61 protein-coding genes (1 of these 61 only partly in view) are annotated in these 54,639 nt (G+C 72.8%); 31 read left to right on the plus strand and 30 right to left on the minus strand.

The genetic code is table 11. The annotated features are described in order from the left end of the window. The first annotated feature begins 221 nt into the window (after positions 1-221). From ACIPYW_RS16930 to ACIPYW_RS16945, 4 genes are all read left to right on the plus strand, one after another. Positions 222-392: a CsbD family protein gene (locus ACIPYW_RS16930; protein ID WP_290133978.1), complete on the plus strand. Its 171-nt coding sequence runs from the start codon at positions 222-224 to the stop codon at positions 390-392. Positions 393-462: 70 nt separating this feature from the next. Further along, positions 463-1,596, plus strand: a complete 1,134-nt coding sequence (locus ACIPYW_RS16935) for an Asp23/Gls24 family envelope stress response protein (protein WP_400415627.1) — start codon at positions 463-465, stop codon at positions 1,594-1,596. Next, on the plus strand, positions 1,593-2,012 hold the full coding sequence (locus tag ACIPYW_RS16940) for an MFS transporter permease (RefSeq protein WP_400415629.1): 420 nt from the start codon (positions 1,593-1,595) through the stop codon (positions 2,010-2,012). Before ACIPYW_RS16935 ends, ACIPYW_RS16940 begins: the two co-directional genes overlap by 4 nt. A 125-nt stretch (positions 2,013-2,137) precedes the next feature. Then, positions 2,138-2,314, plus strand: a complete 177-nt coding sequence (locus tag ACIPYW_RS16945; RefSeq protein ID WP_400415632.1) for a hypothetical protein — start codon at positions 2,138-2,140, stop codon at positions 2,312-2,314. Positions 2,315-2,517: 203 nt separating this feature from the next. Here the strand turns inward: ACIPYW_RS16945 and ACIPYW_RS16950 are convergent, their stop codons facing one another. From ACIPYW_RS16950 to rimK, 4 genes are read right to left on the minus strand one after another with little or no spacing between them, the layout of a single operon-like run. Continuing rightward, positions 2,518-3,486, minus strand: coding sequence for an NAD-dependent epimerase/dehydratase family protein (locus tag ACIPYW_RS16950; RefSeq protein ID WP_400415634.1), 969 nt, complete (start codon positions 3,484-3,486; stop codon positions 2,518-2,520). 40 nt (positions 3,487-3,526) lie between these two features. Continuing rightward, complete coding sequence (locus ACIPYW_RS16955) at positions 3,527-6,235, minus strand: alpha/beta fold hydrolase (RefSeq protein WP_400415637.1); 2,709 nt, start codon at positions 6,233-6,235, stop codon at positions 3,527-3,529. Further along, positions 6,232-7,314, minus strand: coding sequence for a 3-oxoacyl-ACP synthase III (locus ACIPYW_RS16960; protein WP_400415639.1), 1,083 nt, complete (start codon positions 7,312-7,314; stop codon positions 6,232-6,234). The genes ACIPYW_RS16955 and ACIPYW_RS16960 overlap by 4 nt, the downstream gene beginning before the upstream one ends. A 56-nt stretch (positions 7,315-7,370) precedes the next feature. After that, a complete protein-coding gene (rimK, locus tag ACIPYW_RS16965; protein ID WP_400415642.1) occupies positions 7,371-8,564 on the minus strand; it encodes a 30S ribosomal protein S6--L-glutamate ligase in 1,194 nt (397 codons plus the stop codon). 72 nt (positions 8,565-8,636) lie between these two features. Here rimK and ACIPYW_RS16970 point away from each other — a divergent pair, with 72 nt between their 5' ends. The 3 genes from ACIPYW_RS16970 to ACIPYW_RS16980 all read left to right on the plus strand — a co-directional run bounded on the left by ACIPYW_RS16970 (position 8,637) and on the right by ACIPYW_RS16980 (position 10,877). Beyond that, positions 8,637-9,098 (plus strand): RimK/LysX family protein, encoded by a 462-nt coding sequence (locus ACIPYW_RS16970; RefSeq protein WP_058724280.1) that lies wholly within the window; start codon positions 8,637-8,639, stop codon positions 9,096-9,098. Beyond that, positions 9,095-9,973, plus strand: coding sequence for a serine hydrolase domain-containing protein (locus tag ACIPYW_RS16975; RefSeq protein WP_400415644.1), 879 nt, complete (start codon positions 9,095-9,097; stop codon positions 9,971-9,973). Before ACIPYW_RS16970 ends, ACIPYW_RS16975 begins: the two co-directional genes overlap by 4 nt. A 232-nt stretch (positions 9,974-10,205) precedes the next feature. Further along, positions 10,206-10,877 carry a peroxiredoxin-like family protein gene (locus ACIPYW_RS16980; RefSeq protein ID WP_400415646.1) on the plus strand — a complete coding sequence of 224 codons (672 nt, stop codon included), beginning with the start codon at positions 10,206-10,208 and terminating at the stop codon, positions 10,875-10,877. A 137-nt stretch (positions 10,878-11,014) separates the two neighbouring features. Here ACIPYW_RS16980 and ACIPYW_RS16985 read toward each other — a convergent pair whose 3' ends face one another. Further along, on the minus strand, positions 11,015-11,905 hold the full coding sequence (locus tag ACIPYW_RS16985; RefSeq protein WP_400415649.1) for an alpha/beta hydrolase: 891 nt from the start codon (positions 11,903-11,905) through the stop codon (positions 11,015-11,017). 41 nt (positions 11,906-11,946) lie between these two features. Beyond that, positions 11,947-12,552 (minus strand): TetR/AcrR family transcriptional regulator, encoded by a 606-nt coding sequence (locus ACIPYW_RS16990; protein ID WP_400415650.1) that lies wholly within the window; start codon positions 12,550-12,552, stop codon positions 11,947-11,949. A gap of 23 nt (positions 12,553-12,575) precedes the next feature. On the opposite strand from ACIPYW_RS16990, the gene ACIPYW_RS16995 reads away from it, so the two are divergent. Beyond that, positions 12,576-13,760 (plus strand): MFS transporter, encoded by a 1,185-nt coding sequence (locus ACIPYW_RS16995; protein ID WP_400415652.1) that lies wholly within the window; start codon positions 12,576-12,578, stop codon positions 13,758-13,760. Here the strand turns inward: ACIPYW_RS16995 and ACIPYW_RS17000 are convergent. Further along, complete coding sequence (locus tag ACIPYW_RS17000; RefSeq protein WP_400415655.1) at positions 13,716-14,060, minus strand: YciI family protein; 345 nt, start codon at positions 14,058-14,060, stop codon at positions 13,716-13,718. The genes ACIPYW_RS16995 and ACIPYW_RS17000 overlap by 45 nt on opposite strands. 69 nt (positions 14,061-14,129) lie before the next feature. On the opposite strand from ACIPYW_RS17000, the gene ACIPYW_RS17005 reads away from it, so the two are divergent. Both ACIPYW_RS17005 and ACIPYW_RS17010 read left to right on the plus strand, forming a co-directional pair. Continuing rightward, on the plus strand, positions 14,130-15,413 hold the full coding sequence (locus ACIPYW_RS17005; protein ID WP_400415658.1) for a sensor histidine kinase: 1,284 nt from the start codon (positions 14,130-14,132) through the stop codon (positions 15,411-15,413). Next, positions 15,395-16,084, plus strand: coding sequence for a response regulator transcription factor (locus tag ACIPYW_RS17010; RefSeq protein WP_290133963.1), 690 nt, complete (start codon positions 15,395-15,397; stop codon positions 16,082-16,084). Before ACIPYW_RS17005 ends, ACIPYW_RS17010 begins: the two co-directional genes overlap by 19 nt. On the opposite strand, the gene ACIPYW_RS17015 is transcribed toward ACIPYW_RS17010, so the two are convergent. Continuing rightward, the gene (locus ACIPYW_RS17015; RefSeq protein WP_400415662.1) at positions 16,081-17,475 is read right to left on the minus strand and encodes an LCP family protein; all 1,395 of its coding nucleotides are present in this window, start codon (positions 17,473-17,475) and stop codon (positions 16,081-16,083) included. The genes ACIPYW_RS17010 and ACIPYW_RS17015 overlap by 4 nt on opposite strands. A 313-nt stretch (positions 17,476-17,788) precedes the next feature. Between ACIPYW_RS17015 and ACIPYW_RS17020 the strand changes: the two genes are divergently transcribed. Beyond that, the gene (locus ACIPYW_RS17020) at positions 17,789-18,670 is read left to right on the plus strand and encodes an ABC transporter ATP-binding protein (RefSeq protein WP_400415664.1); all 882 of its coding nucleotides are present in this window, start codon (positions 17,789-17,791) and stop codon (positions 18,668-18,670) included. An 11-nt stretch (positions 18,671-18,681) separates the two neighbouring features. Further along, positions 18,682-19,743 (plus strand): ABC transporter permease, encoded by a 1,062-nt coding sequence (locus ACIPYW_RS17025; protein ID WP_400415666.1) that lies wholly within the window; start codon positions 18,682-18,684, stop codon positions 19,741-19,743. Between the two features lie 129 nt (positions 19,744-19,872). On the opposite strand, the gene ACIPYW_RS17030 is transcribed toward ACIPYW_RS17025, so the two are convergent. Beyond that, a complete protein-coding gene (locus tag ACIPYW_RS17030) occupies positions 19,873-20,463 on the minus strand; it encodes a TetR/AcrR family transcriptional regulator (protein WP_400415668.1) in 591 nt (196 codons plus the stop codon). On the opposite strand from ACIPYW_RS17030, the gene ACIPYW_RS17035 reads away from it, so the two are divergent. Continuing rightward, on the plus strand, positions 20,442-20,735 hold the full coding sequence (locus ACIPYW_RS17035; protein WP_400415671.1) for an SDR family oxidoreductase: 294 nt from the start codon (positions 20,442-20,444) through the stop codon (positions 20,733-20,735). The two genes, ACIPYW_RS17030 and ACIPYW_RS17035, sit on opposite strands and share 22 nt — an antisense overlap. A gap of 105 nt (positions 20,736-20,840) precedes the next feature. Here the strand turns inward: ACIPYW_RS17035 and ACIPYW_RS17040 are convergent, their stop codons facing one another. After that, a complete protein-coding gene (locus ACIPYW_RS17040; RefSeq protein ID WP_400415673.1) occupies positions 20,841-21,410 on the minus strand; it encodes a hypothetical protein in 570 nt (189 codons plus the stop codon). Positions 21,411-21,702: 292 nt separating this feature from the next. Between ACIPYW_RS17040 and ACIPYW_RS17045 the strand changes: the two genes are divergently transcribed. Beyond that, on the plus strand, positions 21,703-22,677 hold the full coding sequence (locus ACIPYW_RS17045; RefSeq protein WP_400415675.1) for a lipid II:glycine glycyltransferase FemX: 975 nt from the start codon (positions 21,703-21,705) through the stop codon (positions 22,675-22,677). A 20-nt stretch (positions 22,678-22,697) separates the two neighbouring features. Here the strand turns inward: ACIPYW_RS17045 and ACIPYW_RS17050 are convergent, their stop codons facing one another. The 4 genes from ACIPYW_RS17050 to ACIPYW_RS17065 all read right to left on the minus strand — a co-directional run bounded on the left by ACIPYW_RS17050 (position 22,698) and on the right by ACIPYW_RS17065 (position 25,194). Beyond that, entirely contained in the window at positions 22,698-23,126 is a 429-nt protein-coding gene (locus ACIPYW_RS17050) for a hypothetical protein (protein ID WP_400415678.1), read from the minus strand. Between the two features lie 102 nt (positions 23,127-23,228). Next, positions 23,229-23,456: a helix-turn-helix domain-containing protein gene (locus tag ACIPYW_RS17055; protein ID WP_400415679.1), complete on the minus strand. Its 228-nt coding sequence runs from the start codon at positions 23,454-23,456 to the stop codon at positions 23,229-23,231. Beyond that, positions 23,456-24,067, minus strand: coding sequence for a hypothetical protein (locus ACIPYW_RS17060; protein ID WP_400415682.1), 612 nt, complete (start codon positions 24,065-24,067; stop codon positions 23,456-23,458). The genes ACIPYW_RS17055 and ACIPYW_RS17060 overlap by 1 nt, the downstream gene beginning before the upstream one ends. 77 nt (positions 24,068-24,144) lie before the next feature. Beyond that, positions 24,145-25,194, minus strand: coding sequence for a YeiH family protein (locus tag ACIPYW_RS17065; RefSeq protein ID WP_400415685.1), 1,050 nt, complete (start codon positions 25,192-25,194; stop codon positions 24,145-24,147). Between the two features lie 150 nt (positions 25,195-25,344). On the opposite strand from ACIPYW_RS17065, the gene ACIPYW_RS17070 reads away from it, so the two are divergent. Together ACIPYW_RS17070 and ACIPYW_RS17075 are read left to right on the plus strand one after the other, a co-directional pair. Next, positions 25,345-25,953, plus strand: coding sequence for a hypothetical protein (locus tag ACIPYW_RS17070; RefSeq protein ID WP_400415688.1), 609 nt, complete (start codon positions 25,345-25,347; stop codon positions 25,951-25,953). A gap of 288 nt (positions 25,954-26,241) precedes the next feature. Further along, positions 26,242-26,571, plus strand: a complete 330-nt coding sequence (locus ACIPYW_RS17075) for a hypothetical protein (RefSeq protein ID WP_400415690.1) — start codon at positions 26,242-26,244, stop codon at positions 26,569-26,571. A gap of 92 nt (positions 26,572-26,663) precedes the next feature. Here ACIPYW_RS17075 and ACIPYW_RS17080 read toward each other — a convergent pair whose 3' ends face one another. Both ACIPYW_RS17080 and ACIPYW_RS17085 read right to left on the minus strand, forming a co-directional pair. Then, positions 26,664-27,494, minus strand: a complete 831-nt coding sequence (locus ACIPYW_RS17080) for an ABC transporter permease (protein WP_290133939.1) — start codon at positions 27,492-27,494, stop codon at positions 26,664-26,666. Further along, entirely contained in the window at positions 27,491-28,411 is a 921-nt protein-coding gene (locus tag ACIPYW_RS17085; RefSeq protein WP_290133938.1) for an ABC transporter ATP-binding protein, read from the minus strand. The genes ACIPYW_RS17080 and ACIPYW_RS17085 overlap by 4 nt, the downstream gene beginning before the upstream one ends. A 322-nt stretch (positions 28,412-28,733) precedes the next feature. Between ACIPYW_RS17085 and ACIPYW_RS17090 the strand changes: the two genes are divergently transcribed. After that, the gene (locus ACIPYW_RS17090; RefSeq protein WP_400415693.1) at positions 28,734-29,195 is read left to right on the plus strand and encodes a DUF4383 domain-containing protein; all 462 of its coding nucleotides are present in this window, start codon (positions 28,734-28,736) and stop codon (positions 29,193-29,195) included. A 156-nt stretch (positions 29,196-29,351) separates the two neighbouring features. On the opposite strand, the gene ACIPYW_RS17095 is transcribed toward ACIPYW_RS17090, so the two are convergent. Next, positions 29,352-31,100: an APC family permease gene (locus tag ACIPYW_RS17095; protein WP_400415696.1), complete on the minus strand. Its 1,749-nt coding sequence runs from the start codon at positions 31,098-31,100 to the stop codon at positions 29,352-29,354. A gap of 148 nt (positions 31,101-31,248) precedes the next feature. On the opposite strand from ACIPYW_RS17095, the gene ACIPYW_RS17100 reads away from it, so the two are divergent. Next, positions 31,249-32,589: a flavin monoamine oxidase family protein gene (locus ACIPYW_RS17100; protein ID WP_400415698.1), complete on the plus strand. Its 1,341-nt coding sequence runs from the start codon at positions 31,249-31,251 to the stop codon at positions 32,587-32,589. A 152-nt stretch (positions 32,590-32,741) separates the two neighbouring features. On the opposite strand, the gene ACIPYW_RS17105 is transcribed toward ACIPYW_RS17100, so the two are convergent. The 3 genes from ACIPYW_RS17105 to ACIPYW_RS17115 all read right to left on the minus strand — a co-directional run bounded on the left by ACIPYW_RS17105 (position 32,742) and on the right by ACIPYW_RS17115 (position 36,193). Beyond that, positions 32,742-33,899 (minus strand): Gfo/Idh/MocA family protein, encoded by a 1,158-nt coding sequence (locus tag ACIPYW_RS17105; protein WP_400415700.1) that lies wholly within the window; start codon positions 33,897-33,899, stop codon positions 32,742-32,744. After that, positions 33,896-34,711 carry a sugar phosphate isomerase/epimerase family protein gene (locus ACIPYW_RS17110; protein ID WP_400415702.1) on the minus strand — a complete coding sequence of 272 codons (816 nt, stop codon included), beginning with the start codon at positions 34,709-34,711 and terminating at the stop codon, positions 33,896-33,898. Before ACIPYW_RS17110 ends, ACIPYW_RS17105 begins: the two co-directional genes overlap by 4 nt. Before the next feature lie 114 nt (positions 34,712-34,825). Further along, positions 34,826-36,193: an MFS transporter gene (locus tag ACIPYW_RS17115; protein ID WP_400415704.1), complete on the minus strand. Its 1,368-nt coding sequence runs from the start codon at positions 36,191-36,193 to the stop codon at positions 34,826-34,828. A gap of 156 nt (positions 36,194-36,349) precedes the next feature. Between ACIPYW_RS17115 and ACIPYW_RS17120 the strand changes: the two genes are divergently transcribed. Genes ACIPYW_RS17120 through ACIPYW_RS17130 form a run of 3 tightly spaced genes read left to right on the plus strand, consistent with a single transcriptional unit; the run spans position 36,350 to position 38,041 of the window. Further along, positions 36,350-36,934 carry a TetR/AcrR family transcriptional regulator gene (locus ACIPYW_RS17120; RefSeq protein WP_400415706.1) on the plus strand — a complete coding sequence of 195 codons (585 nt, stop codon included), beginning with the start codon at positions 36,350-36,352 and terminating at the stop codon, positions 36,932-36,934. Positions 36,935-36,959: 25 nt separating this feature from the next. After that, entirely contained in the window at positions 36,960-37,634 is a 675-nt protein-coding gene (locus ACIPYW_RS17125) for a DUF433 domain-containing protein (RefSeq protein ID WP_400415708.1), read from the plus strand. A 2-nt stretch (positions 37,635-37,636) separates the two neighbouring features. After that, a complete protein-coding gene (locus ACIPYW_RS17130) occupies positions 37,637-38,041 on the plus strand; it encodes a hypothetical protein (RefSeq protein WP_400415710.1) in 405 nt (134 codons plus the stop codon). Positions 38,042-38,070: 29 nt separating this feature from the next. Here the strand turns inward: ACIPYW_RS17130 and ACIPYW_RS17135 are convergent, their stop codons facing one another. Genes ACIPYW_RS17135 through ACIPYW_RS17150 form a run of 4 tightly spaced genes read right to left on the minus strand, consistent with a single transcriptional unit; the run spans position 38,071 to position 40,165 of the window. Beyond that, positions 38,071-38,877 (minus strand): DNA-formamidopyrimidine glycosylase family protein, encoded by an 807-nt coding sequence (locus ACIPYW_RS17135; protein WP_400415711.1) that lies wholly within the window; start codon positions 38,875-38,877, stop codon positions 38,071-38,073. A 45-nt stretch (positions 38,878-38,922) separates the two neighbouring features. Beyond that, complete coding sequence (gene arr / locus ACIPYW_RS17140) at positions 38,923-39,339, minus strand: NAD(+)--rifampin ADP-ribosyltransferase (protein WP_400415713.1); 417 nt, start codon at positions 39,337-39,339, stop codon at positions 38,923-38,925. Positions 39,340-39,341: 2 nt separating this feature from the next. Then, positions 39,342-39,563 (minus strand): hypothetical protein, encoded by a 222-nt coding sequence (locus ACIPYW_RS17145; RefSeq protein ID WP_400415716.1) that lies wholly within the window; start codon positions 39,561-39,563, stop codon positions 39,342-39,344. After that, a complete protein-coding gene (locus ACIPYW_RS17150; protein ID WP_400415717.1) occupies positions 39,560-40,165 on the minus strand; it encodes a TetR family transcriptional regulator in 606 nt (201 codons plus the stop codon). Before ACIPYW_RS17150 ends, ACIPYW_RS17145 begins: the two co-directional genes overlap by 4 nt. Positions 40,166-40,262: 97 nt before the next feature. On the opposite strand from ACIPYW_RS17150, the gene ACIPYW_RS17155 reads away from it, so the two are divergent. The 8 genes from ACIPYW_RS17155 (at position 40,263) to ACIPYW_RS17190 (ending at position 49,006) form a co-directional block, all read left to right on the plus strand. Beyond that, positions 40,263-42,338, plus strand: a complete 2,076-nt coding sequence (locus tag ACIPYW_RS17155; RefSeq protein ID WP_400415720.1) for an ArnT family glycosyltransferase — start codon at positions 40,263-40,265, stop codon at positions 42,336-42,338. Between the two features lie 94 nt (positions 42,339-42,432). Further along, complete coding sequence (locus tag ACIPYW_RS17160) at positions 42,433-43,020, plus strand: molybdenum cofactor guanylyltransferase (protein ID WP_400415722.1); 588 nt, start codon at positions 42,433-42,435, stop codon at positions 43,018-43,020. Positions 43,021-43,065: 45 nt separating this feature from the next. Then, positions 43,066-43,332, plus strand: coding sequence for a DUF6457 domain-containing protein (locus tag ACIPYW_RS17165; protein ID WP_400415723.1), 267 nt, complete (start codon positions 43,066-43,068; stop codon positions 43,330-43,332). Then, positions 43,329-44,498, plus strand: coding sequence for a molybdopterin molybdotransferase MoeA (locus ACIPYW_RS17170; RefSeq protein WP_400415724.1), 1,170 nt, complete (start codon positions 43,329-43,331; stop codon positions 44,496-44,498). The genes ACIPYW_RS17165 and ACIPYW_RS17170 overlap by 4 nt, the downstream gene beginning before the upstream one ends. Positions 44,499-44,545: 47 nt before the next feature. Next, entirely contained in the window at positions 44,546-45,427 is an 882-nt protein-coding gene (gene fdhD, locus ACIPYW_RS17175) for a formate dehydrogenase accessory sulfurtransferase FdhD (protein ID WP_400415726.1), read from the plus strand. Further along, positions 45,424-47,718 (plus strand): FdhF/YdeP family oxidoreductase, encoded by a 2,295-nt coding sequence (locus ACIPYW_RS17180; protein WP_400415727.1) that lies wholly within the window; start codon positions 45,424-45,426, stop codon positions 47,716-47,718. The genes fdhD and ACIPYW_RS17180 overlap by 4 nt, the downstream gene beginning before the upstream one ends. Positions 47,719-47,726: 8 nt before the next feature. Continuing rightward, positions 47,727-48,611, plus strand: a complete 885-nt coding sequence (locus ACIPYW_RS17185; RefSeq protein ID WP_400415729.1) for an aminoglycoside phosphotransferase family protein — start codon at positions 47,727-47,729, stop codon at positions 48,609-48,611. A 179-nt stretch (positions 48,612-48,790) separates the two neighbouring features. Continuing rightward, positions 48,791-49,006: a PLDc N-terminal domain-containing protein gene (locus ACIPYW_RS17190; RefSeq protein ID WP_400415731.1), complete on the plus strand. Its 216-nt coding sequence runs from the start codon at positions 48,791-48,793 to the stop codon at positions 49,004-49,006. 6 nt (positions 49,007-49,012) lie between these two features. Here the strand turns inward: ACIPYW_RS17190 and ACIPYW_RS17195 are convergent, their stop codons facing one another. Genes ACIPYW_RS17195 through ACIPYW_RS17210 form a run of 4 tightly spaced genes read right to left on the minus strand, consistent with a single transcriptional unit; the run spans position 49,013 to position 51,286 of the window. Further along, positions 49,013-49,693, minus strand: coding sequence for an HAD family hydrolase (locus ACIPYW_RS17195; RefSeq protein WP_400415734.1), 681 nt, complete (start codon positions 49,691-49,693; stop codon positions 49,013-49,015). 2 nt (positions 49,694-49,695) lie between these two features. Then, on the minus strand, positions 49,696-50,646 hold the full coding sequence (locus ACIPYW_RS17200; protein ID WP_400415736.1) for a DUF389 domain-containing protein: 951 nt from the start codon (positions 50,644-50,646) through the stop codon (positions 49,696-49,698). Positions 50,647-50,693: 47 nt separating this feature from the next. Continuing rightward, positions 50,694-50,909 (minus strand): hypothetical protein, encoded by a 216-nt coding sequence (locus ACIPYW_RS17205; RefSeq protein WP_400415738.1) that lies wholly within the window; start codon positions 50,907-50,909, stop codon positions 50,694-50,696. Next, a complete protein-coding gene (locus tag ACIPYW_RS17210) occupies positions 50,909-51,286 on the minus strand; it encodes a hypothetical protein (RefSeq protein WP_400415741.1) in 378 nt (125 codons plus the stop codon). The genes ACIPYW_RS17205 and ACIPYW_RS17210 overlap by 1 nt, the downstream gene beginning before the upstream one ends. Positions 51,287-51,567: 281 nt before the next feature. Between ACIPYW_RS17210 and ACIPYW_RS17215 the strand changes: the two genes are divergently transcribed. Continuing rightward, positions 51,568-52,332: an aminoglycoside phosphotransferase family protein gene (locus ACIPYW_RS17215; RefSeq protein ID WP_400415744.1), complete on the plus strand. Its 765-nt coding sequence runs from the start codon at positions 51,568-51,570 to the stop codon at positions 52,330-52,332. Positions 52,333-52,343: 11 nt separating this feature from the next. Here the strand turns inward: ACIPYW_RS17215 and ACIPYW_RS17220 are convergent, their stop codons facing one another. Then, positions 52,344-52,712, minus strand: coding sequence for a MerR family transcriptional regulator (locus tag ACIPYW_RS17220; protein WP_400415745.1), 369 nt, complete (start codon positions 52,710-52,712; stop codon positions 52,344-52,346). Between the two features lie 89 nt (positions 52,713-52,801). Here ACIPYW_RS17220 and ACIPYW_RS17225 point away from each other — a divergent pair, with 89 nt between their 5' ends. Beyond that, a complete protein-coding gene (locus ACIPYW_RS17225) occupies positions 52,802-53,515 on the plus strand; it encodes an SDR family oxidoreductase (RefSeq protein ID WP_400415748.1) in 714 nt (237 codons plus the stop codon). A gap of 79 nt (positions 53,516-53,594) precedes the next feature. Here ACIPYW_RS17225 and ACIPYW_RS17230 read toward each other — a convergent pair whose 3' ends face one another. After that, positions 53,595-54,639, minus strand: partial view of a hypothetical protein gene (locus ACIPYW_RS17230; protein ID WP_400415751.1) — the end only. The gene runs 1,760 nt beyond the window's last position; only the last 1,045 of its 2,805 coding nucleotides appear in the window; its start codon lies off the right edge, out of view; it ends in the stop codon at positions 53,595-53,597.

Below are 54,639 nucleotides of genomic sequence, written 5' to 3' on the forward strand. Positions count from 1 at the left end.
GTCGACCACGCCATCGGCGTGCTGGACCGCACCCTCGGCCGGCAGGTCCCGGTCCTGGTCCACCTCACCGGCGGCACCCGCGCCGCCCTGGCCAAGCCCACCCGCGTGCAGTAGACCGCACCACCCACCCACCACACCAGACACCGGGAGACGCACCGTGCCTCCCGGCCGCACCACCCAAGGAACCGGGCGCATGCCCAGACGAGAGAGAGGAGCCCGTCATGGGTCTCGACGACAAGATCAAGAACGCTGCCCAGGACCTCGCCGGCAAGGCCAAGGAGGCCGTCGGCAAGGCGACCAACGACGACCAGAAGGTCGCCGAGGGCAAGAAGGACCAGGCCGCAGCCAGCGCCAAGAAGGCCGGCGAGGACGTCAAGGACGTCTTCAAGTAACCCGCCACGGACCCGGACGCCGCCCGCCCACGGTGGGCGGCGTCCGTCGTCCCGGAGCAAGGAGGAAGTCATGCAGCACGACCCGAACGCCCGGACGCAGATCACCGAGGTACCCCTGCCGGCAGAGCTCACCGAGCCCCTGCCCGAGGACGCCTCGCGCGTGACCGTGGCCGCCCGCACCGCCGCCGAGACCGCCCTCGGGGTGCACGGGGTCCACCACCTCGGCAACCTCCTGGCCCGCGCAGCCGACCGGGTGCGCTCCCAGTTCGGCCGCTCCGCCGGGACGACCGGGGTGCAGGTCGACGAGGAGGACGGCGCACTCGACGTCGTCGTCTCGATCGTCGTCGAGTACCCGGAGCCCGTGGTCGCGGTCGCCGACGAGGTGCGTCGGCAGGTCCGCGAGGCCGTGTCGCAGCTCGGCGACGGCACCGTGACCGTCGACGTCCGCGTGCTCGACGTGCACGGACCGTTCGACGACGAGCCCTCCGCGCTGGACCGGGCCGTCGAGTCCGGCAAGGACGCGGTGGGCCGCGCGAAGACCGCGGCGTCCGACGTCGCTGCCGACGTGCAGGAGAACGCCGCCGACGTCGCGGAGCGGGCTCGTGACGCCGCTGCCCGTGCGGTGGACCGTGCGGGTGACGCGGCCGACACGGCGCGTGCTGCCGTCGCGGACGCCACCGATCGCGTCCGGGAGGTCGCCTCCGACACGGCCGACACGGCACGTTCGGTCGCCTCGGACGCCGCTGACCGCGCTCGGGAGGGCGCCGACCGCGTCCGCGAGGGTGTGGCCGACGCTGCCGATCGCGCTCGGGACGGTGCCGACCGTGCCCGTGACGCGGCCTCCGACGCCGTCGACCACGCGAAGGACGCGGCGGGGGCAGCGCGTGACGCCGCAGCCGACGTCGGTGCCGAGGTGTCCGACCGCGCCGCGCGCGCCGCCGACGAGGCCGCCGACTCCGCCCGTGACGCCGGCTCGCACGCGCAGGACGCCTCGGCCGACGCAGCGGTGGCAGGTGACCGCGCGGACACCGTCGGTGCGGACGACCGTTCCGAGGGCGCAGCTGGTTCCGGGGAGGACCAAGTTGCCGACGCGCTCGACGACGCCTCTGCCACCCTGTCCCGTGCGGCCGAGGCCCTCCGCGAGGACGCCGACACGCACCGCGGCGTCGTCCCCGATCAGGAACACGACGGGGACCGGCCGTGACCGCGCTCCGGGGCTTCGGGCGTGATCGCCCCCGAGCACGCCGTCCGCGGCCCCGGGGCGTCTGGATCGCGTCGGGCATCGGGATCGTCCTGCTCGTCGCGATCGTCGTGGGGGCGTTCTTCCCGCTCGTGGGGTTCCTCGCCGGGGTGACGGCGACGACTGCGGGTCTGGTCCCGTTCCCGTTCGTGCGGGTGACCCTGGTCGCCCTGCTCGGCCTGGTCGTGGTGCTCGCGCTCGTCCTCCTCGCCCTCACGCGGCGGCACACCGTGACCTCGGTCGTCGCGGTCGTGTTCGCCGTGCTCGTCGCCCTCGCGGTGACGGCCTACCCGGTCGTCACGGTCGCGGTCTCGTCGGCGGACCGCGCCGGCGACGTCTGGCCGATCGTCACCGACCTCTGGCAGCGCTTCGCGGGCTGAGGCCCGACGCACTGTCGCTGCGGCACCTGCGGCACCTGCCGCACCTGCGGCACCAGCGGCACCTGCCGCACCAGCGGCACCTGCCGCACCTGCCGCACCTGCCGCACCTCGAAGGGAGCACCACCATGCGGAACCGCATCATCCTGGTCGGACTCGTCGTCCTGCTCGGGTTCTGGCTCGGCGCACGGGCGAACCGCCCGGTCGTGAAGGACTCGAAGGCCGAGGTCGCACGCCGCGCCCTCGCCGACCGACGAGCCCGGAAGCGCCGCAAGGCACTCAAGCGCAAGCTCGGACTCGGCTGAGTCCCGCCCCACGACCCCGTGCCGGGTCCGCGACCCGAACGCGGACCCGGCACGGTCATGTCCGGGACGGTCGGCCCGTTCGACCGGCTCCCGGGCCGAGACTCGTGCTGAGCGACATCTCGCGCGCTCCAGCGCACGCAAGACGTCGCCCAGCACGAGACTCGGCGCCGAGCGGGCCCGCGCCCGGGCCCCTGCCGCGGGGCTCAGCGCGCGGCAGCGAGCCGGGCAAGCCCCTCGTCGATCGACACCGAGGGCGTCCAGCCCAGGTCACGGCGCGTCCGACGCTGGTCGAACCAGTGCGCCGTCGACAGCTGCTCCGCGAGGAACCGCGTCATCGGGGGTTCGTCCTGCCCCGGCCGCACGCGCCACACCGCCTCGACGACCGACCCCGCCACCCGCGCGACCCCGGCCGGCACGTGCCACCGCGGCGCTGGTACCCCGGACGCCTCGCAGATCCCGGCGAGGAGCTCCGCGACGGGCCGCGGCTCGCCGTTCGTCACGACGTACGCCGACCCGTGCACACCGTCGTCCGTCGCGTGCTCGAGCGCCGCCACCATCGCCGACGCCGCGTTGTCGACGTAGAGCGTGTCGATGAGCGCCGCACCGGAGTCGAGCAGCGGCAGCCGCCCTGCACGCGCCCGTTCGACGATCCGTCCGACGAGCTGGGTGTCCCCCGGCCCCCACACCAGGTGCGGCCGGACCGCGACGACCGCGAACCCCGGCTCGTCCGCAGCCAGTGCGAGGAGTTCGGCGGCGGCCTTCGTCCGGGCGTACTCCCCGCGGGCACGGTCGGGCTCGGCCGGGCCGGCACCGACACCGGCGAGCGACGTCCCGGTGTGCGCGACCGACGGCGAAGACACGAACACGACACGTCCGGCACCCGCGGCCCGTGCGGCGCCGAGGAGCGCCCGGGTGCCGTCGACGTTCACGCGGCGGAAGTCGTCCGGGTCCCCGGCGAGGGAGACCTTCGCGGCGAGGTGCACGACGGCGTCGACGCCCTCGACGGCGCGGGCCAGGGCGTCGCGATCGGTGACGGTCCCGAGCACGTCCGCGACGCCCGACACCCCGGACTGTCGGCGCTGGAACGTCCGGACCTCGTGCCCGGCGTCCCGCACGGCCGCCGCGGTCGCCTGTCCGAGGAAGCCGCTGGCTCCCGTGACCAGGACCTTCACGAGCAGCCCCGCAGCGCACGCCTCCCGGCGACGCCGCCGGTCACGGCCGCACCATCCGGTCACCGGCGAGCACGGACGACGCCCACCGGCCGAGCCGCGTGCGGTCGACCTTCGAGTTGTGCCGGACGTCGGTCGGCAGCACGGGCACGACGAGCACGGCCGCCACGGGCACCCCGGCGGCGGCGCGCACCGCGGACACCAGCGACGGCGACGCGAGGCCGGGTCGACGCTCGGCAGGGTCGGTCTCCACGACGGCGACGACCTGCTGCGTACCGGCCGGTCCGATGCCCGTGACACCCGCACGACGGACCCCGGCGACGCGCTCGATCCGCTGCTCGGGCCCGACCGGGGTGACCACGCCGTCCGGTGTCGTCACGACGTGCTGCAGCCGCCCCTCGACCCACAGCCGTCCGGCGTCGTCGAGGTGTCCGACGTCGCCGGTCCGGTGTCCGCGCGGGTCCGCGACGCCGAGCCGCGAGGCCCGGTCGGTCCGCCAGAGCCGGTCGTAGTGGTCGCGGACGTGCGGGGCCGCGACGACGATCTCGCCGGTCACCCCCGGTGCGTCGGTGAGTGCGCCGGTCGCGGCACCGTCGGCGTCGAGCGGGGCGATCCGCACGTCGACACCGGCCGCGGGCACCCCGACGCACACGCCGGACGCGTCAGCGGCCGACGCCGCCCGGACCCCGTCGAGGTCCACGTCGGTCATGAGCAGCCCCTCGGTCATCCCGTAGGGGGTGTGCGCCGTCGCGTTCGGCGTCAGCTCGGTCGCCGCGGCGAGCAGCGAGCCGGAGACCGGCGCTCCCGCGGAGAGGAACAGCTCGACACGCCGCAGCGCCGTCCGGTCGGTCTCCGTCAGCTGCGACGCGGTCGCGACGACGTTCGCGATCGCCGCCGGCGACAGGAAGACGACGGTGGCGTCCGCAGCGGCGACGGCACGGGCGACCGCGGTCGCAGTGAGCGTCCGGGGTGCGGTGACGTCCATGTCCGGCGCCACCGACCGTGCGCCGAGGGCGGGGCCGAGGAGTGCGAACGGCGCGAACCCCGCGACGAGTCCGGTACCGACGCCGACGCCGTACTGCGTCGCGAGGGCGTCCCGGACCGCGCCGAGCTGCCGGTGCGTGTACACGACGCCCTTCGCCGGTCCGGTCGACCCGGAGGTGAAGAGCACCGCCGCGGTCGCGTCGGACGACGGCGCCTCCGGCAGGGCACCGCCCGCGGCGAGTCGGTCGGCGCCCACACGGGCGACCTCGGCGAGCGTGTGCGACACCCCGAGGGCCCGACGTGCGGCGCCCGGGAGCGCGAGGGTCGCGATGCGACGGCCCGGCCACCCGAGCGCACGCGACGCCGCGAGTCCCGGCAACGCACCGATGATCCAGTCCGGTCGCGCGCCCCGGACGGCGCGCGTGAGACCGCGGATCCCGAGTCCGGCGTCCGCCACCACCACGACGGCACCGATGCGCACGCACGCGTACAGCACGGCGGTCAGGTCGGCACCCGGTGTCACGAGCAGCGAGACGCGGTCCCCCGCACGGACGCCGACGACGGCGAGACCAGCGGCGATCTCGTCGACGCGGCGTGCGAGCAACCGCCAGCTGACGGTGCGGACCCCGCCGGGCGCCGCCATCTCGACGAGTGCGGGTCCGTCGTCGTCGCGCAGGTCCTCGAGCGCGGCCCAGAGCGGGCGGCTCGCCTCCCCGACGTGGTCGGTGTCGGCCGGGAGGCTCAGATCGGCCCGGGTGGGCACGGTCCCCTCCGGCAGGCGGTCGCCCAGCCAGTCGGTGACCGTCCCGGCGACGTCGACGTCCTCCGGCAGCAGGTGCCCGGCGCCCTCGAAGCGGTGCACGTCGGCGTGCGGCAGGCGGCGGAGCAGGTCGTCGAGGTAGCGCTCGAGGAACACCGGGTCGCGCGGTCCCCACATCAGCAGCGCGGGGACCTCGAGCGCGGCGACCCCCGCGGCGATCCGGTCGAGCTCCGGTGCCGAGGCGTGGTCGGCGTCCACGGGGATGTCCGCGACGAAGCCGCCGATGCCCCCACGGCGGGCGGCACCGCGGTACGGCGCACGGAAGGCGTCGGCGACGGCGCGGTCGAGCTTCGGGTGCGCGATCGCCAGGGTGGTCTCGAGGAACGCGGGCGTGAGGACGGTCGCCCGACCGAGCATCCCCGGCCCGAGTGCGAGGCGCAGCGGCGCGGGGATCGGTGCGTCGGCCGGCTGGTGCACGGCGGTGTTGCACGTCGCGACGCCCACGACGAGGTCCGGGTGGTCGACCGCCCACCCGAGCGACACCACCCCGCCCCAGTCGTGCCCGAGCGTGACGACGGGACCGGTCAGCCCGAGCTCGTCGGTCAGTGCCCCGAGGTCGGCGCCGCGCTGCGCCAGCCCACGCTGCTTGCCCGTCCGCTCTGAGAACCCCATGTCGAGCTGGTCGACCGCGACGACCCGCCACGCAGGGCCACCGGCGCGGGCGACGTCGAGCGTGCGCTGTGCGACCGAGCGCCAGAGGTAGGACCACGTGGGGTTGCCGTGCACGCACAGCAGGGTGCCCACGGGACGCGCGCCGAGCGCGTCGAGGGAGCCGGCCGTGTCGAGGAGGTGCCAGGTGCGCTCAAGGCGATCCGTGCCTCCCGGCCGGTCGTCTGTGCCACCCGGCACGGTGACCAGCCGTGACCAGGCGGGGTCGAGTCCGGGCAGGGGCGGCGGGAGCGTCGCCGGCGCGGTGGTGGCAGCGACGCGAGGGAGGCCGGACCTCACCAGTGCAGTTCCAGCATCGCGGTGTTGATGCCCGATCCGACGCCGCCGAGGAACACCCGGTCCCCGGTGCGGATCGAGCCCTTCGCGACCTCGTCCGCCAGGGTGATCGGGATCGACGCCGGGCCGACGTTGCCGTAGCGCTCGTAGGTCGTCGGTACCTTCGACCGCGGGACGCCGATCGCGTTCACGAACGCGTTGGTGTGCACGTCGGAGACCTGGTGCAGCACGTAGCGGTCCATGTCGGACCAGTCGAAGTGCGCCTTGGCCTCGTTCCAGGCCTCGACCACGAGCTCCATGCCGCCCTTGAGCAGCATCTTGGCGTCGGTGAACATGCCGTCCGGGCTGCCGACGCACAGGTCGTACCACTGGGTCGCCGCACGGGTCACGCCGCCGATGAGCCGGTGCCCGGTGGGGTGCGCGTCCGTCCGGCCGAGCACGGCCGCCGCGGCGCCCGACCCGAGGGTGAGGCTCGCGAACTCGCTCATGAAGTCCTTGCGGTTGCGGCCGCCCTGGTTGAGCCGGGCGATCGTGTTGAGCTGCACCTGGTCGGCGTCCTCGCCGTCCACGATGAGCGCGTACTCGATCTGGCCGGAGTCGATCATGCCCGCGGCGACGCTCATGGCGTTGACGAACCCGAGGCACGCGTTCGCGATGTCGAAGTTGATCGCCGACGAGGGCAGGCCGAGGCCGTGGTGCAGCCGGACCGCGACGCTGGGCTCGAGGTGCGGTCGGGTCACCGAGGTGTTGATGAGCAGCCCGATGTCGTGCGGCTGGACGCCCGCCTCGGCCATCGCACGACGACCGGCGTCGATCGCGGCCTCGTGGAAGGTCTGGCCCTCGCCCCAGTTCCGACGTTCCTTGACCCCGGCCACGCGTTCGAGCAGGCCGCTCGGTAGGCGGAGGCGACGGAGGGCACCGCGGAGGCGCTCCTCGATGTCGGCGGAGGTGGTCACGCGGTCCGCGGTGGTCGTCGCGACCGACAGCAACGAGACGTTGCGGTGCTTCGCGGTGGCGTTGCCGGGTCGCGCTGTCTCCGCTTCGGACGTCGGGTCGACGGGGCGGTCAGCGAGGATGGTCACCGGCTCATCATTCCGCACAAGTGCTGGACGTGCGGTCCGGGTGCCCTCCACGCGCACTAGGACTGCTCGGTGACGGCGTCCTTCGGCAGCTTCCGGACCTTGCTCCGACGCTTCCGGCGGTCCGGGATCATCGAGCGCATCTCCTCGAGCTTGCCGAAGCAGAGCAGCCGGTCGCTGGCCTGGAGCGTGACCCCGCTGCGGGGGTTCGGGATCACCGTGGCCCCGCGGTGCAGGGTCAGGACCGTGATGTCGCGGTCCCAGAGCCCGGACTCCTTGATCGTCTTGCCCACCAGGTCGGCGTTCGTGTGCACCAGGAGCTCCGCGACGCCGTACCCCGTCGACACGCTGAGTCGCTGCCGGACGTCGATCTCGGGGAACGCGACCTGGTTGCCGATGAAGTCGATGATCGCGCCGGCGACGTCGAGCCCCGTGGCACGCTCGATGCCCTCGAGGCCCGGCGACGAGTTGACCTCCATGACGAGCGGTCCCTCGTTGCCCTCGAGCATGTCGACACCGGCGACCCGCAGCCCCATGATCTGCGCCGAACGGACCGCCGCCTCCTCGTACTCGGGCGTCAGCGTGACCTTCTCGACGGTGCCGCCGCGGTGCACGTTCGAGCGGAACTCGTCGCCGGACGCACTGCGCCGCATCGCGGCCACGACCCGGTCGCCGACGACGAGCGCCCGGATGTCCTTCCCGCGGCTCTCCGAGATGAAGGACTGGATGAGGACGTTCTGCTTCGTGGAGTGCAGCGTCTCGACGATCGACTCGGCGACCTTCGCCTCGGGCGCGAGGATCACGCCGATGCCCTGCGTGCCCTCGAGCAGCTTGATGACGACCGGAGCACCGCCGACCCGGTCGATCGCGCCCCGGACGTCGGCCCGGCTGTTCACGAACGTCGTCGCCGGCATGCCGATGTGGTGCCGCGACAGGATCTGGTTCGCCCGGAGCTTGTCGCGCGAGTTCGTGATCCCCGTGGCCGTGTTCGGCGTGTACACGTCCATCTGCTCGAACTGGCGCACGACCGCGGTGCCGTAGTAGGTGATCGAGTTCCCGATGCGCGGCAGCACGGCGTCGTAGTCGCTGAGGAGCTTGCCGCGGTACAGCAGGTCCGGTTCGTCGGCGGTCAGGTCGATCGCGAACCGGAGCGTGTTCAGCACCTTGACGTCGTGCCCGCGGTCGATCGCCGCGGCGCGGAGACGCTGGGTCGAGTACGCGTGCGGGGCGCGCGACAGGATGGCGAGTTTCATCGGTGGGTGCTCCGCTGGGTGTTCGGGGTATCGACGGCGACGCTCCATCAAAGCATGCGACAGGATGGGCACATGAGCCGCACCCCGACGATCGCAGGATGGCGTGAGTGGGCTGCCCTGCCGGGGCTCGCGCTGCCGTGGATCAAGGTCAAGCTCGACACCGGCGCCCGGAGCTCGGCACTCCACGCGTTCGACCTCGAGGAGCTCCCGGGCGACCGGGTCCGCTTCTCGGTGCACCCGTGGCAGGACACCGACGCCGACGCGGTCACCGTCGAGTGCGACATCCACGACCGCCGGACCATCCGCAGCTCCACGGGCCACACCCAGGAGCGCATCGTCATCCTCACGCCGATCACGTTGCACGAGCAGACGGTGGACGCCGAGGTCACCCTGAGCAACCGCGACCAGATGGGCTTCCGGATGCTCGTCGGCCGCGAGGCCCTGCGGCAGGGGTTCCTCGTCGACCCAGCCCGCTCGTTCCTCGGCGGGCGCGCCCCGAAGGCGATCCGACGCCGGAACCGCGGTCGGGCGTGAGCACTGCCGGGGCCGCTCTCGACCGGTTCGTCGCGGCGGTCGACGAGGAAGGCCTGGGCGCGTACGGGGTGCACGTCCGCATCGGGGACGACGAGGTCTCCCACCGGTGGCGGAGCGACGACCGCGAGAACGTGTACTCGGTGTCGAAGGGCGTCTGTGCGCTGGCTGTCGGCATCGCCGTCGACGAGGGCCTGCTCACGCTCGACACCCGCGTACCCGAGCTGCTGCCCGACGTGCGCCTCGGCGGGGGCGTCGACCGTGTGACGGTCCGGCACCTGCTCACGATGACGAGCGGCATCGACTTCGCGTGGTTCGGCGACGAGCCCGTGCCCGGTGACGACCTCGCCGCGACGATGCTCGCCCTGCCCGCGAGCGGGACGGGCGAGCGGTTCCGGTACACGGACTCGAGCCCCTACGTCGCGATGCGCATGCTCGCGACGGTCGTCGGCGATGTCCGCGACTGGCTCCTTCCCCGCCTGTTCCATCCACTCGGCATCGACAACCCGCAGTGGCACCGGTGCCCGCTCGGCTTCGTCGTCGGCGGGAGCGGGCTCGAGCTCCGGACGTCCGAGCTCGCTCGGATCGGTCGGATGCTCCGCGACCGGGGTGCCTTCGATGGGCAGCAGCTGGTGTCCACCGCCTGGGTGGACACGATGCACGCCGACTGGGTCGAGGTGTCGACGGACGGTCCGTTCCGGCGCTACGGCCTCGCGGTCTGGGACGGCCCGGGCGACGCGTGGCGCCTCGACGGTCGGTACGGCCAGTACGTCGTCGTGGACCGGGCCCGTGACGCTGTCGTCACGGTGACCGCCCACGAGGAGACGAACGACCACCGGCTGGCCGAGCTCGCGGTGTCCTCCCTGCACGCCTCCTGACGGTCCCGTCTGCGGTGCGCGTTCCGGCAGGCGCGACGACGGTCTGTTCCGATCAGCACCTCGCAGTTGCAGTGCGCGGACCCCGGGGATCGCGCTCCGGAACTGCCAGGACGGGGAGAGCGAGCACCGGCGCCGTGACGCCGCGTGACGCGCACCACCCCACGGCGCCCTCGTCGTGCTTACGCTCCGTCCACCGGCGCCGCAGCCGGCACCCGACTCGAGGAGCCCGATCGTGACCGACCAGACCATCGCCCGCCAGGTGGAGACGTTCAACGAGGGCTTCACCGCCCAGATCGGCCCGGAGCTCTCCGCGGTGTTCGACGGCGAGCAGCGGGACCTCCGCGACGCCGGCGTTCCCGAGGGTGTCGTCGCCGTGGGTGAGACCGCCCCGGACGCGCCGCTCGTCACCCCGACCGGCGACACCACCTCGTTCGCCGAGGCCCGCGGCACCACCCCGACCGTCGTCGTCTTCTACCGGGGCGCCTGGTGCCCCTACTGCAACATCACGCTCCGCACGTACCAGCAGGAGCTCCTGCCGGCGCTCCAGGAGCGTGGGGTCGAGCTGGTGGCCGTGTCGCCGCAGACGCCGGAGGCCGCGGAGCAGTCGATCGCGAACGGCGAGCTGGCGTTCCCGGTGCTGACCGACCCCGAGAACGTCCTGGCCGGGCGGTTCGGGATCGTGACCGAGCCCAGCGCCGCGGCTCGCGGCGCGCACACGCAGCTCGGCTTCGACGTCGCGGACAGCAACGCGGACGCGACGGCGGCGATCCCGTTCCCGTCGGTCTTCGTGATCGACGCCGACGGCGTCGTCCGCTTCGCGGACGTCCACGTGGACTACACGACGCGCACCGAGGTGGCGACCGTCGTCGCAGCGGTCGACGACCTGCTGGTCGCGAACCGCTGACGCGGACCGGCCAGGGCCCACGCCGCCGGTTCCGGGCGCGACGCGCCAGCGGCGGTCCGGCCGTGCCGGTGGGGAGAGGCACGGCTCGGGTTCCGCGCGTGTCGGACGCGAGCCGTGCCTCCCGTCCGCTGCCCGCGTCAGGCGTGCAGGTGCCGCGCGAGGAACGTGATCTGTGCCGGGGCCATGCGTCGCCAGAAGGCGGCGTCGTGGGCTCCGGGCTCGAAGCCGCCGGCCGGCGCCGTGTCGAACCCGTCGACGTAGGTGCGCACGGCGGGTTCGAAGCCGTCGCCGTTCCCGACGTCGATGCGCACCGGAACGCCGTCGAGCTCGCGCTGCCGACCGAGCACGGTGTTCGCGCGGAAGTCCGCGGCGTCGTCGAACGCTCCTCGGGCGGTGTCGCCGGCGCTGGTCCACAGCGCAGGGCTGAGCGCTGCGACGGCACGGACCCGCGAAGCCCCGAGCAGCCCGCCGAACCGGAGTGCGCCGTAGCCGCCCATCGAGTTGCCGGTGAACGCCAGGCGCCCGGTGTCGAACCCGTGCTGCTCGAGCATCGGCACGAACTCGTCGAGGACCATCGCACCGGGGTCGTCGCCGTCCGCCCGACGGTGCCAGTAGCGGTTGCCGCCGTCGACGCCGGCCACGGCGAAGGGTGCCCCGCCGTGGGCGATGTGCTCCGCGAGGAAGCGCTCGTACCCGAGCCCGTTGCCGAAGAAGGTGCGGTGGGAGCCGCCGTAGCCGTGCAGGGCGACCGCGATGGGCAGCGGCCCGGCCGACTCGGGCGCCGCGATCGTCCAGCCGACGGTGCGGCCGCCGCGGGCCTTCGAGACGAACGAGCCGGAGCTGGTCGGGACGGGCGTCACGTCGGGGATCCGGCCGGGCTGCCCGTCCAGTCCGAGCGCGCGGTACATGGTCGAGCGACCGGGGAGCAGGCGGAGGTCCACGGCCTCGGCGACGGCTGCGGCGGCGACGACGGCGCTCCCTCCGGCGATGAGGGCTCGGCGGGTGACTCGGGACGCGGTCGGGTGCACGATCGGAGCGTAGTGTCCGGCGGTCTCGTCGAGATCCGCGTTCAACCGGGTGTTCTGTGTGAGGTCGTGCAGGCACCGTCCACGCGGTGGGCCCGGACGACCGCGTCGGCGACGGCGCGGGCGGTCGCCGTGCCGGTGCGCCGGTCGCGGAGTCGCATCGCGAGTGCTCCGGACACGACGAGCAGCAGGTCCTCGGCGAGCGCGGGGGCGTCGGCGGCGCCGACGAGCGGCTCGGCGGCGCCGGTGAGTCGGTCACGCAGGGTGTCGGTCTCGCGGGTCAGGACCGCGCGGACCTCTGCCGGGGCGTCGGCGTACTCGGCGGCGGTGCCGAGGAAGGCGCACCAGCGGGTGCCGGTCGGGGTCGAGCGGAAGGCGTCGAGTGCGTCGAACACGGCGTCGAGCCGGGCACGGTCGTCCGGTGCCGCGGCGATCGCGCGGTCCCACGTGGCGGTCCACTCGTCGTGGCGGCGGTCGAGGGCCGCGGCGACGAGGGCTTCCTTGCTGCCCCACTCGCGGTAGAGCGTGGCGGAGGAGACGCCGGCTCGGTCGAGGACGGCGTCGACCGGGGTGGCGGCGATGCCGTGCGTGAAGAACAGTTCCTCGGCGGCGTCGAGGAGCTTGCGCCGGGTCCCTGTGCGCATCGCCATGGGTGCAGCCTAGGCTCCGAGAAGTGAAACGATCGTTTTCGTTACGGAGGGCCGCCTTCCTCGGCTCCGGGCTGGCGCTGATCGCGGTGACGTACGGCCTGGTCCGACTCGCCTTCGGACTCTTCCTGCCCGACGTGCAGCGTGACCTCGACCTCGACGCGACGGCCGCCGGGTGGGTGTCCGCCGCTGCGTCCGCGTGCTACTGCGTCGGAGCGCTGGCGGGGTTCGTGCTCGCTCGGTCGCACGCCCGGGCACTCGTCGTCGCGGCCACCGTGACCGCCGCCGCGGGGGCACTCGGGATGGCGGCGAGCTCCGGCGCCGTGGTGTTCTCGGTCGCGGCGATGGTCGGCTCGGCGAGCGCCGGTCTGGCGTCACCGGCGCTCGTGCGGCTCGTCGAGGAGCGGGTGTCCCGCCCCGGTCGTACCCGGGCGCAGGCGTTCGTGAACGCGGGGACCGGCCCGGGGCTGGTCGTGGCGGGGGTGCTCGCGCTCCTGCTCCTGCCCGACTGGCGGACGGCGTGGGCGGTGTCCGGTGTCGCGGCGGTGCTCGTGGGTGCGGTGGTGCTCGTCGCCGCCGGCCGTCGCGACGAGCACGACGGCGGTCGGGGACCGTCGACCCCCGGGCGTCGGTGGTCCCGTGCGCACGCCCGGCTGCTCGTCGTCGCCCTGCTGTACGGCGCCGGGACCGCGAGCGTGTGGACCTTCGGTCGGTCGACGCTCGTCGATGCCGGGGCCTCGACGGTGACGTCGGTGCTGCTGTGGCTCACGGTCGGGGTCGGTGGCGCGGCGGTCACGGTCACGAGCCGTCGGACGGCAGGACTCCGGGCGCGGACAATGTGGCTGGTGACGGCCCTCGTCACGGCCGCCGCCGTCGCCGTCGAAGGGGTCGTTCCGGCATCCGGTGCGGTGTCCCTCGCGGCCGGGGTGGTCTTCGGGTGGGGCTACACGGCCGCGACCGGTGCACTCATCGCGTGGACGACGGAGATCGCCCCCGAGCACGCCGCGGCGGGCACGTCGGTGCTGTTCGTCGTGCTCGTCCTCGGTCAGGCTGTCGGGGCGGCCGGCCTGGGGGCCGTGCTCGACGCTGCGGGTCCGGCGGTGGCGTTCCTGCTCGCAGCGGCGGTCACCGCCATCGGTGCCGTGGGGTCGGTCCGGTCGCGTCGGTCACAGGAGCGCGCGGAGCTCGACCTTCCGGTTGCAGGCGCGTGACGCCTCGGTCGCGATCCGCTCCGCGGTCTCCCGGTCCGGGAGGTCGAGGACCCAGAAGCCCGCGACGTACTCGGCGGCTTCGACCGCCGGCCCCGGTCGGACGATCGGTCCGGCACCGCGGGCGTCGACGACCGTCGCGTCGGCGGGTGCCGAGACGCCGGCGGCGAAGACGATCCGGCCGTCGGCGTCGAGTCGCTCGTTGAGGGCGTCGACCGCTGCCGCCTCGGCTTCGGTCGCCGACTCGGTGCGACCGACCGCGGCGGCCTGGCCGTCGTCGATGACGTTGACGAGGAACCGCATCGTGCCTCCCGCTCCGGATGGCCAGGAGACTACGCCCGGCGGAGCAGCGCGGTTCGGTACCGTGGACGCATGGGGGCGACGCCGAGCGAGTGGTCACGTCTGCCGGTGGGCCGGCAGGAGCTGCGGCAGGATGCCGTGCTCGCGGGCGCGCTCGCGCTCGGCATGGCCACGACGGTCACGCTGTACGGGTCCTCGGGGGCGTACGACGACGACCAGGCCGCGTGGTGGGTGTCCGCGCTCATGGTGCTCGCGAACACGGTGCCGATCGCGTTCCGGCGGCGGTTCCCGATGTCGGCGCTCGTGGTGGTCGCGCTCGCCTTCGTCGGCACGCAGCTGCTGCACGTGCCCGAGCTCTTCGTCGTCAACTTCACGCTGTTCATCGCGCTGTACACCGTGGGGGCCTGGTGCTCGGACCGGGTCCGCGCCGAGGCCGTGCGGTGGGTGGTGATCGGCGGCATGTTCACGTGGCTGTTCCTCGCGATCGTGTTTGGCTGGTCGATGCCGACGGCGCTGCCGAACGACGGCGAGGCCCTCATCCCGCCCTACATCGCCTACTCGCTGCTCAACGTGCTCATCAACGTCGTGTACTTCGGGGCCGCGTGGTACGCCGGCAACCGTGCGTGGAGCGCCGCGGTCGCCCGGCACGAGCTCGACCTGCGCACCGCCGAGCTCACCGCGGAGCGCGAACGCTCGGCGGCGCAGGCGATCACGCTCGAACGGGTCCGGATCGCCCGCGAGCTGCACGACGTCGTCGCCCACCACGTCGCACTCATGGGCGTGCAGGCCGGCGCAGCACGTCGCGTGCTCGGCCGTGACCCCGAGCAGGCCGCGTCGTCGCTCTCGGTGGTCGAGGACAGCGCCCGCACCGCCGTCGAGGAGCTCCGGCGGATGCTCGGCACCCTGCGCGCGCACGACGTGGGCGACGGTGCGGCCCCGGCGGGGAGCACCGCCGCCGGCGCCGCGCCGAGCACCGAGGGGATCGGTCGGATCGCGGAGGTCGTCGAGGCGGCCCGGACCGCGGGCCACCCCGCTGACTGGTCCGTCGTCGGCGAGGAGCGGCCGGTCCCGCCCACGGTCGCCGCGGTGGCCTTCCGGGTCGCGCAGGAGGCCGTCACGAACGTCCTCAAGCACGCCGGGCACGGTGCACGAGCGGACGTCCGGCTCCGGTACCTCGCCGACGCCGTCGAGGTCGAGGTCACCGACGACGGCCGCGGCGGCACACGGGACACCACCGGCAGCGGTCTCGGCCACGTCGGGATGCGGGAGCGGGTCGCCGCCGTCGGCGGGACCGTCGAGATCGGGCCACGCGCCCGGGGAGGGTACCTGGTGCGGGCATGGCTGCCGACGACCTGACCATCGTGCTGGCGGACGACCAGGACCTCGTCCGGGCCGGCTTCAAGGTGATCCTCGAGTCCGAGCCGGGCCTCCGCGTCGTGGGCGAAGCGGCGGACGGGGAGCAGGCCGTCGACGCGGTCGTGCGGCTCCGGCCCGACGTGGTGTGCCTCGACGTGCAGATGCCCGGCGTCGACGGCCTCGAGGCAGCCCGGCGCATCGCCGCCCTCGACGACCCGCCCGCGGTGCTCGTGCTCACCACGTTCGACCACGACGACGCGCTCTTCCAGGCACTCGAGGCCGGCGCGAGCGGGTTCCTGCTGAAGAACGCCTCCCCCGAGCGGCTGATCGAGGCCGTGCGCACGGTCGCCGCCGGGGACGCCCTGCTCGCGCCGGACGTCACCCGCCGGGTGATCAGCCGGGCCACCGCGGCGCCGGTACCGACCCCGACGACGCCGGTCGACACGACCGCGATCGCCGCGGCCGCCGTCGCCGGCGCGGGCCTGACCGAGCGGGAGGCCGAGGTGCTCCGGCTCCTCGCCCGGGGTCTGAGCAACGCCGAGATCGCCCGCGAGCTGTTCGTCGGGGACGCCACCGTGAAGACGCACGTGTCGAACGTGCTGCAGAAGCTCGGACTGCGCGACCGCATCCAGGCCGTGGTCTGGGCGTTCGAGCACGGCGTCGCGGGCTAGTCGTCCCGCTTGGCGCAGGTGACCGTCGCGGCGCTCTGACCCGAGACGTTGTCCGGCAGCGGCGCCGCCGAGGTGCGCGGGGCGCTCGGCGTGCCGGCCGGGGCCGATGCCGGGGCCGATGCCGCACCGGACGACGAGCCAGCGCCCGAGGACGCGCCCCCGGACGGCGAACCGGACCCCGACGACGGCGACCCCGACCCGGAGCCCGACGACGACCCGGTCCCGGCCGACGGGGACGCACTCGCGTTCGGGTCCTTCACCGCTGAACGACCGAGGCTGTCCTCGCCGAGCACGACCGGCTCGTTCGCCTTGAGCACCGCGTTGAGCTGGGAGGCCGCGTCCTCGGACACGACGACCCGGTTCGTGTCGGACGGGTCGTCGGCCACCGGGTACTGCACGAAGACCATCTGGGACAGCCCGACGTTCTGCACCGCGAGTGCCATCCGGGCGAGCGTGGTCGGGTCGGCGAGCGTGTCGGACAGCGTCATGTGCTTGGCCGCGGTCTCCGCCAGCCGCAGGACTCGCCCGGGGTTCGTCAGCGTGCCCGCGGACACCGTCTGCCGGGCGAGGGCGGACATGAACGTCTGCTGGTTGCTGATCCGGCCGAGGTCGCTCCGGTCGCCGACACCGTGGCGCGAGCGGAGGAAGGCCGCGGCCTCGGCCCCGGAGAGCTCCTGGTTCCCGGCCTGCAGGTCGAGTGCCGGGGAGACGTCGGTGTCCACGATCGGGGTCGCCAGGCAGACCTCGACGCCGCCGACCGCGTCCGCCATCGCGACGACGCCGTCGAAGGTGATCATGCCGGCGTAGGGGATCTGCAGGCCGGTGAGGTCGGAGATCGTCTTCGCGACGCACCCCAGACCGTGCTTCTCGCCGCCGCGGGACAGAGCCGTGTTGAGCATCGCCGCGTCGGTCGCCGGGGTCACGGAGCCGTTGTCGTTGGTGCACGCGGGGATCGGGATGACGAGGTCACGGGGGAAGCTGACCACGGCCATGTTCGTGTGGTCCGCGGAGATGTGCACGAGCAGCGTGGTGTCGTTGTTGCCCACGCCGGAGCTCGCCCGACGACTGACGGGGTCGTCGAAGCCGGCACCTTGACCGTCACGGGTGTCCGTCGCGACGAGGAGCATGTTCACCTCGCCGGACTGCGCGGTCAGTTCCGGAGCAGCCTTCGCTCTCGTGCCGGGCATCGCGAGCGACACCGGCGGCTTGGCCTGGCTGACGACCTGGTAGGAAGCGATCGCGGCGACCGATCCCGCACCGACCAGCGCGACGGCGGCGGACATCGCGACGACGCGGGCGGCGAAGCCGATCGGGCTGCGCGGGGCGAGGCGTCCGTGGCGGACGACCGCTGCCGGTTCCTCGACCGCGGTGTGCTCCTGATGCTCGGTCACGTGCTCCCCCTCGACGGTGCTGCGCCCGGTCGGGACACGGGCTTCGGCCGCGCCCTGCGCGCGGCGACGCGGCCCTCTCGGGAAGGAGCGCGGTCGCCGCATCGTACCGACGGCCGCCGCCGGATCGCTGGGACGCGCCCGCCGCCCGGGGCGACATCCCTCAGCGCGACGGTCGCCCCCTGCCGCGGCGTCTCCCCCGTACGACGGAGGCGACCGGCTCGGGAAGTCCCGCCGACAGCCGGAGGCGAGCCGGGCCTCCCGGCCAATAGCGTCGAGACGTCGGCGAGGTGCGTCGACGGAAGGGGAACCAGCGATGCTCACCATCGAGGGCGTGACGAAGCGCTTCGGCGAGCGCCGGGTCCTGGACGACGTCGGGTTCGACGTCGGCCGCGGACGCCTCACCGGCTTCGTCGGCGGCAACGGCGCCGGCAAGACCACGACCATGCGCATCCTGCTCGGGGTGCTCGAGCCCGACGCGGGGACGGTGTCGATCGACGGCAGCGCCATCGGTCCGGCGGACCGGAAGCGGTTCGGGTACATGCCCGAGGAGCGCGGCCTGTACCCGAAGATGCGGGTCGCCGAGCAGATCACCTACCTGGCCCGGCTGCACGGCGTCGGGAAGCGCGAGGCCGCCGACCGGACCGGGCAGCTGCTGGAGCGCCTCGAACTCGGGAAGCACGCCGACGACGAGGTCGAGAAGCTGTCCCTCGGCAACCAGCAGCGGGTGCAGGTCGCCGCCGCGCTGGCGCACGACCCGGAGGTGCTCGTCCTGGACGAGCCGTTCTCGGGCCTCGACCCGATGGCCGTGGACGTCGTGCTCGGCGTCCTGCGCGAGGCAGCGGGCCGGGGCGTGCCGGTGCTGTTCTCGAGCCACCAGCTCGACGTCGTGGAGCGCCTGTGCGACGACGTCGTCGTCATCGCCGACGGGCGGATCCGGGCGTCCGGGCCGCAGGAGGACCTCCGGCGCCAGGCCGGGCCACCGGCGTGGGAGCTGCTCGTCGACGGCGACGTCGCCTGGCTCCGCGACGAACCGGGCGTCAGCGTCCGCGAGTTCGACGGCGGGTACGCCGTGTTCGAGGCGTCCGACGCGGTCGCCCAGTCCGTCCTGCAGCGTGCGGTGTCGTCCGGCACCGTCGGTTCGTTCGCTCCCCGGGTCCCCCGGCTGAGCGAGGTCTTCCGGGAGGTCATCCGGTGAACGGTTCGTTCGTGTCCGCGGTCCGGCTCGTCAGCGCCCGGGAGATCCAGGCGCGCCTCCGGAGCAAGGCGTTCATCGTCTCGGCGCTCATCCTCGTCGTCATGGTCGTCGCGTCCATCGTGATCGCCGGCGTGGTCGGCAACGCCACGTCCGACGACAAGACGCCGGTGGCGGTCGCGGAGGGCGTCAGCCTGCCGTCGTCCGCCGGTCTCGACGTCACCCCGACGGCGACGACCGCCGCGGCCGAGCGCCTCGTCCGGAGCGGGGACGTCGACGCCGCCATCGTGCCGTCCGACGACCCGCTCGGCTTCTCGGTCGTGGGCCTCGACTCCACCCCGACCGCTGTCGTGCAGGCGCTCAGCGTCTCCCCCACGGTGGAGCTGCTCGACCCGGACGCGCTGCCGGAGGGCCTGGTCTACATCGTCGCGCTCGCGTTCGGCGTCGTGTTCTTCGCCTCGGCGGTGACGTTCGGGCAGTCGATCGCGCAGAGCGTCGTGGAGGAGAAGTCCACCCGGGTCGTCGAGATCCTGATGGCGGCGATCCCGGCCCGTGCGTTGCTGGCGGGGAAGGTGCTCGGCAACAGCACCATGGCGTTCGCGCAGATCGTGGCGGTGGCGATCGCGGCGACCATCGCGCTCGCCCTGACCGGCCAGGACAACCTGTTCACGCTGCTCGGCCCGAGCATGCTGTGGTTCGTCGGCTTCTTCGCGATCGGGTTCGTGCTCATCGCGTCGCTGTTCGCCGCGTCCGCGGTGCTCGTGTCGCGGCAGGAGGACGTCGGCAGCGTCACGACGCCGGTGATGATGCTCGTGATGATCCCCTACGTGCTGATCATCGTCGCGTACTCGAACCCGACGATCCTCGGCGTCATGTCGTACGTGCCGTTCAGCGCGGCGATCGGGATGCCGATGCGGATCTTCCTCGGCTCGGTCGAGTGGTGGGAGCCGGTGCTGTCGCTCCTGGTGCTCCTCGCCTCGGTGGTCGTGGTCATCCTCGTCGGCGCGCGCATCTACGAGAACGCGCTGCTCCGGACCGGCGGTCGCGTGAAGCTGTCGGAGGCGATCCGCGGCTGACGCCGCGATGCCGGACGGGAGGCCCCGGGGGGGGGGCGGGGGGGGGCGGGGGGGGGGGGCCCCCCCGGGGGGGGGGGGGGGGGGCCCCCCGGCCCCCGGGGCCTCCGGTCCGTCGGGTGGGTACCCGGCTCAGGCCGGGAAGGCGCGGAGCGCGCGCTCGACGACCGCCGCGAGCGCGGCGCGCGGTGCGCCGCTGCTCGCCTGCACGGCCAGTCCGGCCGACACCGTCGACACGTACTTCGCGAGTTCGACGGGGTCCTCGGTGTCGGGGAGGTCGCCGTCCTCGACCGCACGACGGAACCGCTCGACGAACCGCTGCTCGCCGCCGGCCCGGCTCTCGGCGAGGAAGTCGACGATGCGCTGGTCGCCCTCGCCGGCGGCCAGGCCGCCCTGGATGGACAGGCACCCGGCAGGCCGCCCAGGGGCGGTCACAGCGGCGACGTGGCTGCGGAGGTAGTGCTCGGCAACGGCGCGGGCGGTCGGCTCGGCGAGGGCGTCCCCGACGTAGGCCATCTCGACCTCGGCGTAGCGGCCGATCGCCTTCTTGAAGGTCTCCTCCTTGTTGCCGAACGCGGCGTACAGGCTCGGCCGGTTGATGCCCATCGCGCCCGTCAGGTCGTCGAGGCTCGTCCCCTCGTAGCCCTGCCGCCAGAACACGTCGACCGCACGGTCGAGGGCGGCGTCCGCGTCGAAGGACCGTGGTCGTCCACGAGTGGCCATGCCCCACCTTCCCTCTCTGTACCGATCGGACCACAACAGCCCCATCCGACCGAGACGCGCCCGGGCCGATCGGGACGCCGGGGCTCTCCGGCCTGGCGGACACGCCGGAGGACGCGGGCTCGCTGCTCGACGGTCTCGCCGCGGGTGTCCCGCTCGGTCGCCTCGGCACCGAGGACGAGATCGCCGATGCTGTCCTCTTCCTCGGCTCACCGCGGAGCAGCTACGTCACCGGCGCGGTCCTGTACGTGGACGGCGGCGCGAGCCAGGTGTGACGCCGGCCGCAGCCGGCTCCGCCGGCCCTGTCGCACGGGAGGCCCGGATCACGTGAGCAGGTCTGCGCACGTGATCCGGGCCTCCAGTCCGGCACCCGCGCCCGGTCAGTGGAACGCGACGATCGGACCGCGGTCGACGGCGCGAGGCGTCAGCTTCACGAGTCGGTACTGCGTGTCGCCGCGGTAGGCGATCACGACGGTGTGGGCGCCCCAGGTGTACGGGTAGGCGCTCGGACGCGGCGTCGCGGTCGCTGCCGAGAGGACTGCGGACCGGGTGATGCCGTGGCCCGTCGACTCGTACAGGGCGACCTCGTCCGGGGTGCTGCCGGTCGCGCCGTCGCAGGTCGTGTCGACGAGCCAGGACGTGTGCCCGTCGCCGCGCAGGTCGCCCGTGGCGGTGACGAGCGACGCAAAGTCGCCGCTGCAGAGCTCGAGGCCAGGGTGGCTCGCGCGGTCCACGGCACGGGTCAGACCCTGCACCGAGTCGGTCGACCGGTAGTGGTCCTGGCGACCCGGCTTCGGGGGCTGGGCGGTCCGAGCCGCGAGGACGTGTGCGGCAGCGTGGACCGTGGTGTCGTGCGCGGGTGCCGCCTGAGCGGAGGCCGACGTGACGGCCCCGCCGAGCACGGCCACTGCGGCCGCCGATGCCAGGAGCGCTGTGGTGGAGAGCTTCATGGTGGTCTTCCCTTCCGTCCGCGCCGGTCGTTCGCTCGCGTCGGACAGGTTGGACGGTAGGGACCGTGCGTCGCAGGTCCGCGGCGGACGGTCCGTTCGGCGACGGTCGACGGAGGCCGATCGGCGTGGCGGCGCAGACGACGTCGTCACCGGATCGTCACACGGCGGTCGGGGCCAGCGGGTGCTCCGGAGTGTCGGCGTTCGTTCGGCTCGCAGCACTACGTTCGGCCACGATCGTCCGCCGTCGTCTGTCATGATCGGGCAGTCGGCACCCGAGGGAGGGCTTCGTCCAGTGCAGATCCGGTTCACGACGACCGACGACTCGCGGCTGTGGGATTCGCTCGTCGCAGCGAGTCCGGGCGGGACGAGCTTCCACGACTGGTCGTGGTTGCACCTCATGACGGACATGTTCGGGTGGAGGTTCACCCCGCTCCTCGTCCTGCGGGACGGTGAACCCGTCGGGGTGTTCCCCGTGATGATGCGATCCTCCCTGGTGCCGAGGGCCGTCGAGCCCCCGTTCCCCTACGTCGGACCGCTCGTCCCCGAATCCCTCCTCGTGCCCACGCTGCGGGCGTTCCGGAGCTGGCAGGTCCGGCACGGGCGCCCCTTGGTCCGGTTCGAGTTCGGGCCGGGGGTGGCGGGCAGCGCCGAGCGTGCGCTGGCCGAGACACGGTGCGAGTGGCACGCCGACCGCACGATCACAGTGGACCTGGTCGGTGCCACCCCGGAGTCGCTCACGGCCGGGATGAAGAGCAACACCCGGTACCACCTGCGCTCCGGCCTGCGGCGGGGCGTCGAGGTGCGGCCCGCACTCCCGGGCGAGATCACGACCCTCCTGCCCCAACTCCTCGAGGAGGCCTACCGCAGCCGCGGGGTGCCGTCGCCCTACCCGGCCGACCTCGGCGCACGCCTGGAGCGCTGGTCAGCGGGCCGCGACGACTTCTACGCGTCGACCGCGGTGATCGACGGCGAGGCGGTGGGGTTGCTGGTGGCGCTGGCGAGCCACCCCGTCGTGTGCGGGTGGGTCGGTGGGTCCCTCCGCGCGCACCGCGCAGCCAGTCCCAGCACGGTCCTCTACCACGACGCACTGCAGTGGGCGCTCCGCCGAGGACACACTTCGGTCGACCTCGTCGGTTACATCGACGACGGCGTGGCCAAGTTCAAGACGGGGTTCGGAGGCAAGGAGGAGCCGTACCTCCGAGCCGTCTCCTCGACCGTGCCCGGTGTCGTCCGGTCGGCCATCGGCGCCGTCCGCGCCCGCACCTGAGTCGACGCGGGCGCGGCCGGTCACGCCGCGCCGAGCACCTTCCGCCAGGCCGCGGTCAGTGTGTCGTACTCATCGTCGGAGACGAGGTCGCGCACCCCGGTCGCGAGCACCGCGGACCGGACTGCTTCCTCGGCACCGGCGCGGTCGCGCAGCCGCGCGTCGGAGTGCCGGACCGCGCGCCCGGCCTCCTGCGCAGCCTCGATCTCCTCGACGCGTCCCGCTGCGCCGGCGGCGTCCAGCGCGTGCTGCCAGGCAGCGATGAGGTCGGCGTTCGTGACCATCCGCCCGTCCGCACCGCCCTGGATGGCGAGCGACGCACTCGGTTCCGGGAGCAGGATCCCCTCGTCGGCCTTCCAGGTGGCGTCGAGCGTCTCTGCCTCGTCAGCAGTGATCCGCCCGGCGCGGTCGATCATCGCCTGCAGGGCGGCGTTGCTGGTGTCGTCCGACACGGTGTCCTCTCCGACCGACGCGCTCGCGTGGTCCGGTCCATCTTGCTGGGTGCCCGTCGTCCCGCGTCCAGCCGCCACCCAAGCCAGGGCGAACCGCCGCCGTCACGGTCGACGCACCGAGAAGAGGTCGCCCGGCTGGCAACCCAGGACGTCACACAGCGCCGTCAGCGTCGAGAACCGGATCGCGCGGGCACGGTTGTTCTTCAGCACGGAGAGGTTCACCACCGTCACCCCCACCCGGTCCGCGAGTTCCGTGAGGGTCATGCCCCGTACTGCCAACAGGTCGTCGAGGTGGCACACGACCGCGTGCCCGTCCTCCTCCGGCGGCATCAGACCAAACCGGCCTGGTCGCGCACCATCCGCTGCGACGCCGTGAGGGCGAACCGGAAGCACGTCACGACGAGGACCCCGAGGTACACCGGCACGAACTGCGGTTCCACGAGCGGCTCCGGGAGACGGCCGTCCCACCCGAGCGAGGACACGATCCAGTTCCACCCCATGCGCCGGACGAAGTCGGGCAGGAAACCGGCGACGAGGGTCAGGACGACGACCCCGTCGAGCAGTCGCGGCGTCGACCGATCGAAGAGTCCGCCGCGAGCGACACGCCACACGACCGTCCCGACGAGTGCGATGAGGGCTGCGACGGCGACGACCTCGACGGCATCGCCCACGCGGACGTAGGCGAGGGCGGCCCCGGGGACATCACCGGTCGGGACCTGCACCGCGACCGCATCAGCCCGGAGCGCCACGCCGCCGGGCGGTCGGAGCACGTCGGCCGTCGAGGCGGTCCGCAAGGGCACCGTGACCGTACCGACGCGGAGCGAGTGCACGAGGCCGGCGACGTAGGCCCAGCCGACCCAGACGACGCCGATCGCGCACGCGATGACGGAGGGCAGCCAGGAGCGGCTGCCACGGGGCGGGTCGTACACGGGTGCGGTCATGATCGGTTCCCCTCAGCATCGGACCATCGATTTTCGATAGCAACGATAATCGATGGGTCGCGAGGCGGCAAGGGTCGTCAGAGCATCCCGAACACCGCCTGCACCCCGAGGCTCGTCCCCGCCACGAGCGCCCACAGCACGATGCCGAGCACCATCGGCCGGAACCCCGCCCGGCGGAGCGAACCGAAGTCCGTCGACACCCCGATCGCGGCGAGCGCCACGGTGATGAGGAACGTCGCCACGGACGCGAAACCGGGGGCAGCGGCCGCCGGCAGCACCCCGACGGTCCGGAGCAGCACGACCACGAGGAACCCGATCAGGAACCACGGGACCAGCCGGAACACGCGGACGCCTCCGGCGCGACCGGCGGCGTCACCGACCGCAGCCTGTGTGCGGGCGGTGCGCCGCGCCTCCAGTCCGGCCAGCCCGATCACGATCGGGATGATCATCAGCGTGCGCACGAGCTTGACGACGACGGCGGTGTCGGTCGCCTGGCGACCGTAGACCGTCGCCGTCGCGACCACCGACGAGGTGTCGTTGACCGCCGTGCCGGCGAAGACGCCGAAGGCGTGCTGCGACAGGCCGAGCGCGTGTCCGAGCAGGGGGAAGAGGAACACCGCGGCGATGTTGCAGAGGAAGATCGTCGACATCGCGTACGCGACGTCCGCTCCGACGGCGCCGATGACGGGCGTGACGGCCGCGATCGCGGAGGCGCCACAGATACCGGTGCCCACGCCGATCAGTGTCCGGAGCGTCGACGACACCCGGAGCGCCCGGCCGAGGAGCCAGGCACCGACCAGGCAGACGACGAGCGTGGTGAGCATCACCGGCAGCGTCTCGGCGCCGATCCGGAGGACCGCTCCGATCGAGAGCTGTGCACCGAGCAGCACCACGGCCGCCTGCAGCACCCGGCTCGACGCGAACTTCACGCCGGGGGCCAGGTTCCCGAGCTCCCCCTCCGTGCGACGGCGGACGAGCCAGCCGACGAGGGCGCCGAGCACGACCGCCGGGACCGGACCGCCGACGACGGGCACCAGGGTGCCGACGACGGTCGCGACGATGCCGACAGCGAGGGCGACGACGACGCCGGGCAGGGCGGGGCGGAGGGTGGCGAGGGGCGCTGGCACCGTCCCAGCATGGTCGTGAGCGCGCACGTGCGCCAGCGGCGGGGCGCGGCGACACCGCGACGACGGGTCGCGGCCCGGCATCGCACCGGCGACCCGACCTGGAGGCACGGGTCGCGGACCACACGCAGCACACGTGGGCAGGATGGCCGGGTGGAGTACGAAGCCGATCGGTGGGTGCAGCGGCTGCGGGACGGGGTGGCGCCTCCGCGGTGGGGACTCATCGTCGCAGTGGTCCTGCTCGTCGTGGTCGGAGGCGGGTCGCTCGCGCTCGAGGTCCCGCACCTCGACTGGTTCACGAGCGGACACCGCCGCCTGTCGCTCCTCCTGCTCCCGCTCGTGCTGCTGGTGTGGGGTGTCTGGATCGCCGTCGGGTCGCGCTCGCGCGGTCGGTCGGACCGCCGCACGCTCGCCCGCATCCGAGCGCACGGGCCGGTGCGCTTCCACCTCCCCGTCGAGCCGGTCGGTGACCCCGCGCCGACGATCTGGACGGTGGACGGCAGCGGGCTGCACGGTTGGACGCCGGACAGCTCCGAGCCCGTTGCCCACCTGGCGTGGGACGACGTCGGCCACATCGACCTCGTGACCGAGGAGCGACGCGGGCAACGGGTCGACGTCGCGCTCCGCATCACCCGGACGGACGACGGGGTCCTCGTGCTCCTCCCCCGGACGGCGCTCGGCCGCCCGTACACGGCCGGGCAGGTGAAGCTCGACGTCCTCATGCGCGTGCTGCGCTCGCTCCGACGGGAGCGCGCCCGCTGACGGACCGGCGGGGGTGCTGCACGTCCTGCCCGTCCTGCCACGGGACTCGGCCTCAGCGACAATCCTCGCGGCCGTGAGCGCGAGGAGTGTCGCTCACTGCGAGACTCGCGCGCCGCAGCGCGAGTCTCGCGCGCCGCTCGGGCTCCCCGGGATCGTCCGCCCGGCGCGGAACCGCACAGATGATGCACAGACCGTGACGCACCGACGGGGTCGGACGTATCCTTGACCCCCGGAAGCAACGGCGGTTCCGTGTCCCCACCCTGATCCCTCCAGCACGAAGAGCTTCCCGTGTCCGAACACCGCATCGAGTACGTCGCCCGCGACCGCACGGGCATCACCGCCGTCGTCACGACCACGAGCGTCATCGACGTCGACACCGTGATCCGCAACATCAGCGCCGGTCACTCCGGCTACTACGTCGCCCGGAACTGGAAGCGCACGCCCGTCCGGAGTCTCACCTCGTTCGGCGGCGCGTACCTCTTCGCGAACTGGGACGGCTCGAAGCGCAACATGCTCCACGACCTCGCGTTCCCGGCCAGCACCCGCACGGTGCCGCTCGCGGTCCGACGCCCGTCACGGCTCCGCGAAGCCGTCGCGGCCCTGCTCGGCCGCCGCTGACGCCCGTCACTCGACGGGGACCCCGGGAGGCCCGGACCACGTGAGCTGACCTGCTCGCGTGATCCGGGCCTCCCGTCAGTCCGTCGACGTCGTCAGACGTCGCGCGACCGCGCCGCGGCGAGCGCGATCGCGCCGATCACGACCACCTCGCCCGCGAGGACCCCGAAACCACCCCAACCGCCGAGGTGCAGGCCGTCGCCCTGCTGCGCACCCGAGTCGAACGTGTACAGCTGCGCCCCGGCGGAGGACGGCAGGAACTGTGATGCGTCCATGATCCACTGCTGGTTGGTCAGCCCGCCGATGATCTGCACGATCGTTGGCAGGACGAGCAGGATGCCGAGCGTGATGGCGATGCCGCCCGCGCTCGACCGCACGAGGAGTCCGATGCCGAACGCCAGGAGCGCGACGAGCGTCACGTAGACCGACGAGCCGAGGATCGGCATGAACACCGCCGGGTCCGCGAGGTCGGGGCGGATGTCCCGATCGGCCTGCAGCGCGGTGGTGATCGCGACGCCGATCCAGGTGGCGACGGCGCTGACCACGAAGGTCGTCAGCGCGAGGACGAACGCCTTCGCGAGCACGACGCCGGTGCGCCCGGGGTCCGCGGTGAAGGTGGACCGGATCTGCCCGGTGCCGTACTCCCCCGTGATGATGAGCACGCCGAGGACCCCGACGACGAGCGCGGTCAGCGACACACTGGCGGCGCTGACCTGCACGATGAGCTCGTTCGCCACCGCGGTCGGTGCACCACGCTGGACGCCGGTGTCGACGGCGCCGAGCAGGGAGGCCATCGCGAGGGTCAGGACGACGACGATGGCGTAGCACCAGACCGTCGACCGGATGCTGCGCAGCTTGATCCACTCGCTCCGGACGAGGCGCGGGAAGGAGAGGCTCGTGGAGCGGGGCATGGTGACGGCGCTCATCGGACGCCCTCCGATCGGTACTCGACGTCGTCGCGGGTGAGTGCCATGTAGGCCTCCTCGAGGCTGGCGCCCATCGGGGTGAGCTCGTGGATCGGTGCGCCGACCTGTGCGGCGACGTCGCCGATGCGCTGCGCGTCGGGGCCGACGACCACGAAGGCGCCGTCCTCGCGCGGGGTGATGGCGGACGCGGCGGAGCCGATCGCGCCGAAGAGCTGGTCGGGCGCGGGCGTCCGGACGAGCACGCGGTTGCCGCCTCCGTTGCCACCTCCCGCGACGAACTCGGCGATCGGGGCGTCGGCGAGCACCCGGCCGCGACCGAGCACGACGACACGGTCGGCCGTCTGCGCCATCTCGCTCATGAGGTGGCTGGAGAGGAACACGGTGCGGCCGTCGGCGGCCATGCGGCGGGCGAGCTGGCGGACCCAGAGGACGCCGTCGGGGTCGAGGCCGTTGACCGGCTCGTCGAGGATCAGGGTCTTCGGGTCGCCGAGCAGTGCCGCCGCGATGCCGAGGCGCTGCCCCATGCCGAGCGAGAACCCACCGACGCGCTTCTTCGCGACCGCGTCGAGGCCGGTCATGTCGATGACCTCGTGCACCCGGGCCTTCGGGATGCCGTGCGTCGCCGCGAGTGCGAGCAGGTGGTTGTAGGCGCTCCGCCCGGAGTGGACCGCCTTCGCCTCGAGCAGCGCCCCGACCTGCCGGAGCGGGTCGGAGAAGCTGCGGTAGGGCGCGCCGTTGACGATCGCCCTCCCCGAGGTGGGGCGGTCGAGGCCCATGATCATGCGCATCGTCGTGGACTTGCCCGCGCCGTTCGGCCCGAGGAAGCCGGTGACGCTCCCGGGTCGGACGACGAACGAGACGTCGTTCACGGCGATCTTCTGGCCGTAGTGCTTGGTGAGGTGCTCGACTTCGATCACGCAGCCAACGCTAGGGGGACGCTCAGGCCACGCGCGTCCCCCGCACGACGGAGATCTGGTCCGAGCCACGCACCCCAGAAGGAGGGGGGCCAGTCCGCCGAGCGCAGTGACCCGAACCGGGTCCACAGGCAACGTGCAGGCTGGATCGGCACAGCACACCTGGAGCACGACGGAGCAGCAGCCGGCACGGCAGGAGTTCGCACGAGCCCCTCCAAACCACCGGATGGTCCGCTCCGAAGAACCTGTGCGACTGGGACAGTTCCGTGGCGATCTCCGCCACGGGCCCATCGAGTTCGAACCCACCGTTCGGAAGGACCGCACCATGACCGCACACAGCACTCCCGCCCGCACCGGCTTCGCCGCCACGCTGACCCAGAAGGTCGCGCTGCTCTTCGGCGTCGTGTTCCTGCTCGTCGGCATCGCCGGCTTCATCCCCGGCCTGACGATGGACATGGGCTCGATGTCGATGGCCGGCCACGGCTCGATGGCCCTGCTCGTCGGCGTCTTCCAGGTGTCCGTCCTGCACAACATCGTCCACCTGCTCTTCGGCGTCGTCGGCGTCGTCGCCGCCCGCTCCCACGTCGGCTCGCGGAACTACCTCGTCGTCGGTGGCATCGTCTACTTCGTCGTCTTCATCTACGGCCTCTTCACTGCCGGCATGGCGACCGGCGCGAACTTCGTGCCGCTGAACAGCGCGGACAACGTGCTGCACCTCATCCTCGCGGTCGCGATGGTCGTCCTCGGCCTCGTCGTCCCGCGCATCGGCGCGCGCACCGCGCGCTGACGTCGTCGGGTGGGCCGGGCGACCGGCCCACCCTGCGGTCGCCGGAGATCAGGGGTGACCACACGACGGCCTGGAGGCCCGGTACCAGCTGGTACCGGGCCTCCAGTGCGTCAGGCGGTCACGTCGGCCGCGGGGCGGACGCGCAGTGCTCGGACCTCAGCCGTCGCGACGGTCGTCGCGACGCGACCGCGTGCGCCGGAAGCGATTGCCCGTCTCCTCGTCCACGGCGATGCTGCCGGTCGGCAGGTTCGACATGTCCGGCGCGATGACCGTCGGCTCGCGGCCGGAGTCGGGCAGGCCCATCGTCGGGAGGCCCTCGGGTGTGTCGAGCACGAGCACGGGGGTCCGGGCCGTGAGCGTCCGGCCCGCGAAGAAGTCGGGCGACCGCAGCCACCACACGACCATGAGCACGACGCCGATCAGGATCGCGCCGATCCCGACCACCGCGACCGCTCCGATCCCGAGGATGGTGACGTCGTGGCCGGCGTCGTCCTGCAGCCAGTCGGGCTGAGCGAACTGCACGAGGCCGTAGACGAACGTCACGGCGAGGACGATCCCGCCGGCGAGGGGAACCAGGCCGCGCATGACGGCGTTCCGGACGCTCGAGAACAGGGTCCGCCGGTACACCCACACGCACGCGAACCCGGTGAGGCCGTAGTAGAACGCGATCATCAGGCCGACCGACCCGATGAGGGCGGTGAGCAGGTTCGTCGAGATGACGGTGAAGAGCACGTAGAACCCGATGGACGCGAGGCCCATGCCGACCGTCGACCACGTCGGGGTCAGGAACCGCTTGTGGATCCGGGCGAACTGGGTCGGCAGTGCCTTGTACGCGGCCATCGAGAGCGCGGTGCGGGCGGTGGGCAGGATCGTCGTCTGGGTGGACGCCGACGCAGAGGTCAGGATCGAGAACGCGAGCAGTGCCATCGCGGCGTGCCCGATGAACGAGTCGCCGAAGAGCGTGGGGCCGATGGCCGAGAACACGTCGTCCGCGTTGGTCTGCGACCCGAGGCCGATGCCCTTCGTGCCGACCCCGGCGAACGCGATCGCGGCGATGGACACCAGCGCGTAGATCACGAGCAGCAGCACGGTGCTGATGACCGCGGCGCGACCGGGGGTCTTCTCCGGGTCCTTCGTCTCCTCGTTGAGCGACACCGCGGTGTCCCAGCCCCAGTAGATGAAGATCGCGGTGAGCATGGCGGGCGCGATCACGGACCCGAAGTCCATGCCGCTCGGCCAGAGCCAGCTGAGCGACGGGGTGATCGATCCGTCGACGCCGTGGCCGGTGCCGACCCGGACCAGGGCGACCGACGCGAACATCACGAGGACCAGCACCTCGACGCCGAGCAGCACGTACTGCAGGCGAGCCGAGACCTCGACGCCGACGTAGCAGATGAAGGTCATCACGGCGATCCAGAGCACGCCGGCCACCGTCGACCAGAGGGTGCTGCTCCCCAGCGCGCTGATCGCCGGGTCGTTCGTCATCACCCCGACGAAGGTGTACCCGTACGAGCCGGCGATCTGCGCGAGGTTCGCCATCACGATGATGTCCGCGGCGATGATGCCCCAGCCGCCGAGCCACCCCGTGACCGCCCCGAACGCTCGGGTCGCCCAGGTGAAGGTCGTGCCGCAGTCCGGGTCCTCCTTGTTGAGCTCCTGGTAGGCCACGGCGATCATCCACATCGGGATGAACGCGAGCAGCATGATCGCCGGCGCCTTGACGCCCGCGAGGAGCGCCCCGCCGCTCGCGACCACCAGGCCGAGGCTCGCAGCCAGGCTGTACGCCGGCGCCGTGGACGAGATGCCCATGACGACGCTGCCGAACAGGCCGAGCGCGCCCGTCCGAAGGCCCTTGTCGACCGCCGTCGTGTCGGTGGCCGCAGTCACCACTCCGCCGTCCCGCATGACCAGCCACCTCTCGGATGTGTCACGCGACGAAATCCGTCGCCGAGGATCCACTGCACCGTGCATCCGAGCACTGAAACTAGCGCCTCGCGACGGGATCCGCACTACCCTGTGATGATCGTGATCCGCCGCCGAGAGGAGCACCAGCGTGGGAACCGCCTCGTGGGACGTCGTCGTGGTGGGTGCGGGGGTGGCCGGGCTGACCGCGGCACGACTGCTGCAGGACGCCGGGCGCCGGGTCGTGGTGCTCGAGGCGCGCGACCGTGTCGGCGGGCGGGTGCACACCGAGCGGACCGGCGGGCAGGTCACCGACAGCGGGGCGTCGTGGATCCACGGGATCGACGGCAGCGCGGTCGCGGACGCGGTGCGGGCGTTCGGGCTGCCGACCGTGGAGTTCACCGTCGGCGGCTACCAGGTGGACGGCCGTCCGATCGCGTACCACGCGCCGGACGGCCGCCGTATGTCCGACGCCGAGGCCGTACGGTTCGCCGACGACGTGCACGCCGTCGACCGGACCCTCGTGGACGTCATCGCGGTGTCGGCCCCGGCGGACTCCTACCGCATGGTCGTCGAACGGGCGGTGGCCGCGCAGGGGTGGGACGCCGAACGCGCCGAGCGGGTCCGCGAACACCTCGAGCACCGCAGCGAGGAGCAGTACGGGGTGGGCGCGGACGAGCTGGCGGCGCACGGCCTCGACGACGACACCATCGAGGGTGACGAGGTCGTGTTCCCGCAAGGGTACGACGAGCTGCCGGCGCGCCTCGCCGAGGGGCTCGACGTTCGGCTCGGGCACACCGTCACCGCGGTGTCGCGCGGTCTCGGAGGAGTCGTCGTCACGGTCGACGACGGCGCACGCTCCACGCCGTTCGCCGCGGGCAGCGCGGTCGTGACCGTGCCCGTCGGTGTGCTGCAGGCGGGCACGATCACGTTCGACCCGCCGCTTCCTGATCGACACCGGGAGGCCCTCGGCCACCTGCGGATGAACGCCTTCGAGAAGGTGGTGCTGCGGTTCCCGGAGCGGTTCTGGGACGATGACGTGTACGCGGTCCGGCAGCTCGGTCCCGAGGGATCGTGGTGGCACTCCTGGTACGACCTCACCCGGATCGACGGCGAGCCGACGCTGCTGACGTTCGCGGCGGGGCCGGCGGGGCGGGCGATCCGCGGGTGGTCCGCCGAGCGGGTCGCCGCGTCGGTGCTCGACCAGCTGCGACGGCTGTACGGCGACCGGGTGGCCGCGCCGACCTCGGTGCTCGTGACCGCGTGGCAGGACGACCCCTGGGCGCTCGGGTCCTACGCGCACATGCTGCCGGGGTCGACCACGGCGGACCACGACGACCTCGCGGAGCCGATCGACGGCGTGCTGCACCTCGCGGGCGAGGCGACGTGGACGGACGACCCGGCGACGGCGTCGGCGGCGTTGTACTCGGGGCACCGTGCGGCCGAGCGGGTGCTCGGTCGGTCGGTGCCCATCGCCCGCCTCTGGGCCTGACCGCGCTCTCCGCGCGGCGCGCGCCGCGCGCACGCTGGCGCCGCCCGAGACTCGGGCCGGCGGACAGTTTCGTGGCCTCATCACCACGAAACCGTCCGCCGAGCCGAGTCTCGGCGGATAGCCCCGGCGCGGGGGCGCGCGACCGCGGGCCGTCAGACGCCGGCGGTCACCGTGTCGAGCGTGGCCGCGAAGGGGTCGAAGCCCTCCGGCAGCGACGCGATCGGCGCGACGGTGGACTCGACCTCGACGAACGCACGGCGCTCGACGGACTCCTCCACCGCGACCATCGTGTCGAGCACGTGGTACCCCACCTCGCCCGTCGCGATGTGCGAGCCGCCGCCACGGATCGCCCGCGCCATGTCGAGCACGCCGAGCCCGCGGCCGGCGGTGGGCTCCTCGTCGAGGACTGTCTCCCACGCCTGCTCGAACGGGAACGAGACATCGGCACCCAGCGGCCGTGCGATGCGGATCGGGTGGCCGCCGCCGAAGGTGTTCGGGTCGGGCAGGACGATCGTGCCCTCGGTGCCGTTCACCTCGAAGACGCCGTGGCGGAACAGCGGGGTGTCGAACGAGAGCAGCGACTGCGCGGAGCCGCCCTGCTCGAAGGAGGTCAGGACGGAGAGGTGGGTGGGCACCTCGACCGGGAACTCCTGGCCGGCGTTCGGCCCGACGACGAGCTGGCGGGTGTCCCGCGACGTCGAACCGGTCGCGACGACCGACGCGATCGGTCCGAGCAGGTGCACGAGCGCCGTGAAGTAGCACGGGCCCATGTCGAACAGCGGCCCCGCGCCCTTCGCGTAGAGGAACGACGCGTTCGGGTGGAACACGTCGGGCCCCTGCCACTGGAAGCTCGTGACGGCGGTCAACGGGGTGCCGATCGCGCCGGACTCGATCGCGCGCTTGGCGGTCTGCCAGCCGGAGCCGAGCACGGTGTCGGGCGCGATGCCGAGCCCAAGCCCGAGCGACTCGGCGAGGGCGACCAGCTCGGCGGCGGACGCACGGTCGACCCCGATCGGCTTCTCGCTCCACACGTGCTTGCCGGCGCGGAGGGCGGCGGTCGAGACCTCGACGTGCGTGGCCGGCAGCGTGAGGTTGACGACGATCTCGACGTCCGGGTCCGCGAGGACGTCGTCGCCGGTGCCGGACGCCGCGACGCCCCACTTCGCAGCCGACGCCGCCGCACGCTCGGTGTCGATGTCGCCGATGCGGACGACCTCGACGTCGGGGAACCGCGTGAGGTTCGTGAGGTACTGCTCGCTGATCATGCCGGCGCCGATGAACCCGATGCCGACCTTCCCGGTGCGGGTCATGCGGAGACCGCTTCCTTGTTCAGCGTGGCGTCGAGCCACCGGTAGGACTGTTCGACCCCGTCGAAGATCTCCCCGTCGAAGCCGTCGAACTCGATGACGGCGTACTCGAGCGCAGGGGCTGCGGCGATGGCTTCGGCGAGGCGGACGTCGCCCTGGCCGGCCGGGGTCTGGTCGGTCGGGATCGAGGCGGTGGAGATCCCGTCGTGCATCGGCCCGTCCTTCACGTGCACGGCGACGATCCGGTCACCGAGCTCCTGGATGAACGGCACGAGGTCGATGCCGGCTGCCGACGCCCAGTACAGGTCGAGTTCGAGCACGACACGGGTGTCGAGCAGCTCGGCGAGCACCTGGAGTGCGGGCTTGCCGTCGATCTGCGGCCGGAGCTCGTGGTCGTGGTTGTGGTAGCCGACGCGCATGCCGTGCTCGGCGGCCTCGGCGGCGGCCTCGTTCAGCCGGGCGGCGACGCGCTCGACACCCTCGCGGGTGGTCCACTCGTCGGCGCCGACGAACGGGTCGATCACGATCTCGAGGCCGAGCTCAGCGGCCGCCGCGAAGGTCTCGGCGTGGGACGGTGCGGTCATCACGGAGCCGTCGGGCAGCGGGATCTCCTGCTGCACGAGGAAGGCGTGACCGGTCTTCGCGGTGATGCCGTGCGCGTCGAACGCCCGCTTGAGTTCGGCGGACCGGCCGACGAACGCGAAGGCCTCGACGGTGTCGAAGCCGATCTCGGCGAGACGGCGGACGCCACCGTCGAGGTCGGGCTCCAGCGCGGCGTTCACCGTGTAGAGCTGCAGGGAGATGGCGGGTGCCATGGTGGGTCCTTTCCGAAGTGACCGGACTGGAGGCTCCGAAGTGACCGGACTGGAGGCGCGACTCGCGTTGCGGACGCAGGTCGCGCCTCCAGGCGGTCTCCTTGCGCGTCTGCGCTACTTGACCGACTTGATGGGGAAGATGACGAGGGCCCCGAGCAGGACCGCGACGCCGGCGCCCCAGAGCATGAGCGTGTAGTTCTGCCCGCCGCCGATGCCGAGGAGGAAGAGACCGACGGCCGGTGCGAGCGACTGCGGCAGGGCGTTGGCGATGTTGATGACACCCAGGTCCTTGCCGGGACGCTCCGGGTCGGGCAGGACGTCCACGACGAGCGCCGTGTCGATCGCGGCGTAGATGCCGAAGGCGAAGCCCATCACGATCTCGGCGAAGTAGAAGGCGTTGACCGAGTCGGCGTGGGCGAGCATGACGAGTCCGACCGCGGTGAGGGCCGTCGAACCCCACACGAAGACCTTGCGGCGGCGGATGCGGTCCGACACCCAGCCGGAGACAGCGGCACTGACGAGCAGGGCGAGCGTGTAGAGGAGCACACCGAACGCCACGGCCGCGACCGCCTCACCCTTGGGCAGACCGAGGTGGCTCTGCATGTAGAGCACGCGGTACGTCGTGAACATGAACGTGCCGAAGGTGATGAGGAAGCGCCCCCACCAGGCGAGTCCGAAGTCCGGGTGCTTGATCGGGTTCGTCCAGAACGAGCTGATCAGGTGGATCCAGCTGAACGGCTTGAGCGGGGTCGTGGGGAGGTCGTCGCGAGCGACGATCGAGTACACGACGATCACGAGGACGGACAGGATACCCGGCGCGATGAACAGGACCGGCAGGTTGCCCACGAGGTACACCGCGAGGTAGATGCCGGCCAGGATCGCGACGTTCTGTGCGAGCGCGATCACACTGGACGCCTTGCCGCGCTGGAACTCCGGCACGTTGTCGGCGAAGCTCGCCGTCAGGGTCGCGAGGACCGCGTTCGCGGAGACCTGGGCCAGCACCCATGCGAGGGTGAGCTGCAGGATGTCGGGCGAGTAGGCGATCCACGCGAGTGCCGCGAGGAAGACGACGACACCGCCGACCATCCACGGGCGACGACGCCCCCAACGCGTGCGGGTGCGGTCGGAGAGCGCCCCGAACAGCGGGTTCGCGAGGAGGGCACCGATCGCGCCGAACGGCAGGACCGAGCCGACGACCGACTCCGGGCTCGTCGGGTTGATGACCTCGGCCTTGATCGACATGCTGACCATGACCGGGGTGAGCAGCCCCGCGAACAGGCCGAACTGGGCGATGCTGAGTGCCCACATGTACCCGGCGCCGACACGGACGCTGCTGACGGCCTGCGTGATGCCCTCGACCGAGAACGCACGCGATGCCGCTGCAGGGTCGGAGCTCGTCGCCCCGGCGGCCGCGGTGACCGGCGGGGTGGCGGTGCCGGCGAGACCGGACTTGGGTTCTTCCTTCGACGTCGGTGTCGACATGACTCCTCCTCGAGCCACAGGGGGCTGACGCCCGTCTGAATACCTAGTGCTGATAGGTGACCGCGACAGTAGCACTCAAAACCTCCGGTCGGAAGTTTTTGACGCGATCGTTTCGGAGCGCCGTGTCCGCTCTCCGCCGCGCCGTAGCCTGGACGGGTGAGTTCCAACGTGGGAAGCGGCGTCCGGGGTCCGTACGCCAAGGGGATCCAGCGGCGGCAGGAGATCCTCGACCGGACGCTCGACGTCGTCGCGAGCCGCGGGATCGACGGCACCTCGCTCCGGGCCATCGGCGACGCGATCGGGATCTCGCACGCGGCGCTCCGGCACTACTTCTCGTCACGCGAGGCCCTGCTCGTCGAGGTGCTCCGCGAGCGGGACGTCCTGTCGGCGCGGATGCTCGAGGCGGTCCCCGGGGTCGTCGCCGGCATGACCGCGGTCGCCGACCACAACGTCCGCGAACCGGCGCTCGTCACGCTGTACACGACACTGCTCGGTGCCTCGGTCGAGCCGGGCAACGAGGAGGCACGGGCGTTCTTCACCGAGCGGTTCGAGGCCGTGCGGGCGGACCTCGCGGCGCAGCTCCGGGACGAGCTCGCGGCGTCGGGGCGGTACTCGGACGCGGACCTCGAGCAGGTGGCGTCGCTCATCATCGCGGCGTTCGACGGGCTGCAGGTGCAGTGGTTGCTCGACCGGAGCATCGACATCGCGGGGACGCTGCGGTTGCTCGAGCGGGTGCTCTGAGTCCTCCGCGCGGTAGGCTGTTTGCATGCAAACACCGATCGGCGACGCGGCACACACGACCCCGATCTACTCCCTGACGGAGGCAGCGCAGATCGTTCGCGCCCCGTCGACCTCGTTCGCGCGGTGGGCGCACGGGCACCGGTTCAGGCAGCGGAGCGAAGGCGAGTGGGGGTGGAGTGCGCCCATCCTCACCGGGGTGCGACCGGGGCGGAGCTTCACGGTCCCGTTCAACGCGCTCGCAGAGGCCTACATCGTGGAGTCGTTCCGCCGTGCCGGTCTCCCGATGGCTCGGATCCGGCCCGCGGTCGACGTCCTCCGCCAGGAGATCGGACTGGAGGATGCCCTGCTCAGCGAGAAGCTCCGGACCGACGGCGCCGAGATCCTCATCGACAACGGCGACCGAGACCTCGTCGTCGTCCGGAACCACCAGGGCGTGTTCCGGGACGTCGTCGACCAGTACCTGCAGAGCATCGTCTACCGCGAGGGGTTCGTGGACTTCCTCCGGCTCCCCGCCTTCGAGCACATCGAGGTGATCGTCGATCCACACCGCAACTCGGGTCAGCCGACCGTGGCGAAGATCGGCGTCCGCGTCGAAGACGTGGTCAGCCGGGTCCGCGCCGGCGAGGCGATGTCGGACGTCGCGGACGACTTCGGCCTCGAGCCGGTGGAACTCCGGTCGCTCCTCCTGCAGGCCGCGTGACGATGGGCGAGTGTCGCTTCCTGCTCGATCGTTCCGTCGGCGGCCGCCTCCTCATCGCGCGCCTCCGGGGCGCCGGGTGGGACGCCGTCACCCTCGCGGAGCAGTTCGGCGACGAGCGTGCGCAGCGGATGGCCGACGAGGAGTGGATCGCGGCGGGGACCCGGGCCGGGTTCGTGCTCCTCGCGAAGGACCACCGGATCGCGAGCCGACCACTCGAGGCGCTGGCCGTCCACGTCAACGACGCACGTGTGGTCACCTTCGCGCGAGGCGAGCTCACCGCTGCCCAGATGGGCAACCTCTGCTTGCTGCACGAGGCTGCGATCCACCGGCTCGCCCGCGTGCAACCCCCGTTCGTGATGGCGCTCACCGCAGCAGGGCTGCGACGGAAGCGGCTCAACGTTCCCTGAGACGCAGTCGTCGGCTCCGGCTCCGGCGGTCAGCGCGTCGTCGGCGCCGGCTGGCAGCGGGGACACCACCACACCCGCCGCGCGGGCGACCCCGCCACCTCGACGTCGTCGCGCGCCCGCACCCGGGTCCCGCACCGGAGGCACGGTCGCCCGGCTCTCCCGACGACCCAGTGTCGCTCCCCGCGTCGCAGTACCCCGGTCGTCACCTGGTAGGCGTCCGGCACGGTCGCCGAGTGCCGCAGCATCCGGCGCGCCGTGTCGAGGGCCGACGGGACGTCGACGTCGCCGACCGGACGGTCCGGGTGGGCGCCGCGGACGAAGCAGAGCTCGTTCGCCCAGAGGTTCCCGAGGCCCGCGACCCGGCGCTGGTCGAGGAGGACCGTCCGGATCGTCGCGTCGGGGTCGCTCGTGCAACGGCGGACGGCTTCGTCGCGGTCGAAGTCGTCGTGCAGGAGGTCGGGGCCGAGGTACCCGACGACGCGGGACTCCTCGGCGGTCGGCACGAGTTCGACGCCCGGCAGGTCGATGCCCCACACCGTCCGGCCGTCGTCGAGCGCGAGTCGCACGCGGGCGTCCCGCGCCACGTGGAGCGGCAACCGTCGCCCGGGGGCGGTCACGGTCCACGAGCCCTGCATCCGCATGTGCGTGTGGAGGGTCGTGCCGTCGTCGAAGCGGGTGAGGAGGTGCTTGCCGTGCGTGGCGTGGCCGCTGACGCGCTGCCCACCGAAGGCGTGCCCCGCATCGGGGCCGCCGCGGAGCTCACCAGCACGGACCCGTGCCCCGTCGACCGCTCGGAGCCGCACGGCGAGCCGGTGGACGGAGTCACCCTCAGGCATGGCCGCACGGTACATCCGACGACCGACAGTGACCGCCGTCGGACGTCAGTTGATGATCTCCGCCCGGTCGCGCTGCATCGTCGCCAGCCGCTCCCGCCACGTCTCGCGCGCCTCGGGCGTCAGCCGCGTCCAGTCGTGGACCTCGCGCACGATCCGCAGCGGCGCCGTCGTGCGGTACGACCGCGTGGGGTTGCCGGGGAACTTCTTGTCGGTGACGTTCGGGTCGTCCTCGAAGGACCCGGTCGGCTCGACCTCGTAGACGTGCGGGTCACCGGCACCGGCGAGCAGGACCGCGAGCTCCGCGGCGAGTCCACCGCCGTCCGGGAGCGCCGTGAAGTAGACGTGGTTCATCACGACCTCGGGGCGGTAGTTCGACGGCCGACCCGCCACGAGCAGGTCCCCCTCCTGCAGCACCGCGAGGGTGCCGTGGAAGAACGGTCCGGTCTCGTCCGCTGCCGCCACGGTCAGACCTGCGGCCGGAACACGGCGATCGGCGGGCCGTCGTCACCAGGGTCGTGCGTCTCGTCGGTGGCCACCCAGGTCCGGCCGTCGTGCTCGACCGACTCCGGCAGCTCACCACGCACCAGCAGGCGGACGGACGGCTCGTCGCCGTCGACGAGGTCGATGCCGTACGCGTCCGGCTCCTCGGGTCCGGCGGCCGGGTTGTCCCTCACGAACTCGCTCATGCGCCCAGCGAACTCCCACGCGGCCGGGAATCCGCCGACCGTCCGAGCAGCGCCGCCACCGCGTCGACTACGGCCTGCCGCCGCCGCTGCGGGGCCACTGCCGCGACGGGACCCTCGGCCTCCGGCGCGGTCTCCGCCCAGAACGCCGCCAGGTGCTCGACCAGCCCGAGCAGCACGGCCGGTCGGAAGGTCCGGGGCAGCACGCCAGCTCGCTGTGCTGCCTCGACCGTGGCGACGGCGTCCGCCCTGGCGCCCTCGAGCGACTCGACCGGACGGCCCTCGAGCCGGTGCCAGGTCAGGAGCCGCGGCACCCACGGCCGCCGGGTGTAGGCGTCGTGCAGACGACCGGCGTACTCGGCCAGGTCGTCCACGTCGAGCGGGGCCTCGGCGGCGAGCTCGGTCGCGGTCTGCTCGAGGAGCGCCTCGTACAGGCCGTCCTTGCCGCCGAAGTAGTGGAACAGCTGGGCCTTGTTGCTGTCGGCAGCGGCCGCGATCCGCTCGACCTTCGCCCCGGTGACGCCCTGCGACGCGAACTCGTCACGGGCCGCGTCGAGGAGTCGTGCGCGGACGGCGTCGGCCGGCGGCGGTGTGAAGCGGGGCATGGACCCACGCTACCGGCGGGGACGACCTGAACGAACCCGCTGCCGGACCCGGGCGGATCTCCGGCTCCCTCATCGATGCGCGCAGCACATTGCCGTCATGACCATGCCCGACCGCACCGGTGCGCGTCCCGCCCGCTGGCTGCACCAGCCGCGGCGCCAGCTCGCCGTCCTCATCCTCGTCGTCGTGCTCGGCGCCGTCCTGACGAGCTGGAACCTCGCACGGGGCGGCGACTCGGACTTCTACGCCGCCGCCGCCCGCTCGATGTCCGAGTCCCTGCCCGCCTTCCTCAGCGGTTCGTTCGATCCCGGCGCGACCGTGACGCTCGACAAGCTCGCGGGCTTCGCGGTCCCCCAGGCGATCAGCGTGCACCTGTTCGGCATGTCCACGGCCGCGCTCGCGCTGCCGCAGGTGATCGAGGGCGCGGTCACGACGGTGGCCGTGTCGGTCGTGGGGCTGCGGTGGGCCGGCGCGCGGGTCGGCCTCGTCGCGGCTGCCCTCGCGGCGGCCACCCCGATCTTCGTGTCGATGTTCGGGCACCCGATGGAGGACGGCCTCCTCACCATGGCCCTCGCCGTCGCGCTCGTCTGGTGGCAGCGTGCCGCCCTGACCGGGCGCTGGTGGCCGCTCGTGCTCGCGGGGCTGTTCGTCGGCGTGGGCTTCCAGGCGAAGATGCTCCAGGCATGGCTGGTCGTCCCGGCACTCGTCGTCGGGACGGTGGTGGCGCTGTCGGCCCCGGGCGCTCGGTGGAGTCGCACGCTCGGGCACGTCGGGGTGCTCGTCGCGTCGACGCTCGTCGCGAGCCTCGCGTGGTCGGTGGTGGTCGAGCTGCTCCCGACGGCGGACCGCCCCTACGTCGACGGCTCGACGGACAACAGCATGTTCGCGATGGTGTTCGGGTACAACGGCGTCGACCGATTCCTCCCCGGCGCCTGGCCGGGCGCCGTCAGCGCGCTCGGCGGCGCGTTCGCCCGCGCCGGTGCCCACCTGGCCCACGGCTTCCACGGCCTCGGCGGCGTGCGGCACCGCACCGGGACGACCCTCCTGCAGCTCTTCTCGCCGCGGTACGCCTCGCAGGTGGGCTGGTCGTGGCCAGCCGCGCTCGCCGGGATCGGGATCGGCGCGGTCCGGTGGTGGCCGCGTCGCACCGGCCGGGAGGCACGTCCCGCCTTCGCAGCGCTCGTCACGGTCTCCGTGTGGCTGGTCACCGCGCTCGCGGTGCTGTCCGTCATGCGTCTCCCGCACACCGCCTACGTCGCCGGCATCGGCGTCCAGCTCGCCGTGCTCGCTGCGGTCGGCTGGTGGGGCGCGGTGTCACTGGTCGACGCTGCGGACCGACGGCTCCGCGCCGTCCCGGTCGGGCTCCTCGTGGTGCAGGGCGCCTGGTGGACGTGGCTCGCGCGGTCGTCCGCCGAACCGGTAGTGCTCGGCGCGGTGGCGGTGGGGCTGACGATCGCCGCGCTCATCGCACTGCTCGTGCATTGGGGCGGAGTCTCCGTGCGGACCGGCACGCGCGGGCGACGGGCGAGGACGGCACTGCTCGTCGCCGCGGTCGTCGCCGGGCCGGCCTGCTTCTCGCTGCAGGCCCTCGACGCGGCACGGGACGGCAGCGGCGGTGACGCGTCGGTGGGGACCGGCAACGGCGCGTTCGCGTTCGGCGGCCACACCCCGAACCGGGCGTTCGCGCTCGCCCGACAGGGGATGGCGGGAGCCGACCGGAGCGTCGTCCCGAGCTCGGCCTTCCGCATCTCGACGCCGGACGTCTGGGGCGGCCACTCGACGCTGACGCCCGCCGAGGCCGCCCTGGTCCGGACCGCCGAGCAGGACGGTGGCGGACGGGACGGCCGGCCACTCTTCCTGTCCGACTCGTGGCGCATCTCCGCGGACGTCATCGGCGACACCGGGCGTGAGGTCCTCACCGACGGCGGGTTCTCCGGGCACGTGCCGGTGTTCACCGCGGCCCAGATCGAGCGACTCGTCGCGACCGGGACCGACCGGCTCCTCGTCGTCGCGTCCTCGGCCACGAGCAGCGACCCCGTCGTGCAGGCGTCCGACGCGCTCGGGTGCACGACCGTGCGGCACTGGGGGTCGACGTCCACGTCGAGCGGCCCGTCCGGAACCGGCCGCGGTGGGTTCGACGCCGAGCCGTCCTTCACCTTGGAACGCTGCCACTGAGCGCGGACCGGCCACGTGCCGCGACACGGCCCGCGTGCGGTCGAGCGGTGCGTGGCGGAGTCGAGCCGTGCCTCCAGGCCGGTAGCGTGCGGACGTGTCCGCCCTCCCGTCGTTCGACGCCGTCCTGCTCGCAGGCGGACGCGCCGCGCGTCTCGGGGGCATCGACAAGACCGCGCTCGGCGCGCCCGGTGACACCCTGCTCGACCGCGCGGTGCACGCCGCCGCCGGCGCCCGGCGGACGGTCCTGGTGGGGTCGAGGGAGGACGCCCGGACGCCGACCGGGATCGTGCTCGTCCGTGAGGACCCGCCGTTCGGCGGTCCGGTGAGCGGGCTCGCCGCGGGCCTCGGTGCCGTCCCGGCGGGCGCCCCGCTCACGCTGGTGCTGGCCTGCGACCTGGTCCGGCCGGTGGAGGCCGTGACGCTCCTGCTCCGAGCCGTCGATCCTGCAGGCGACGATGCAGAGCGGGACGGGTGGGTCACGGTCGACGACGACGGACGCCGCCAGCCGCTCCTGGCGCTGTACCGGTCGACGCCCCTCCGGACTGCGGTCGACAGCCTCGACGAGGTCGTCGGTGCGTCGCTGCGTCGGCTGACGGCTCCGCTCACGCTCGTCGAGGTCCCCGTGCCCTCCGCACTCTGCGCGGACGTCGACACCCCGGACGACGCCGGACGGCTCACCTGAGCCCATCGAGATGCCCGGTGCCCCCGGCACTGCTTGACTGGCGGCATGACCACAGACGACGTCCTCGCCGCGTGGAAGGCCGAGCTCGCCGAGGCGCTCGGGCTCCCCGCGGACGCCACCATCGACATCGGTGTCGTGCTCGACCTCGCGCGTGATGCCGCCCACGGGGTCGCCCGTCCGGCGGCGCCGCTCACGACGTTCCTCGTCGGGTACGCGGCCGGGCTCCGCGGCGGCAGCTCCGAGGACCTGTCCGACGCCGTCGCCACCGCGACCCGCCTCGCCGCGGCGCGCGCCGAGCAGGACGGAGCGTGAACGGCGACCCGGTGCAGTGGGCCGACGCCCGGGCAGCGGCGCACGCGGCCGGGGCTGCACTGTGCGAGCTCGGGGTCCGGGTGGACCTCGCGGACGGTCTCGGGCGGGTGCTCGCGTCGGACCTGACCGCCTCCGGCGCGGTGCCCGGCCACGACGGCGCCGCGATGGACGGCTGGGCGGTGGCGGGCGAGGGCCCGTGGTCGCTCGGCGCCGCGATCGTCGCCGGGGCGGCTCCGTCGGCCGAGCGGCTCGACGCGGGTCGGGCGCGGCCGATCACGACCGGGGCGCCGATCCCGCCCGGGACGACGTCGGTCGTGCGCTCGGAGGACGCCGACGTCGTCGACGGACGGCTCGTGCGGCACACCGTCGGGATCCGTCGACACGTCCGGCCCGCGGCCGAGGAGGTCTCCGTCGGGGAGCTGCTCTTCGCCGCGGGGACCGTGCTCACACCGCCCCGGATCGCCCTCGCCGCCGCTTCGGGCGTCGACGACCTCGACGTCGTCCCCGCGCCGACCGTCCGCGTCGCCGTGCTCGGGGACGAGATCGTCGGGCGGGGTGTCCCGGAACCCGGTCGGGTCCGGGACGTGTTCACCATGACGCTCCCCGCCGTCCTGCAGGGGTTCGGTGCGTCGACGGGCACCGCCGTGCGGGTGTCCGACGACCTCGCGGCGACCGAACGGGTGCTCGGTGACGCCGCCGAGCGGTTGGTCGTGACGACGGGCGGGACGGCCGGGTCGTCGACCGACCACGTCCGCGGCGCACTGGGACGGATCGGCGCGGAACTCGTCGTCGACCGCGTCGACGTGCGCCCCGGACGGCCGACGATGCTCGCCCGACGCGGTCGGACGCTGTACCTCTGCCTGCCGGGCAACCCGATGGCGGCGATGGTCGGCGCGGTGCTGCTCGGCGGTCCGCTCGTGGCCGGGATGACCGGACGTGCCCTCGACGAGCCGGGCCGGGTGGCGATCGCCGCCGACGTACCGAACGAACGCTCGGGTGCACTCGTCCTCGCGTACCGGTCGACGCCGGACGGCGCGGTGCCGACCACCCACCAGTCGCCGGCGATGCTCCGCGGGCTGGCGGACGCGGACGGGCTGGCGGTCGTCGAGGCGGGCGGCGTGCGGGCCGGTGCCGTCGTGCCGTCACTCCGGCTGCCGTGGACGTGACCCGCACCGCACTGGTGGGCGACGGGTGCGGGTGGTAGACCCGAGCCATGAACCGGATCACCGCACGGAAGCGGGTCACCCGCATCACCGTCGGCACCTCGCGGTCGGTCCGGGAGGACCTGCTCGCCGTCGAGGAGCCGCTCGAGATCCGGGTCGGCGGCTCATCCCTCGCGATCACGATGCGGACCCCGGGGAACGACGTCGACCTCGCCGCGGGCTTCCTCGTGTCCGAGGGGGTCATCGCACGCGGTGACGACTTCCTCGCTGCCAGGTACTGCGCCGGAGCGACCGAGGAGGGGCTCAACACGTACAACGTGCTCGACGTCACCCTCGCGCCCGGTGTCCCCGCGCCGGACCCGAGCCTGGAGCGTGCCTTCTACACGACCAGCTCCTGCGGGCTCTGCGGCAAGGCGAGCATCGACGCCGTCCGCACGACCTCGCAGCACGCCGTCCTGCACGACGACCTCGTGCTCGACCCGGCGCTCCTCGCGACGTTCCCCGACCTGCTCCGCGACGAGCAGGCCGTGTTCGAGAAGACCGGCGGCCTGCACGCCGCAGCGCTCTTCGACGGACGCACCGGGCGGATGCTCGTCCTCCGCGAGGACGTCGGTCGGCACAACGCCGTCGACAAGGTCATCGGCTGGGCGGTGAAGGAAGGGCGACTGCCCCTGACCGGCACCGTGCTCATGGTGAGCGGCCGCGCGAGCTTCGAGTTGACACAGAAGGCGTCGATGGCCGGGATCCCGGTGCTCGCCGCGGTGTCCGCACCGTCGTCGCTCGCCGTCGACCTCGCGAAGGAGGTCGGCATCACGATCATCGGGTTCCTCCGCGGCCAGAGCATGGTCGTCTACAGCCGCCCCGAGCGCATCGTCGAACCCGACACCACCACCGACAGCAGCAGCGACCGAGAGACCGTGAGCGCACGATGACGAAGCAGCCCCCGACCGACGACGTGACCGACGCTGGGATCGAGGTCGGTGCGCCGAAGGACTGGGCCGCCGGGGTCCCCGGCGTCCTGCACTCGATGGGGCCCGCGCTCGAACAGCTCGGTGCCGCGCGGACCGCCAAGCTCATGCTCGCCCTGAACCAGAAGGGCGGCTACGACTGCATGAGCTGCGCCTGGCCGGACCCGGACGAGCGCAAGACCGCGGAGTTCTGCGAGAACGGCGGCAAGGCCGTGGTGTGGGAGGCCACACCGGTCACCGTGCCGCGGACCTTCTGGGCGGAGCACTCCGTCGACGACCTCGCCGACAAGACCGAGTACTGGCTCGGCATGCAGGGTCGGTTGACCGAGCCGGTGTGGAAGCCCGCGGGGAAGGACCACTACGAGCCCATCAGCTGGGAGCGTGCCTACGAGCTCATCGCGGCGAAGCTCAACGGCCTCGACAGCCCGGACCAGGCGTCGTTCTACACCTCCGGACGCACCTCGAACGAGGCGGCGTTCGTCTACCAGCTCTTCGTCCGGGCCTTCGGGACGAACAACCTGCCGGACTGCTCGAACATGTGTCACGAGTCGACGAGCCTCGCGATGGCCGAGGTCGTCGGCATCGGCAAGTCGACCATCGCGTACGACGACTTCGAGCGGACCGAGCTCATCATCGTGATGGGGCAGAACCCGGGCACGAACCACCCGCGCATGCTCACCGCGCTCGAGGACGCCAAGCAGAACGGCGCGGAGATCGTCGCCGTGAACCCGCTCCCCGAGGCCGGCCTCCGCCGCTACAAGAACCCGCAGCGCGTCCGCGGGGTCGTCGGCCACGGCACCCAGATCGCCGACCAGTTCCTGCAGATCCGGCTCGGCGGCGACATGGCGCTGCTGCAGGCGGTCGCGAAGCGGGTCGTCCTCGCCGAGCAGGCGGCCCCGGGCACCGTGGTGGACCGGGCGTTCATCGACGAGCACACCAGCGGCTACGACGCGTTCGTGGAGCACATCCTGCAGGTCGACGACGACGAGGTCGTCCGCGCCACCGGCCTGTCCCTCACCGAGATCGACGAGCTCGCCGACCGCTACCTGCGCTCGGAGCGGACGATCATCACGTGGGCGATGGGCATCACCCAGCACACCAAGGCCGTCGACACGATCAAGGAGATCATCAACCTCCTGCTGCTCCGCGGGAACATCGGCAAGCCCGGCGCCGGCGCCTCCCCGATCCGCGGCCACAGCAACGTGCAGGGCGACCGCACGATGGGGATCTGGGAGCAGATGCCGGACACCTTCCTCGACGCCCTGGCGCAGGAGTTCCACTTCGACCCGCCGCGTGAGCACGGCGTCGACGCGCTCAAGGGCATCCAGGCCATGCAGCGCGGCGACGTGCGGTTCTGGATGGGGATGGGCGGCAACCTCGTCGGCGCGATCTCCGACTCCCAGCTCGCCGAAGCGCCTTTCCGCGGCACCGAGATGACCGTCCAGGTGTCGACGAAGCTGAACCGCTCGCACGCCGTCGTCGGGAAGGAGGCCCTCATCCTGCCGACGATGGGCCGCACCGAGGTCGACGTCCAGGCCTCGGGACCGCAGTTCGTCTCGGTCGAGGACACCGTCTGCTCCGTGCACGGCAGCCACGGCCAGGTGCCGCCGGTCGCGCCAGGCCTCCGGTCCGAGGTCGCGATCGTCTGCGAGCTCGCCCGTGCCGTCCTCGGCGACCGGGTGCCGATCGCGTGGGAGGCCATGCGCGACGACTACGGCGTCATCCGTGACCACATCAGCCACGTCGTGCCGGGCTTCGACGACTATTCCCGCCGAGCCGGCAGCAAGGAGGGCTTCGTGCTGCCGAACGGCCCCCGCGACTCGCGGACCTTCGCCACGAAGACCGGCAAGGCGATGCTCACCGTCAACGAGCTCGAACACGTCGAGCGCCCCGAGGGCACCCTGCTGCTGCAGACCCTGCGCAGCCACGACCAGTACAACACCACCATCTACAGCCTCAACGACCGGTACCGCGGCATCAAGAAGGGGCGGCACGTCGTCTTCGTGAACCCGGAGGACCTCGCCGAGCTCGGACTCGAGGACGGGCAGCACGTCGACGTCACCACGGTCTGGCACGACGACGTCGAGCGGGTGCTCCGCGACCAGCGCATCGTCGCCTACCCGAGCGCGAAGGGCTGCGCCGCCGCGTACTTCCCCGAGGCGAACGTCCTCGTGCCGCTCGACAGCGCCGCGGAGGGCAGCAACACCCCGGTGTCGAAGGCCGTACCGGTGCGGCTCACACCGGTGGTCGACTGACCCCTCGCATGTGGCCGACGGAGGACGACTGGCGCCGGACGGTGCCGGACCGGCTCGAGGCCGCCGTCGCGCGGTGGGGCCTCCGGCTCGGTCCGGAGATCACGGGCGGCAGCGTCTCGCACGTCCGCGCCGTGACGACCGCCGACGGCCTTCCCGCTGTGCTCAAGCTGTCGTTCCCGCACCGTGAGGCCCGCGACGAGGCCGCCGCGCTCGCCTGGTGGGACGGCCGCGGCGCGGTCCGCGTGCTCGCGTCCGACCCGGAGGACCCGTTCGTGATGCTCCTCGAGCGCTGCGAGCCGGGCACACGACTCGTCGACCGGGAGGACCTCGGCGCGACGGAACGGCTGACGATCGGAGCGGACGCCGTCGCCCAGCTCTGGGCCGCCGGTGCCCCCGACTCCTCCCCGTTCGAACGGCTCGTGGACGTCTGCGACGAGTGGGCGGACCTCGCGGAACGCCGGATGCAGACCCTCGCGCCGCCGCTCGACCCGGGGGTGGTGCGGCAGGGCGTGGCGCTGCTCCGCGAACTCCCCCGGACCGCCCCGCACGAGGTCGTCGTGCACGGTGACCACAACCCGGGCAACGTCCTCGCCGCGGAGCGTGAGCCGTGGCTCGTGATCGACCCGAAGCCGATGACGGGCGACCCCGCCTACGACCTCTGCCCGCTGCTCATGCAGGTCGACGACCCGTTCGCACTGCCCGATCCGCTCGCCGCCGTCGTCGACCGGACAGCGCTCGTCGCGGATCGGACGGGCCTCGACCCGGACCGCATCCACGCCTGGTCGGTCGCGCGGCTCGTCGAGTCGGCGCTCTGGTACGTCAGCCGCACCGAGCTGCCGGAGGCGCAGGACAACGCGGCGCGCGCGGCGCGCATCGCTCACCTGCTCGGGTGAGGCGGGTCGCCCCCGGCGCACGGCCGGGTCGCACCGGACGGGAGGCACGGTGCGGGTCCGCCCCGTGCCTCCCGCCCGGTCCCCCCAGCGGATGACGACATCGCGTGAGCCGATCCGTAGGGTCGATCGGACGCACCGGGCCACCGGTGCGGGAAGGAGAAGACCGCATGGTCTCAGGGATGACCGGTTTCCACGTCCTCGTCCTGCTGGTGTTGCTCGCACTCGACGTGGTCGCGCTCGTGCAGGTGTGGCGCGGCCCTCGGCGGAGCGACGTCGTCAAGTGGGTGTGGACGATCGTGATTCTCTTCGTGCCGGTGATCGGTGTGCTCGGCTGGGCCGTGAACTGGCTGCTCGGCAAGGCGGCAGACCGTCTGAACCGAGGCTCGTCGGCCTGACGCGGTTCAGCCCGCGTCGAGCGCCGTCTCGACCACCGTCGCCAGATCCGGCGCTCCGGGGTCGGCACGGTCGACGAGGACCGCGCGCATGCCGGCACGGCGTGCGCCGGCGACGTCCCGCTCGGGGTCGTCGCCCACGAAGAGGCATGCCTCCGGATCGACCCCGAGTCGCTCGGCGAGGAGCGTGAACGCGCGTGGGTCGGGCTTCTGCACGCCGATCTGCTCCGAGATGCACACGGCGTCGAACGCAGCGTCGAGGCCGGTCCGGGCGAGCTTGTCGAGCTGCTGCGCCTCGGAGCCGTTCGTGAGGAGGCCGATCCGGTACCCGCGCCGCCGGAGGGACCGGAGCAGCGGCGCGACGTCCGGGAACACCCGCCAGGTACCCCGGTAGGCGGCGAGGTAGTCGTCGAAGAGCGCGTCGAGCCCCGCCTCGTCGGCCGGCAGCGCGACGCCGAGGGGCGGGAGGACGATGCGGAGCCGTTCCCGCCGCTGCTCCGCGAAGTCGATCTCGCCCGTCCGCCACCGTTCGTACTGCTCGCCCTCGGCTCGTGACCACTCCGCGAGGACCACCTCGTCGACGTCGACACCGAGTCGGCCGAGGAATCGTCGGACGCCCGTGCGGGCCGATCCTCGGTGGTCGAACAGCGTGTCGTCGAGGTCGAAGCAGACCGCCCGGACCGCGCGCATCGTCATCTCCGGGCTGCCCGAAGATGCTGCAGCCGCCGACCGACCCACCGCCCGAAGAGCAGCTGGACCGCGAGCGTCACCGTACCCGCGAGCAGCAGCCCGGCGAGGTTGACGAGGAGTTGTACCACCGCGCCGGACGCCTCGTCCCAGGCGCCGACCGCCAGGGTGAGGCCGACCGTCCCGACGGCGGGGACGGTCGTGATGGAGATGAACACCCCGACGAGCGCGGACGGCTTCGCCGAGGTGATCGACAACACCCCCGCGATGCCGGCGAGTGCCGCGATGACGAAGGACCACCCGTCCGGCGCGACGATGAACTCGGTCTGCTGCCCGGTCGTCGCCTGCTCGTAGGTGATCAGTCCTGCAGCGTAGAGGGCAGCCCAGAGACCCCACGACACGAGCGCCGAGCCGGCGAACCCGGCGAGGAGCGTCGCCAGTGCAGTACCCGCGATGCCGAAGCGCCGACGGACAACGGCGTAGCAGGTCGCAGCGATCGGCGCGAACTCCGGCCCGACCACCATCGCGCCGATGATGAGGACGGGCTGGTCGAGCAGCCGGCCGATACCGGCGATGAGCGTCGCCAGGAGGAGGAACGTGAAGAAGGACACGGAGGGGCGCGCGTCCTCCCGGGAACTGTCCGCGAGCTGCGCCCAGAGCACTCCGTCGGCAGGGTGTCCCGGCGCTGCTCGCTCGGCGGCGTCCGCGGCGTCGGACACCACCGTCACCGGGTCGTACACGGCGATGGTGCCCTGCTCCGGAACGCCGGCGTGCCGGAGCATCCGCATGACGTTGTTCGCGTTCTCCCGGGCCATGTCGAAGAGGAGCAGGTCGCCCTGCCCGTCGAGGCAGGCTCCGCGCAGGACTGTCACGTCCGAGACGGTCGGGTCCGTCGACAGCCGTGCTCGGAGCTCCTCCGCGAGCGGAGCGGGAGCGGAGACGCGGACCGAGAGCATGTCGCCAGTGTGGCGGAGAACGAGCGGGGCGGTTTGACCGGCCGTGATCAGCTGACGGTGACCGCTCGGGTGCAGAGGTCCGACGCGAGCATCATGTCGGTCGCCGCCTCGAAGAGTCCGTCGGCGTGCACCCGTTCGAGCCGGCGCGACGCGACGAGCGCGGCGATGCCCTGCGTGAAGGCAGCGTCGGAGGCGGACCGCCATCGGCGTCGGCTCGACGTCGGCACCGGCTCGTCCGACGAGCCGGTGCCGACGTCGTCCATCAGTTCTGCGCGACGCAGACCTCGTGCGCACTGGTCACGTGGCCGGTCGAGGCCCCGAACTGGAACGTGAAGGTGTGGTAGCCGGAGTTGTAGCTGTACGTGCCGTTCTTCTTGACGATCCGGAGCAGGTTCGTCCCGGCGGAGTCCCGGTCGGCGGACCCGAAGAGGTGGATCTCACCCGTGCTCGTCCAGTTCAGCTGCGCCGTCTTGTTCCCGCACCCGAAGGTCAGGAGCGAGCCGATCTTCTCCGCGTGCGCCGGACCGCCCGTGAACATGCCCGCGGTGATCAGGGCCGCGGTCGCGAGCAGGAGCGCACCAATGCGCTTGCGGCCGGTGAGGGCGAACGATCCGTTGCGAGCAGTAGTGTCGGTGACCATGTCTGCCTCGATTCTGTGTGGTTGAGAATGCAACTTCGGCATTCCGCTGGGACGGTAACACCGTCCTCGGCACGGCCGCAGTCCGCTGTTGTGCGGACCGAGGTCATAGTCTCGGCCACCAGCCCTGACGATGGTGACGGCATCGCCCCGACCACGATGCGGCGGACGAGAGGGTGACCGTGCCGCGTGACCGGGTGAACCACCGAGAGGTCGACCTGGCGCCCGTGGCCGCCACACTCGAACAGGTCTGGCCCACCCTTCGGTGGCGCGATCGGCGTTTCGTGCACGGAGCCTTCCACGGCGTGGTGCTGCTGCAGGAGGTCGCGGTCCGGGTGGCCTTCGGCACCGACCACGCGCGGCGCACATCGGCAGAGGTCGGGAACTCGCGGCGGTTCCACGGTCTGCCGCACGGACTCACCGTCTCCGCGCCGCTGCTCGGGCCCACATCGACACGGGACTGGACGGCCTCGGTGTCCACGCGGATCGACGGTGCGGCGCTCGCTGCGTCCACCTGGGCGGACGCACGACGGGTCTACCTGCCCGTGCTGGAGCGGCTGAGGAGCGTGCCGACGGACCTCCCGGAGGCGAAGGCGCTCCGGCCGGTCCGCGACTGGTGCGGTGGCGACGAGTGGCCGACCCTCGTGGACGAGGTGGCGCGGGTCTTGCCCACCTCGACGCTGCGCGGACTGGCACGAGGAGTGGTCGCGAGGCTCCTCCGGGCGGAGTCGGACACGGAGCCCACGGTCGTCCACGGAGACCTCAATCCGTTCAACATCCTCGTCGGGACACACTCGATCGGACTGATCGATGTCGATCACGCGTCGGTCGGTGACCCCGCGATCGACCTGTCCTGGCTCGTCCGGAGCTTCCCTGCCGATGAGCTGCGACGAGACCTGCGTCCCGACGAGCTCGCCCGAGCGAGCGTGCACCGCGCTGCGGGGCCGCTCCAGCTCGCGGTCGCCGCACACCGCAACGGCGACAGGGCCCTGATGCACCACGCCCTCCGCAACTTCACGTCACGAGCGGTGGCGGCAGCACAAGGGTGACGTCGCGCGGGTCACGCCGCGGTCGCCCCAGCCGACTCCGCCCGCCCCTCAGCCGCGTCGATGAACCAGTCGAGCCGCTCCCGCAGCTCGGTCAGCTCCGCGATCTGCGCCGCCAGCTTCGCCCGCTCCCCCTGCAGCAACGCCCGCTGCGAGCCGGTCGTCGTGCCGCTGTGCATGCACGGCATGATCTCCGCGATCACCTTCGTCGGCAGCCCGGCGCGCAGGCAGCACCGGATGAGCCGCACGTACTCGACGGCGTCGTCCGCGTAGTCCCGCTGCCCGCCGCCGGTCCGCTCCGACCGCAGCAGGCCCTGCTGCTCGTAGTACCGCAGCGACCGGACGCTCGCACCGGTCGCCTCCGCGAGCTCGCCGATCCGCATTCCGCACTGCCCTCCGTCACCTTGCTTGCACCTGACACTGATGTCAGGTCCTACGGTCACCGTACAACCCACACGGAAGGACCACCACCATGCAGATCACCGGAGCCGTCGCCCTCGTCACGGGAGCGAACCGAGGTCTCGGACGCGAGTTCGCTCGCCAGCTCGTCGAACGCGGCGCGACCGTCTACGCGACCGCCCGGCGGCCGGAGACCATCGACCTCGAGGGCGTCGTGCCGCTCGCGCTCGACATCACCGACCCGGAACAGGTCGCGGCGGCAGCGGAGCGCGCGCAGGACATCACCCTGCTCGTCAACAACGCCGGCATCTCGACCGGGGCCGATCTCGTCACGGGCGATCTCGAGCTCGCACACCGCGAGATGGACACGCACTTCTGGGGCACCGCGTCGATGCTCCGCGCGTTCGCCCCCGTCCTCGGCAGGAACGGCGGCGGCGCGGTCGTGAACGTCCTGTCCGCCCTGAGCTGGTTCAGCATCAGTGGCGCCGGCGCCTACCACGCGGCGAAGGCCGCAGAGTGGGCGCTGACGAACAGCGCGCGGCTCGAACTGGCCGAGCAGGGCACGCTCGTCACCGGTGTGCACCTCGGCGCGGCGGACACGGACATCGCCCGCTGGTACGAGGGCCCGAAGGCCACGCCCCGCGAGGTGGTCGACGCCGTCCTCGCCGGTGTCGAGGCGGACGCGACGGAGGTCCTGGTCGACCAGTGGTCGGAGCTCGTCAAGACGACGCTCGCGGACGCACCGGAGGTGCGCGACGCGCGGATCGCGACGGCGCTGGCCGGCTGATCACCGGACTGGAGGCGCGGGTCGGGCCCGACCCGCGCCTCCAGTACGTCAGTCGCACGCCGCCGCAGGGGCGGGCCCGTCAGCGACGGACCGTGAAGGTCCCGGAGGCCGTCCGACCCGAGCCGTACCCCTGGGCGGAGACGATGTGTTTCCCGACGGTCCGGGTCGTCCCGATCGTGACCGTCGCGGTGCCCGCCGCGTTCGCGGTCACCCGCTGGGCCGCGCCACCGTCGATCCGCATCGTCACGGACTCCCCGGCGCGGAAGCCGGGAGCCGTGAGGGCGACGCCCTTGCCGCGCTTCGGCTGGGTCGGGTTCGCGGTGACGGTGCCCTTGGCTGCCTGCGCCTCGGCGCACGCCTCACCCGCCGTGCCGACGGGAGGTGCGGACGCCCGCTTCCGGCCGTCGACCGTGACGCCGTCGTCCTCGCGGAGCGTCAGGGTGCCGGTCCCGGTGCCGAGCACCGCGCCGCCCTGCGTGAGGCTCACGGAGAGGGGGTAGGCCGTGGTCGGCGACTCCGACGCGCGGCGGTTCCCCACCTTCGTGACCGCGACCGAGCGGCAGGTGTCGCCGGGCTGGAACACGACCGACTGCACCGTCGAACGCACCGTCTCGTCGTAGGCGTCGAGGTCGAACGCCACGGTCGCGGTCTGCTCCGCCGGCCGCGAGAGCACGATCGCGACCCGGGTGGTCCCGGTGGCGTTGCCCTCGTCGACGAACCGGTCGACGACGCGGACGCTGGGGCGGTCGACCACCTTCGGGCTCCCGAGCGACGACTCGGGCACCACGGAGAGGTCGCTGAGCAGCAGGCCGCTCTTCCCCTTCGGCACGACGACCGCGACCTGCCGGACGCTCGTGAGGTCGACGCCGGTGAACGAGGCGAGCGGCACGCGGGCCTCCTGCAGGAGCGTCTTGCGCACGGCGTCCCGGGAACCCGGCAGGAGCGCACCGGCACGGCTGACGTCCGACAGCCGCACGCTCGCCGTCGCGCCGGCGGCGTCGGTCAGGCGGACGCTCACGTCGGCGGCCGACGTCGCCCGGTCGTCGGGCGTGAGGCGCAGCGAGAGCGCCGAGAACGACGACAGGTCGCCCGAGGACGGGCTGACGGCGACCCGGACCTCCCCG

The sequence above is a fragment of the Curtobacterium sp. NPDC089689 genome (assembly GCF_044749145.1).
In the GTDB taxonomy this organism is placed as follows: domain Bacteria; phylum Actinomycetota; class Actinomycetes; order Actinomycetales; family Microbacteriaceae; genus Curtobacterium.

Bases quoted from the DNA above. Each gene is read 5' to 3' on its own strand.
- ACIPYW_RS16930 (WP_290133978.1), top strand. From the start codon at position 222: ATGGGTCTCGACGACAAGATCAAGAACGCTGCCCAGGACCTCGCCGGC.
- ACIPYW_RS16935 (WP_400415627.1), top strand. From the start codon at position 463: ATGCAGCACGACCCGAACGCCCGGACGCAGATCACCGAGGTACCCCTG.
- ACIPYW_RS16945 (WP_400415632.1), top strand. From the start codon at position 2,138: ATGCGGAACCGCATCATCCTGGTCGGACTCGTCGTCCTGCTCGGGTTC.
- rimK (WP_400415642.1), bottom strand. From the start codon at position 8,564: ATGAAACTCGCCATCCTGTCGCGCGCCCCGCACGCGTACTCGACCCAG.
- ACIPYW_RS16970 (WP_058724280.1), top strand. From the start codon at position 8,637: ATGAGCCGCACCCCGACGATCGCAGGATGGCGTGAGTGGGCTGCCCTG.
- ACIPYW_RS16990 (WP_400415650.1), bottom strand. From the start codon at position 12,552: ATGGCGATGCGCACAGGGACCCGGCGCAAGCTCCTCGACGCCGCCGAG.
- ACIPYW_RS17000 (WP_400415655.1), bottom strand. From the start codon at position 14,060: ATGCGGTTCCTCGTCAACGTCATCGACGACGGCCAGGCCGCCGCGGTC.
- ACIPYW_RS17005 (WP_400415658.1), top strand. From the start codon at position 14,130: ATGGGGGCGACGCCGAGCGAGTGGTCACGTCTGCCGGTGGGCCGGCAG.
- ACIPYW_RS17010 (WP_290133963.1), top strand. From the start codon at position 15,395: ATGGCTGCCGACGACCTGACCATCGTGCTGGCGGACGACCAGGACCTC.
- ACIPYW_RS17020 (WP_400415664.1), top strand. From the start codon at position 17,789: ATGCTCACCATCGAGGGCGTGACGAAGCGCTTCGGCGAGCGCCGGGTC.
- ACIPYW_RS17030 (WP_400415668.1), bottom strand. From the start codon at position 20,463: ATGGCCACTCGTGGACGACCACGGTCCTTCGACGCGGACGCCGCCCTC.
- ACIPYW_RS17040 (WP_400415673.1), bottom strand. From the start codon at position 21,410: ATGAAGCTCTCCACCACAGCGCTCCTGGCATCGGCGGCCGCAGTGGCC.
- ACIPYW_RS17055 (WP_400415679.1), bottom strand. From the start codon at position 23,456: ATGCCGCCGGAGGAGGACGGGCACGCGGTCGTGTGCCACCTCGACGAC.
- ACIPYW_RS17060 (WP_400415682.1), bottom strand. From the start codon at position 24,067: ATGACCGCACCCGTGTACGACCCGCCCCGTGGCAGCCGCTCCTGGCTG.
- ACIPYW_RS17080 (WP_290133939.1), bottom strand. From the start codon at position 27,494: ATGAGCGCCGTCACCATGCCCCGCTCCACGAGCCTCTCCTTCCCGCGC.
- ACIPYW_RS17090 (WP_400415693.1), top strand. From the start codon at position 28,734: ATGACCGCACACAGCACTCCCGCCCGCACCGGCTTCGCCGCCACGCTG.
- ACIPYW_RS17095 (WP_400415696.1), bottom strand. From the start codon at position 31,100: ATGCGGGACGGCGGAGTGGTGACTGCGGCCACCGACACGACGGCGGTC.
- ACIPYW_RS17105 (WP_400415700.1), bottom strand. From the start codon at position 33,899: ATGACCCGCACCGGGAAGGTCGGCATCGGGTTCATCGGCGCCGGCATG.
- ACIPYW_RS17110 (WP_400415702.1), bottom strand. From the start codon at position 34,711: ATGGCACCCGCCATCTCCCTGCAGCTCTACACGGTGAACGCCGCGCTG.
- ACIPYW_RS17115 (WP_400415704.1), bottom strand. From the start codon at position 36,193: ATGTCGACACCGACGTCGAAGGAAGAACCCAAGTCCGGTCTCGCCGGC.
- ACIPYW_RS17125 (WP_400415708.1), top strand. From the start codon at position 36,960: ATGCAAACACCGATCGGCGACGCGGCACACACGACCCCGATCTACTCC.
- ACIPYW_RS17130 (WP_400415710.1), top strand. From the start codon at position 37,637: ATGGGCGAGTGTCGCTTCCTGCTCGATCGTTCCGTCGGCGGCCGCCTC.
- ACIPYW_RS17135 (WP_400415711.1), bottom strand. From the start codon at position 38,877: ATGCCTGAGGGTGACTCCGTCCACCGGCTCGCCGTGCGGCTCCGAGCG.
- ACIPYW_RS17145 (WP_400415716.1), bottom strand. From the start codon at position 39,563: ATGAGCGAGTTCGTGAGGGACAACCCGGCCGCCGGACCCGAGGAGCCG.
- ACIPYW_RS17150 (WP_400415717.1), bottom strand. From the start codon at position 40,165: ATGCCCCGCTTCACACCGCCGCCGGCCGACGCCGTCCGCGCACGACTC.
- ACIPYW_RS17155 (WP_400415720.1), top strand. From the start codon at position 40,263: ATGACCATGCCCGACCGCACCGGTGCGCGTCCCGCCCGCTGGCTGCAC.
- ACIPYW_RS17165 (WP_400415723.1), top strand. From the start codon at position 43,066: ATGACCACAGACGACGTCCTCGCCGCGTGGAAGGCCGAGCTCGCCGAG.
- fdhD (WP_400415726.1), top strand. From the start codon at position 44,546: ATGAACCGGATCACCGCACGGAAGCGGGTCACCCGCATCACCGTCGGC.
- ACIPYW_RS17180 (WP_400415727.1), top strand. From the start codon at position 45,424: ATGACGAAGCAGCCCCCGACCGACGACGTGACCGACGCTGGGATCGAG.
- ACIPYW_RS17185 (WP_400415729.1), top strand. From the start codon at position 47,727: ATGTGGCCGACGGAGGACGACTGGCGCCGGACGGTGCCGGACCGGCTC.
- ACIPYW_RS17190 (WP_400415731.1), top strand. From the start codon at position 48,791: ATGACCGGTTTCCACGTCCTCGTCCTGCTGGTGTTGCTCGCACTCGAC.
- ACIPYW_RS17195 (WP_400415734.1), bottom strand. From the start codon at position 49,693: ATGCGCGCGGTCCGGGCGGTCTGCTTCGACCTCGACGACACGCTGTTC.
- ACIPYW_RS17200 (WP_400415736.1), bottom strand. From the start codon at position 50,646: ATGCTCTCGGTCCGCGTCTCCGCTCCCGCTCCGCTCGCGGAGGAGCTC.
- ACIPYW_RS17205 (WP_400415738.1), bottom strand. From the start codon at position 50,909: ATGGACGACGTCGGCACCGGCTCGTCGGACGAGCCGGTGCCGACGTCG.
- ACIPYW_RS17210 (WP_400415741.1), bottom strand. From the start codon at position 51,286: ATGGTCACCGACACTACTGCTCGCAACGGATCGTTCGCCCTCACCGGC.
- ACIPYW_RS17220 (WP_400415745.1), bottom strand. From the start codon at position 52,712: ATGCGGATCGGCGAGCTCGCGGAGGCGACCGGTGCGAGCGTCCGGTCG.
- ACIPYW_RS17225 (WP_400415748.1), top strand. From the start codon at position 52,802: ATGCAGATCACCGGAGCCGTCGCCCTCGTCACGGGAGCGAACCGAGGT.